Here is a 56568-nt window from a genome sequence, read left to right as displayed (position 1 = left end):
CGCAGCTGGTCGCGCGGTGCATTGACCGCGCGCGCCGGCAGGATGGTGGCCGCGGCCACCCCGTGCTGGAGCGAGCGCCGCACCGAATCGGGATTGGCCGACAGGAACAGGTCGGTGCCGAACGGGGCCACGTACGGCCAGGTCGGCTCGCCGGCGGTGAACACCGCGCGGACGATGCCCAGGTCGTGATGCTGGATCGAGTTGAAGATCCGCAGGCCGGTGTCGGCCGAGTTGCGCGACAGCAGGATCACCTCCACCCGCGGCACGTCCTCGGGCAGGCGCTGGTTGAGCGCCAGCAGCTTGCGCACCACCGGGAAGGCCACGCCGGGCTCCAGCACCTGGTCCTCCAGGTCGCGCTGGTAGTCCGAGTAGGCCTGCAGGCCCTCGCGCTCGTACAACGCGTGGCTCTCCTCCAGGTCGAACAGGGCGCGGGAGGTCACCGCGACCGTGAGCAGTCGCGGAGCGTTGTCGTCGAGGGGGCGCGCAGGCGAAGGCATGGCGCGATTATCGCACCCGCCGTCGCGCCCGCTGCGACCGTGCTCAGCTGCCCGGCGCGGCGTCCACCCGCAGCATCGCCGGCGGCCCGCGCCGGCTGTCCGGCGTCACCGCACGCACCTCCAGTTGCAGGTGCATCGCCTGCTGCCGGCCCGGCAGGACGTCGTCCCAGGTGAACAGGTGCTCGGCCTTGCGGCCGCTGGCCGGAGCCGAGACCAGCCCGGCCGGAAGCAGCCCCTCGGGCGCCTGGCCCTGCACCACCCGGTATTCGAACCCGACCTCGTCCAGGTCGTAGTCGCTGCCGCGCGGCCAGCGCAGCTTCACCGAGACGAAGCCCATCTGGTCGCAACTGGCGCCACCCCCGGTGCCGCGGGTGACATCGACGCTTTCCACCTCCGGCGCCGGCAAGGCCTGGTCGTCGACCAGTGTGGTCGCCGATGCGCGGAACGGCGAAAGATTGCTGGTGAACACACACGCTGCCGCCGCCTGCTGCGCCGGCAGGGCGCAAAGCAGGACAAGACACCACAACTTCACGGGACCCCCCCCATTGAGTTGAAGCCTTTTCGAATTGTCCGCGGCGGTTCCGGTTCCGTCGTTCGCCGCGCGCGCCGCCGGAAGCGGCGCAAACCCGTCATACCACGAATTGCTCGCTGAGGATACGTTCCTCGAGGTTGTGCTCGGGATCGAAAAGCAGGGTGACGGTGCGGTCGGCCGACTCGCGGATCACCACCTCGACCACGTCGCGGGTCTCGTGCGAGTCGGCGGTGACGCTGACCGGGCGCTTGTACGGATCGAGCACCTCGAAGCGGATCTCGGTGTCGGCCTTGAGGATCGCGCCGCGCCAGCGCCGCGGGCGGAACGCGGCGATCGGGGTCAGGGCGATGGTGTGCGAGCCCAGCGGCAGGATCGGCCCGTGCGCGGAGAAGTTGTAGGCGGTGCTGCCGGCCGGCGTGGACACCATCACTCCGTCGCAGATCAGCTCGTCCAGCCGGGTCTGGCCGTTGAGATCGATGCGGATGTGCGCGGCCTGGCGGGTCTGGCGCAGCAGCGAGACCTCGTTGTACGCCAGCGAGCCGACGCTGGAGCCGGACTCGGTCTGGGCCAGCATCTCCAGCGGGCGCAGCTTGGCCGGCTCGGCCGCGGCGATGCGCGCGAGCAGGTCGTCCTCGTGGAAATGGTTCATCAGGAAACCGACGGTACCCAGCTTCATCCCGTACACCGGCTTGCCCAGGCCGCCGTGGCGATGCAGGGTCTGCAGCATCAGGCCGTCGCCGCCGAGGGCGCAGATCACGTCGGCCTCCTCCGGCGGGCACTGGCCATGCCGCGCCACCAGGCCGGCCAGCGCCTGCTGGGCGTTGTCGGCGGTGCTGGCGAGGAAGGCGATGCGGGGGCTGAGGCTCATCAGGTTCTCCATGCGCACGCGGTCGGTGCGCGCATGAGGATACCCGCCCGGGCCGGGCGCCGTCGCCGCGGACGCCGGCGATGCCCGCCGGCGTCCGGATCGCACCCGGGGTCAGCCGCCGTGCGCGGCCAGCTGGCCCAGCTTCTGCACCGCCACCGACAGGGTCGGATAGTCCAGGGTCTTCTGCGCCGACAGCTCGCCCAGCATGCCCAGGGTGAAGCGCAGGGCCGCGTCGTCGCGCTGCAGCCAGGCCTGGACCTTGGCGTCGGCGCTGGCGCCGGGCCGGGTCAGCGCCTGGCCCGCCAGCGTCCTTTGGTGCGCCGCCAGTTCGTCGCGCATCACCCCGCGCGCGACCGCGTGCCAGCGCCCGTCCACCGCCAGCGCGTCGATCTGCTCGAACAGCCACGGCAGGCCCAGCGCGTCGCCCAGGCGGAAGTGCACCCGCGACACGTCCACCGGCTTGAGCTTGCGCGCGCGCGCAAGCTCGATGATGTCGAACGCCGGCTCCAGGTACGGCAGCTCGGCCAGCTGCTGGGCCAGCGCCGCCGGCATGCCCTTGTCCTTCCACTCCTGCAGGGCCGCCTCGTAGGCCGGCCTCTGCGACTGCGCCAGCACCCCCGAGGCCGAGCGGATGTCGTTGAACGGCTCGCGGTAGCGCTCCACCGCCTCGGTGATGCCCGGCATCGGCCCGGGGCGGTTGAGCAGCCAGCGCACGAACGAGCGCTGCACGTTCCAGATCACCTGCAGGGCGTCGATCTGCGCCGCCTCCGGCAGCTTGCCGTCGAGGTCGTCGATCTGGCTCCACAGCATCCGCGCGTCCAGGGTCTCGCGGCTTATGGTGTAGGCCTTGGCCACCTCGGCCGGACTGCGGCCGGTGTCCTCCTGCATCCGCAAGAGGAAGGTCGCGCCCATCCGGTTAATGGTGGCGTTGGTCACCGCGGTGGCGATGATCTCGCGCTTGAGGCGGTGCCTGTCCATGCCCGCCGCGTACTTCTTCTGCAGAGGCTCGGGGAAGTAGCGCTGCAGCTCGCGCGACAGGTACGGATCCTCCGGGATGTCCGAATCCAGCAGCTGCTGGAAGGCCACCAGCTTGGAATAGGAGAGCAGCACCGCCAGCTCCGGCCGGGTCATGCCCTGGCCGCGCGCCTTGCGCGCCGACAGCTCCGCGTCCGAGGGCAGGAACTCGATCTGGCGGTCGAGCAGGCCCTGCGCCTCCAGGGTGCGGATGAAGTGCTGCTTGGAACCCAGGCGCTTGACGCTCATCCGCTCCATCAGGCTGATCGCCTGGTTCTGGCGGTAGTTGTCCAGCAGCACCAGGCGCGCGACCTCGTCGGTCATCGAGGCCAGCAGCTTGTTGCGCGCCGGGGTGGTCAGCGCGCCGGACTGGACCTCGCCGTTGAGCAGGATCTTGATGTTCACCTCGTGGTCGGAGGTGTCCACGCCGGCGGAGTTGTCGATGAAGTCGGTGTTGAGCAGGACGCCGGCGTGCGCGGCCTCGATCCGGCCCAGCTGGGTCATGCCCAGGTTGCCGCCCTCGCCCACGATCCGGCAGCGCAGCTGGCCGCCGTCCACCCGGATGGCGTTGTTGGCGCGGTCGCCGACGTCCGCGTTCTGCTCGCCGGCGGCCTTGACGTAGGTGCCGATGCCGCCGTTCCAGAGCAGGTCCACGGGTGCCTTGAGGATGGCCTTCATCAGCTCGGCCGGCGACAGCGACTTCACGCCCTCCTCCAGGCCCAGCGCCGCGCGCACCTGCGGGCCGATCTCGATCGCCTTGGCGCTGCGCGGGTACACGCCGCCGCCCTTGCTGATGAGCCTGGCGTCGTAGTCGGCCCAGCTGGAACGCGGCAGCTTGAACAGGCGCTCGCGCTCGGCGAAGGAACGCGCCGCGTCCGGATCCGGGTCGAGGAAGATGTGGCGGTGGTCGAACGCGGCGACCAGGCGGATGTGCCTGGACAGCAGCATGCCGTTGCCGAACACGTCGCCGGACATGTCGCCGATGCCCACGCAGGTGAAGTCTTCGCCCTGGCTGTCGCGGCCCAGGGCGCGGAAGTGGCGCTTGACCGATTCCCAGGCGCCGCGGGCGGTGATGCCCATGCCCTTGTGGTCGTAGCCGACCGAACCGCCGGAGGCGAACGCGTCGCCCAGCCAGAAACCGTGGGCGATCGCCAGGCCGTTGGCGATGTCGGAGAAGGTGGCCGTGCCCTTGTCGGCGGCCACCACCAGGTACGGGTCGTCCTGGTCGTGGCGGACCACGTCGCGCGGCGGCACGATCGCGCCGTCGACGATGTTGTCGGTGATGTCCAGCAGGCCCTGGATGAACAGCTTGTAGCAGGCGATGCCCTCGGCCAGCACCGCGTCGCGCTCGCCCGAGGCCGGCGGCTGCTTGACGAAGAAGCCGCCCTTGGCGCCGACCGGCACGATCACCGTGTTCTTGACCATCTGCGCCTTGACCAGGCCCAGGACCTCGGTGCGGAAGTCCTCGCGCCGGTCCGACCAGCGCAGGCCGCCGCGCGCCACCGGGCCGAAGCGCAGGTGCACGCCCTCCACCCGCGGGCCGTAGACGAAGATCTCGCGGTACGGGCGCGGCTTGGGCAGCTCCGGCACCTGGGCCGGGTCGAACTTGAAGCTGATGGTCTGCGCGTGGCGGCCGTCGGCGCCGGCCTGGAAATAGCTGGTGCGCAGGGTCGCGCCGATCACGTCGATGAAGCCGTGCAGGATGCGGTCGTCGTCCAGGCTGTCGACCCGGTCCAGCAGCTTGAGCAGCGCGTCCTGCACCGCCCTGCCCTGCGCGGCGCGGTCGCCGCCGCGGGCATCGACCACCTCCTGCAGGATCTTGACCGTGGCCTCGTCGCCGCCGGCCAGGACCCGCAGCTGCGCGGCCAGGCGGTGCTGGGCCTCGCGCACCTGGGCCGCGCCCTCGCGCCCGGCGGCCGGGCGGAAGCGGGCCTCGAACAGTTCCACCAGCAGCCGCGCCAGCAGCGGGTAGCGGGCCAGGGTCTGCTCGACCGCGCCCTGCGAGAACGGCACCCCGGTCTGCAACAGGTACTTCCAGTAACCGCGCAGCAGGGCCACCTGGCGCCATTCCAGGCCGGCGGCCAGGACCAGGCGGTTGAAACCGTCGTTCTCGGCCTGGCCGGACCAGATCGCGGCGAAGGCCTGCTCGAACGCCGGCGCCAGGTCGGCGACCTCGCCCCCGGCGGCGACCCGCTCGACCTCGAAGTCCTGGATGTAGATCGGCTGGCTGCCGCCGCCGGGCAGGCTGGCCTGCAGCCGGTACGGGTGCTCGGAGATCACCCGCAGGCCCATGTTCTCCATCAGCGGCAAAACGTCCGACAAGGGAATGTCGTCGTGCTGGCGGTACAGCTTCAGGCGCAGGCCGGAGGTGCCCTCGCGCGGCACCGCCTGCAGGCTCAGGCGCAGGTCCTCCGGACCGGCCAGCGCGGCCAGCTGCTCGACGTCGTTGGCCGCCAGCTCCGGGGAGACGTCCTCGATGTAGCCGGCCGGCAGGGCGCGGCCGTAGCCGCTGGCCAGGCGCAGGCCGGCGGCCTCGCCGTGGCGGGCGATCAGCAGCTCGCGCAGGTCGTCCTGCCAGTTGCGCAGCAGGTGGGCCAGGCGGCCTTCCAGTTCGGCGGTGTCCACGTCCACCACTTCGCCGGCCTTGGGCCGCACGATCAGGTGCAGCTGGGCCAACGGGGATTCGCCTAGGACCACGCTGGAATCGACGTGCTCGCCGCGCAGGGCGTCCTTGAGCAGGGCCTCGATCCGCAGGCGCACGTCGGTGTTGAAGCGCTCGCGCGGGATATAGACCAGGGCGGAGAAGAAGCGGCCGTAGCGGTCGCGGCGCAGGAACAGCCGGCTGCGCACCCGCTCCTGCAGGCCGAGCACGCCGGTGGCAGTGCGGAACAGCTCGTCCTGGCTGGACTGGAACAGCTCCTCGCGCGGCAGCGTTTCCAGGATGTGGCGCAGGGCCTTGCCGCTGTGGCTGTTGGGGGCCAGGCCGGAGCTGCGCATCACGTGCTCGTGGCGCTCGCGCACCAAAGGGATCTCCCACGGCCGGCGGTTGTAGGCACTGGAGGTGTACAGGCCGAGGAAACGCTGCTCGCCGGTGATGCGGCCGGCGGCGTCGAACTCGAGCACGCCGACGTAGTCCATGTAGCCCTTGCGGTGCAGGCGCGAACGGGCGTTGGTCTTGGTCAGGATCAGCGGCTCGCCGACACCGGAGGCGTTTAGGCCATGTGCGGCCAGGGTCCGCACCGGCCGCGGCGCGGCCTTGTCCTTGCCCCGCATCAGGCCCAGGCCGGAACCGTCCACCGGCGCCAGCACCTCCTCGCCGCCCTGCTTGACCACCCGGTACTCGCGGTAGCCGAACAGGATGAAGTGGTCGTTGGCCGCCCAGCGCAGGAACTCCTGGGCTTCGCGCCGGCCGGTGTCGTCCACCGGCATCCGCCGGGTCGCCAGGTCGTCGGCCAGCACCTGCATGCGCTCGCGCATCAGGCCCCAGTCCGAGACCACCGCGCGCACCTCGGCCAGCACCGCGGCGATGCGCTGCTCGATCGCGGCCATCGCCTCGACCGGCTGGCGGTCGATCTCCAGCGCCATCAGCGACTCGGCCTTGCCCTCGCCGACCCGCACCAGCCTGCCGGCCTTGTCGCGCTCGATCCGCACCAGCGGATGGCCGAGCACGTGCACGCCCACGCCCATCTCGGCCAGGGCCATGCTCACCGAGTCGACCAGGAACGGCATGTCGTCGTTGACGATCTGCAGGACGGTGTACGGCGATTCCCAGCCGTTGGCCTTCAGCCCCGGGTTGAACACCCTCACGCTGGCGGTACCCGGCTTGCGCCTGCGCGCGAACTCGAGCATGTCCGCGCCGATCGCCGCCCAGACCTCGGGCGCGTGCTGCGGATACTCGTCCTCGGCCAGGCGCCGGTAGAACGCCGCCAGGAATTCGCGCAGCTCGGCCTGCGCGGCCGCCGGCACCCGCTTGCGCGAGGCGGCGAACACCGGCTCCAGGCTGAAACCGCCCTGGGCCTCGTCCGCAGCCGCCGCGCGCGCGCGGGAAGCCTTGCCCGCGGCCTTCGTGGCCCCCGCGACCTTGCTGCCCGTGCTGGAGGATTTGCCCGGTTTGACGGCCTTGGCCGCCGGTTTCCTGGAAGTCATGGTGGCGATGCGCCCCGCTGGAGTGGTGCACGGATTGTATCCACGGCAACCGACTTTGCCGTGCTGCAGCGTGTCAAAAACCGTGCTTTCAATTTAATGAACTGGACGGTATAGTCCAGTTTCCACAGGAGCCGCCCGTGCCCAGCCCCAGTCCCGCCGCCCCCCGCCAGGCTGACGACGCCCGCCACCAGCTGGTGTGCGATGCGGTGCGCGCCCTGGTGGCCGAACGCGGGGTCAACATCAGCATGGAGGCGGTGGCAGCGCGTGTCGGTTGTTCGAAACAGACCCTTTACGCCCGCTATGGGTCCAAGAAGGAGCTGTTCGCCCAGGTCACCCACGAAGGCATGGCCACCACCCACCTGCCGCCGGTCCCCACCGCCGCCACCCTGCCCCGCGCCCTGCTGGCCTTCGCCGAGGAACACCTGGCGCACCTCGCCGAGCCGGAGACCATCGGCACCGCCCGCCTGGTCACCGCCCAGGCCGGCCAGTTCCCGGAGGAAGTCGCCACCCTCTACCAGGCCTATGTCGGCACCCTGGAGTCGCGCCTGGCGACGTGGCTGCAGCAGGCCATGCGCCGCGGCCTGCTCCGGCATGACGATCCTCACTTCGCCGCCGAACTGCTGCTGGGCATGATCGTGGGCCTGGATTTCGACCGCCAGCGCCACCTGGCCCCGCACCGCGCCGACCCGGCCGAGCGTTCGCGCTGGGCGGCCTTCGCCATCGACAGTTTCCTGCGCGCCTTCGCGCCGCCTGTCTCCCGTTCCTGACACAGTAACCACCTCGTCCCCGGAGCCTTCCCGATGACCATCTACCGCCCCCTGCTCCTGGCCTGCAGCCTGCTGGCCCTGGCCGCCTGCAAGCAGGAACAGGCCGCCACCCCGCCGCCGCCCGAAGTGGGCGTGGTCCAGGTCCAGCCGCAGACCCTGCCCCTGCAGCGCGACCTGGTCGGCCGCCTGTCGCCCTACCGCAGTGCCGACGTGCGCGCCCGGGTGCCGGGGGTGCTGCTCAAGCGCACCTACCAGGAAGGCAGCGACGTCAAGGAAGGCCAGGTCCTGTTCGAGATCGACCCGGCGCCCCTGCAGGCCTCGCTCGGCGTGGCCAAGGCCCAGCTCGCCCAGGCCGAGGCCACCTACGCCAACGCCCGCACCGCCGCCGAACGCGCGCGCCAGCTGGCGCCGCAGAAGTTCGTCTCGCAGAACGACCTGGACAACGCCGTGGCCACCGAGCGCAGCGCCGCCGCCGCCGCCCAGGCCGCGCGCGCCAGCGTGCGCAACGCCGAGATCGACCTCGGCTATGCCCGGGTCACCGCGCCGATCGCCGGCCGCGCCGGCAAGCAGCAGGTCACCGAGGGCGCGCTGGTCGGCCAAGGCGAGGCCACCCTGCTGACCACGGTCGACCAGCTCGACCCGCTGTACGCCAATTTCTCGATCAGCTCCACCGAGCTTGAGCAGTTGCGCGGCGCCGGCAACGTCGAGCTGTCGGGCACCGGCAAGTCGACCGTGCAGGTGCTGCTGCCGGGCGGCCAGGCCCACGCCCAGGAGGGCACCCTGGACTTCTCCGACACCACCGTCGACCCGGCCACCGGCGCGGTTTCGCTGCGCGCGGTCATCCCCAACCCGGAGCATGCGCTGCTGCCCGGCAGCTTCGTCACCCTGAAGGCCAACCTCGGCCAGCAGAGCGGCGTGTTCCTGGTGCCGCAGGCGGCGGTGCTGCGCGACGCCAACGGCGCCTACGTGTACGTGGTCGGCGGCGACGGCAACGTGGCCCGGAAGAACATCACCGCCGCCAGCGCCGCCGACGGCCAGTGGCTGGTCACCGCCGGCCTGGCCGCGGGCGACCAGGTGATCGTGTCGGGCGTGCAGAAGGTCAAGGAAGGCGCGCCGGCCCAGGCCAAGCCCTGGCAGCCGGAGGCGGCCGCCGCGACGGCCGGCCAGCCCGCCGCCCCGGGCACCGCGCCGGCGCCGGCCAAGCAGGCCGAAGCGCCCGCACCGGCCAAGGACGCCGCCGAGAAGCCGGCCGAGTAAGGACGCAGACCCATGCCCAAGTTCTTCATCAACCACCCGGTCTTCGCCTGGGTCGTGGCGATCCTGATCTCGCTGTCCGGCGTGATCTCGATCCTCGGCCTGGGCGTGGAGTCCTACCCCAACATCGCCCCGCCGCAGGTCACGGTCAGCGCCAGCTATCCCGGCGCCAGCGCCGACACCGTGGAGAAGGCGGTCACCCAGGTGATCGAGCAGCAGCTGACCGGCATCGACCACCTGCTGTACTTCAACTCCTCCTCCAGCTCCAACGGCCGCGCCAGCATCACCCTGACCTTCGAGACCGGCACCGACCCGGACATCGCCCAGGTCCAGGTGCAGAACAAGGTCTCGCTGGCCACCCCGCGCCTGCCCACCGAGGTGACCCAGCAGGGCGTGGTGGTGGCCAAGGCCAACGCCGGCTTCCTGATGGTGGTGGGCCTGGTCTCCGAAAACCCGTCGGTGGACCGCAACGCGCTCAACGACCTCAACGGCTCGCGGGTGATCGACCAGGTCTCGCGCATCCCCGGCGTGGGCAGCATCCAGCAGTTCGGCGCCGAGTACGCGATGAACATCTGGCTCAACCCGGAGAAGCTGCAGGGCTACGGCCTGTCGGCGACCCAGGTGCTGGCCGCGGTGCGCGCACAGAACGTGCAGTTCGCCGCCGGCGCGGTCGGCGCCGACCCGGCGCCGGAAGGCCAGGCCTTCACCGCCACGGTCTCGGCCGAGGGCCGTTTCACCACCCCCGGCGAGTTCGAGAACATCATCCTGCGCGCCGACGCCGACGGCACCACCGTGCGCCTGAAGGACGTGGCCCGGGTCGGCTTCGGCCCCGGCTCCTACGGCTTCGACACCCAGTTCAACGGCAAGCCGATGGGGGCCTTCGCGGTCCAGCTGCTGCCGGGCGCCAACGCCCTGAACGTGGCCGAGGCCGTGCGCGCGAAGATGGACGAGCTGCAGGCCACCTTCCCGCAGGGCGTGAGCTGGATCTCGCCGTACGACAGCACCACGTTCGTGAAGATCTCGATCGAGGAAGTGGTCAAGACCTTGGTCGAGGCGGTGGTGCTGGTGTTCCTGGTGATGCTGATCTTCCTGCAGAACATCCGCGCCACCATCATCCCCACCCTGGTCATCCCGGTGGCTTTGCTGGGCACCTTCCTCGGCCTGTCGATCATTGGCTTCACCATCAACCAGCTGACCCTGTTCGCGCTGGTGCTGTCGATCGGCATCGTGGTCGACGACGCGATCGTGGTGATCGAGAACGTCGAGCGGATCATGACCGAGGAAGGCCTGTCGCCGCGCGAGGCGACGATCAAGGCCATGGGCCAGATCACCGGCGCGGTGGTGGCGATCACGGTGGTGCTGGCGGCGGTGTTCATCCCCAGCGCCCTGCAGGGCGGCGCGGCCGGCGAGATCTACAAGCAGTTCGCGCTGACTATTGCTATTGCCATGGCGTTCTCGGCCTTCCTGGCCCTGGGCTTCACCCCGGCGCTGTGCGCGACCTTCCTCAAGCCCAGCCACCACGCCAACTCCAACGTGGTGTTCCGCACCTTCAACAAGTACTACGACCGGATCAGCGAGACCTACGTCGGCCACATCGGCAGCGCGGTCAGGCACGCCCCGCGCTGGATGGTCCTGTTCGCGGTGCTGACGATCCTGTGCGGCTTCCTGTTCACCCGCATGCCCGGCAGCTTCCTGCCCGAGGAGGACCAGGGCTACGCGATGGCGATCGTGCAGTTGCCGCCGGGCGCGAGCCTGCAGCGGACCCAGGGCGTGTTCGCCGAAATGCGCGGCCGCCTGGAGCAGATCGACGGCTTCCAGAGCATGCTGCAGGTGGCCGGCTTCAGCTTCGTCGGCTCCGGCGAGAACGTGGGCATGGCCTTCATCAAGCTCAAGCCCTGGGACGAGCGCGACCTGACCGCGCCGGAGTTCATCCAGCAGGCCAACGGCACCCTGTTCGGGATCAAGGAGGCCACCATCTTCGTGGTCAACCTGCCCACCGTGCAGGGCCTGGGCCAGTTCGGCGGCTTCGACATGTGGCTGCAGGACCGCACCGGCCAGGGCCAGGCCGCCCTCACCCAGGCGCGCAACATGCTGCTGGGCAAGGCCGCGCAGACCCCGACCCTGACCGGCGTGCGCCCCAACGGCCTGGAGGACGCGCCGCAGCTGCAGCTGCACGTGGACCGCATCCAGGCGCAGTCGATGGGGCTGGAGGTCAGCGACATCTACAATGCCATCAGCCTGATGCTGGCGCCGGTGTACGCCAACGACTTCTTCTACGAGGGCCGGATCAAGCGCGTGAACCTGCGCGCCGACGCACCGTACCGGCTCGGCGCCGAGTCGCTGGGCAGCTACTACACGCCCAATGCCGATGGCGGCATGATCCCGCTGACCAGCGTGGTCCAGGCCGACTGGAAGACCAGCGCGCCCTCGCTGAACCGCTACAACGGCTACGCGGCGGTGAACATCGTCGGCTCGCCGGCGCCGGGCAGCAGCTCGGGCCAGGCGATGGCGACCATGGAGGACATCGTCGAGAACGACCTGCCGGCCGGCTTCGGCTACGACTGGTCGGGCATGTCCTACCAGGAGATCCTGGCCGGCAACACCGCCACCCTGCTGCTGGTGCTGTCGATCGTGGTCGTGTTCCTGTGCCTGGCGGCGCTGTACGAGAGCTGGTCGATCCCGGTGGCGGTGCTGCTGGTGGTGCCGCTGGGCGTGCTCGGCGCGCTGCTGTTCAGCCTGGCCCGCGGCCTGCCCAACGACATCTTCTTCAAGATCGGCCTGATCACGATCATTGGTCTTGCGGCCAAGAATGCGATCCTGATCGTGGAGTTCGCGGTCGAGCAACGCCTGGCCGGCAAGACCCTGCGCGAAGCGACCATCGAGGCCGCGCGCCTGCGCTTCCGCCCGATCCTGATGACCTCGTTCGCGTTCATCATGGGCGTGGTGCCGATGGCCATCTCCACCGGCGCCGGCGCCAATGCGCGGCATGCGATCGGCACCGGCGTGATCGGCGGCATGGTGTTCGCCACCTTCCTCGGCCTGTTGCTGATCCCGGTGTTCTTCATCGTGGTCCGGCGCATGCTCGGCGACCGCCTGGACGAGCCGTCGAAGGAGTGGCTGGAGAAGCAGGAACGCGAAGGCGGCAACGCGCTGCGCTGACCGGTTCCTCCGTCATGGACGCGAAAGCCCCGGCCGCAAGGCCGGGGCTTTTCTTTGGTTCTCCACCCGACTGGAAAGGCGGGAGGTTGGGTCGCGGCGGTGCGGCACGATGCCTGCTGCCGCTCATGTCCCCCGGCTGCGGCCTGCGGCCGCAGCCTCCTCCTTTACTTCCCGTCAGCAGGCATCACACCGCACCGCTTCACGGTCATCGGCCGCCGAACGAAAGGCCAAGGCGCCGCAGCACTGCATCCGCACTCTCCCCGCTCCTCTGCAAGGAAAGCGCGGCCGCGCCCCTACAAGGCCGCGTTCGCCACCGGCGCCACGTAGGCTGCGCGCGCGGCGCGCACCGCCTGCTGATGCTGCTCGGCCCAGTCGATCAGGCCGCGCACGCGTTCGAAGAACGAATGCCCCAGCGCGGTCAGGGCGTAGTCCACCCGTGGCGGCACGGTCGGGAACACGGTGCGCACGACCAGGCCGTTCTCCTCCAGCTGGCGCAGGGTCTGGGCCAGCATCCGCGGGGATACATCCTCGATCCGGCGCTTGAGCTCGGTGAAGCGCAGGGTGCCGCCGGCGGACAGTTCGATCAGCACCAGCACCGTCCAGCGATCGCCGAGGCGGTCGACCACGTCGCGGATCGGGCAGCGTTCGGCCAGTTCGCTGTGCTGGCGGTGCAGGGCCATGGGATCTCCTTCGGCGGATGGGGTGCGGCGGCGTCGGGACGCCCGAGGCCGGTTACCGCGCGGTAACCGGGTTACGGCCGGCTCCCTGCTTCTCGGGCTTGGCCACCATTACTACCATATCGTAACCAATGACCGATCCGGTACCCAAGGAGCCTTGCGATGCCCACCGCCCCCACCCTGCTCGTCACCGGCGCCTCCGGCCACCTCGGCCGCGCCGCCCTCGATTACCTGCTCGACCAGGCCGGCGTGCCGCCTGCACGCCTGATCGCCACCACCCGCGATCCGGCCAGGCTGCAGGACCTGGCCGCGCGCGGCGTGCAGGTCCGCGCCGCCGACTTCGACCGGCCGCAGACCCTGGACGCCGCCTTCGCCGGCGCCGACCGCCTGTTGCTGGTGAGCACCGATTCCCTGCTCGAGCCGGGCCAGCGCCTGCGCCAGCACCGCGAAGCGATCGACGCGGCCGTGCGCGCCGGCGTCGGCCACGTGGTCTACACCTCGATGCCCAAACCCGAGCCGGGCTCGCCACTGCTGTTCGCCGCCGACCACTACGGCACCGAGCAGGCGCTGGCCGGCAGCGGCCTGGCCGGCTGGACCGTGCTGCGCAACGCATGGTATTTCGAGAACCTGTTTCAGTCGCTGCACCAGGTGCTGGCCGGTGGCCGCTGGTACAGCGCCGCCGGCGAGGGCCGGATCGCGCACATCGCCCGCCAGGACCTGGCCGAGGCGGCGGCTATTGCCTTGGCCTCGGACTTCGCCGGTACCCGCACCCTCACCCTGACCGGCAGCGAGGCCTTCACCACCCGCGAGATCGCCGCCCTGGTGGCAGCGACCGCCGGCAAGCCGATCGAGGTCGTGGACGTGCCGGTGGCTGTGCTGGCGGACGGCATGCGCCAGGCCGGCCTGCCGGGCCAGCTGCCGGAGGTGTTCGCCTCGTTCGACAGCAACACCGCCGCCGGCGGGCTGGCCGAGGTCACCGCCGACTTCCAGGCGCTGACCGGGCGCGCGCCGCTGCCCTACCGCCAATGGCTGGAACGCAACCGCCAGGTGATCGCCGCGGCCTGAGCCGGAAACGCGAACGCCCCCGCATCGGATGCGGGGGCGTTCGGGGTCGCACGCTCCGGCGTGAGGGCCGGACGGCGACGCGGGATTACTTCAGCGCTTCCTGGTAGCGGCGCTCGACCTCGTCCCAGTTGACCACGTTGTAGAACGCGCCGATGTAGTCCGGACGGCGGTTCTGGTACTTCAGGTAGTAGGCGTGCTCCCACACGTCCAGGCCCAGCACCGGGGTGTTGCCGTCCATCAGCGGGCTGTCCTGGTTGGCGCTGCTCTCGACCACGACCTTCTTGTCCGGGGTCACGCTCAGCCAGGCCCAGCCGCTGCCGAAGCGGGTCAGCGCGGCCTTGGTGAAGGCTTCCTTGAACTTCTCGAAACCGCCCAGGTCCTTGTCGATCGCCTTGGCCACCTCGCCCTTCGGCTCGCCGCCGCCGTTGGGCGACATCACCGTCCAGAACAGACTGTGGTTGGCGTGGCCGCCGCCGTTGTTGCGGACCACGCCCTGCAGGTTCTCCGGCAGCGACTTGGTCTTCTTCACCAGCTCCTCGACCGGCAGGTCGGCGAACTCGCTGCCTTCCAGCGCGGCGTTGACGTTGTTGATGTAGGTCTGGTGGTGCTTGGTGTGGTGGATCTTCATCGTCTCCGTATCGATGTGCGGTTCCAGCGCATCGTAGGCATACGGCAACTCGGGGAGGGTATAGGCCACGGTGGTCTCCTTGGATTTCGTGCCCGGACAGTCCCGGGCGCGGCGGGGGACAGTGTAGGGACGCCGGCCGGGCTTACCAAGATGCGACGGGGAATGCTGCATCCCGGCCGGTACGGCGGCAGGGGCGCACAGGGTGCCGCGGTGCCGGTTCGGCGGGCGTGAAGCGTCCCGCGTGGCGGCGTTCAAGCAGGCGGCGCCGCGCTCGCGCATACTCGGGCGCATCGTCATCCCCCGGCATTCCATGTCCTCCCGACGCCTCACCCGGCTGCTGGCCGTGGCCTTCGTGTTCGCGCTGCTGGCCTGGCAACTGTGGCCGTCGGCGCGCGGGGACCGGGCGTCCGCCGTCGATGCGCCCGCGTCCGCTGCGGCGCCGGCTGCGGAACCGTCCGCGCCCGCCTCCGTTGCCGCGGACGATGCGGCAACGGCATCCTTGCCCGCCACTGCCCTGCCCGCCTTCCTGCCGGCCGAGGCGGGCCCGGGGATCCGCACCATCCAGCAGGGCGGGCGCTTCCCGCACCGCCAGGACGGCAGCGTGTTCGGCAACCGCGAAGGCCGGCTGCCGTCGCGCCCGCGCGGCTGGTACCGCGAATACACCGTGCCCACGCCGGGGCTGCCGCACCGCGGCGCGCGGCGGATCGTCACCGGCGGCGACCCGCCGCGCGACTGGTACTACACCGACGACCACTACGACAGCTTCCGCGCCTTCCAGCCGCCGGCGGCGGAGGGCATGCGATGAGCGAATCGGGATTCGAACTGGGCCTGGACGACCCGGAGCGCGCCGGGATCTACGAGACCGACGACGCCACCCTGCCCGCGCTGGCCGCCGCCGCGCGCGACGCCGGCCTGCTGGTGCGCCTGGTCGACCTGGACGGCTGCCACGACAAGGCCTCGCTGCTGCTGCGCATCGCCACCGTGCTCGACCTGCCGGCCGGCTTCGGCCGCAACTGGGACGCGCTCAGCGACGCCCTGCGCGACCTGGCCTGGATGCCGGCGACCGGCTACGCGCTGATGTTCGAGTCGGCCTCGCCGTTGCGCGCCGAGCGGCCGCAGGACTTCGACGTGCTGGTCGACGTCCTGCACGAGGCCTGCCAGTGGTGGGCGCAGGCCCGGGTGCCGTTCTGGGTGTTCCTGGCCCTGGACGAGGAAGAGGACGAGCCGCCGCCGTCGCGGCCGCACTAGCCCCTCAGCCGTCCAGCTCCGCCCAGCGGGCGTAGGCGGCGTCCAGTTCGGCCTGGGCCTCGGCCATGCGCCGGGTGTGCGCGGTCACCGCGCCGGCGTCCTGCTGGTAGAAGCCGGCCGCGGACATGGCCTCGGCCAGCTGCGCCAGTTCGCCCTCCAGCGCATCGATCCGCGCCGGCAGCTGCTCCAGCTCGCGGCCTTCCTTGTAGCTGAGCTTGCGCTTGCCCATCGGCGCGGTGACGGGCGCCGGAGCGGCGGCCTGCGGAGCTTCCACCGCCGCGGGCCTGGCCGCCGGCTTCGCCGCCACCGCGGCGGCCGGCGCTGGCCTTTGCCGCAGCCAATCGCTGTAGCCGCCGACGTACTCGCCGACCTTGCCCTGCCCTTCCATCACCAGGGTCGAGGTGACCACGTTGTCGAGGAAGTCGCGGTCGTGGCTGACCAGCAGCAGGGTGCCGGCGTAGTCGGCCAGCAGTTCCTCCAGCAGTTCCAGGGTCTCCACGTCCAGGTCGTTGGTCGGCTCGTCCATCACCAGCAGGTTGGAGGGCTGGGCGAATAGCCGCGCCAGCAGCAACCGGTTGCGCTCGCCGCCGGACAGGCGGGTGATCGGCGCCCGCGCGCGCTCGGGTGTGAACAGGAAGTCCTGCAGGTAGGCCAGCACGTGCTTGCGGCTGCCGTTGAGCTCGACGAAGTCCTGGCCGCCGGCCACGTTCTCCATCGCGTTCCAGTCCTCGCGCAGGCCGGCGCGGTACTGGTCGAAATAGGCCACCTGCAGGTTGGTGCCCAGCTTCAGCTCGCCGCTGCGCGGCGGCAGTTCGCCCAGCAGGAGCTTGAGCAGGGTGGTCTTGCCGCTGCCGTTGGGACCGACCAGGCCGATCCGGTCGCCGCGCAGGACCACGGTGGAGAAGTCCTCGACCATGACCCGGTCGCCGAAAGCGAACGACAGGCCCTTGGCCTCGATCACCTTCTTGCCCGAGGACTCGCCCTGGGCCGCCTCCATGCGCACGTTGCCGCCCAGCTCGCGGCGCTGGGCGCGCTCGCTGCGCATGGCCTTGAGCCGGCGCACGCGGCCCTCGTCGCGGGTGCGGCGAGCCTTGATGCCCTGGCGGATCCAGGCTTCCTCCTGGGCCAGGAGCTTGTCGAAGCGCGCGTTCTCCTGCGCTTCGGCGTGCAGCCGCTCCTCGCGCCGGCGCTGGTAGTTGTCGAAGTCGCCCGGCCAGCTGCTGACCTGGCCGCGGTCGATCTCCACGATCCGGGTGGCCAGGGCGCGCAGGAAGCGGCGGTCGTGGGTGATGAACACCACGCTGCCTTGCCACTCCCTGAGGAAGGCCTCGAGCCAGTCGATCGCCTCGATGTCCAGGTGGTTGGTCGGCTCGTCCAGCAGCAAAAGGTCCGGCGCGCAGGCCAGCGCCCGCGCCAGCAGCACCCGCCGCTTCATCCCGCCGGACAGGCGCGCGAACTGGGCCTCGCCGTCCAGTTCCAGGCGGCTGAGCACCTCGGCCACGCGCCGGTCCAGGCTCCAGCCGTCGGCGGCGTCGATCTTCGCCTGCACCTGGCCCACGGCCGCGGGGTCGTACTCGGCGGCATGGCTGAGGTGGTGGAACTGCGCCAGCCACGCGCCCAGTTCGCCCAGGCCGGCGGCGACCACGTCGAACACGCTGCCGCCGGTGTCCTGCGGCACTTCCTGCTCGAGGCGGGCGATCCGCACTCCGGACTGGACCCGGACCTGGCCGTCGTCCGGCTGCAGTTCGCCGGCGATGAGCTTGAGCAGGGTGGACTTGCCGGCGCCGTTGCGGCCGATCAGGGCGATCCGCTCGCCGGGTTCGATCGACAGTTCAGCGCGTTCCAGCAACAAGGGGCCGCCGACGCTGTAGTCGACGTTCTGCAGGGTGATCAAGGGCATCCGCGCATTGTACGGGTTGGGCCAGGTGCGCCGGCCCGCAACCTGCGAAAATGGCGCATGACCGATTTCGCCTCGCTGCCGCTCTCCCCCGCCCTGCGCCCCGGCCTGGACGCGCTGGGCTACACCACCGCCACCCCGATCCAGGCGCTGGCCCTGCCGCCGATCCTGGACGGCCGCGACCTGATCGCCCAGGCCCCGACCGGCAGCGGCAAGACCGCCGCCTTCGGCCTGGGCCTGCTGCACAGGCTGGACCCGGCCGTCACCCGCTGCCAGGCCTTGGTGCTGTGCCCGACCCGCGAACTGGCCGACCAGGTCGGCAAGCAGCTGCGCCGGCTGGCCACCGGCATCCCCAACCTCAAGCTGAGCATCCTCACCGGCGGCATGGCGCTGGAGCCGCAGATCGCTTCGCTGCAGGCGCACGACCCGCAGGTCGTGGTCGGCACCCCGGGCCGGGTGCAGGAGCTGGCCCGCAAGCGCGTGTTGCACCTGGGCGGCGTGCGTACCCTGGTGCTGGACGAGGCCGACCGCATGCTCGACATGGGCTTCGAGGAGCCGGTGCGCGAGATCGCCGGGCGCTGCGACAAGCACCGGCAGACCCTGCTGTTCTCGGCCACCTTCCCGGAGCAGATCCGCGAACTGGCCCGGCAGCTTCTGCGCGAGCCGGCTGAGGTCGGGGACGAGGGCGGCCAGGCCGCGCCGCGGATCGAGCAGCGCTTCTTCGAGGTCGACCCGCAGTTCCGGCAGAAGGCGGTCGCCGGCCTGCTGCTGCGCTACCGGCCCGAGTCGGCGGTGGTGTTCTGCAACACCCGCAAGGACGTGGACGAGGTCGCCGGCTCGCTGCGCCAGTTCGGCTTCTCCGCCCTGGCCCTGCACGGCGACATGGAGCAGCGCGACCGCGACGAGGTGCTCCTGCAGCTGGCCAACCGCAGCTGCAACGTGCTGGTCGCCAGCGACGTGGCCGCGCGCGGGCTCGACGTCGAGGACCTGGCCGCGGTGGTCAACTACGAACTGCCGACCGACGTGGACGCCTACCGCCACCGGATCGGCCGCACCGGACGCGCCGGCCGCACCGGCCTGGCCCTGAGCCTGGTGGCGCCGCGCGAGAACCCGCGCGCGGAGATGATCGCCGCCGCCCAGGACGCGCCTCCCCCGCGCGAGGCCTCGCCGCTGGCCACCGGCCGACCCGCGCAGCCGGCGCAGGCGCCGATGACCACCCTGCGCATCGACGGCGGCAAGACCGACAAGATGCGCCCCGGCGACATCCTCGGCGCGCTGACCGGCGAGGCCGGGCTGGCGGCCAAGGCGATCGGCAGGATCGCCATCCACGCCACCCGCTCCTACGTGGCGATCGAGCGCAGCCAGGCCGCGCGCGCGCTGTCGCGGCTGGAGGCCGGGAAGATCAAGGGCAGGCGCTTCCGCGTGCGCCCGCTCTGACGGCTTCTGAGTGCTCTTCATGTAGGAGCCGGGAGACCGGACATTCGTCCGTGGAAGAGCGCCGGCGACCGTGGCGGCGGACGGATCACTGGAACCCGGTTTCACGCAGACGCCTCCGCCATGGCAGTCGCCGGCAAGACCGGCTCCTACAGGAGAAGCAGCGACTGCAAAGGCACGTCCGCCGGCCAGCGCTCGCGTCCCTCAAAGGCGGCCAGTTCCGCCAGCACCGCCGCCCCGGCCAGCTGCGCGCCCTGCCTGTGCAGCACCCGCGCCGCCGCGGCCAGGGTGCCGCCGGTGGCCAGCACGTCGTCGACCAGCAGCACCCGCGTTCCGGCCGGCAGCGCATCGGCCTGCACCTGCAGGCGGTCCTGCCCGTACTCCAGGGCGTAGGCCTCCTCCAGCACCGCGCCCGGCAGCTTGCCGGGCTTGCGCAGGGGGACGAAGCCGGCATCCAGCTCGCGCGCCAGCGCCGCGCCGAGGATGAAGCCGCGCGATTCGATTCCGGCCACGGCGCGGATACCCTGCCCGCACCACGGCGCGGCCAGCGCCTGCAGCATCGCGGCGAATGCGGCCGGATCGGCCAGCAGCGGCGCGATGTCGCGGAACACGATCCCCGGCGACGGGAAATCGGCGACGTCGCGGATCAGGCGGGACCAGGCGGGCGGCGGATTCGGCATGGAAGGCGGCAGGCTTTGGAAGTCCATCGATCCTAGCGCAGCGTCCGGCTTCGCCGATGACCCGCTCAGGAGCTGCAGGACAGCATCGAGCACCCGGCCCGCTGTCGCGCCCACTCCGGCCGCCGTGACGCGTAATGGCTGCGCCCCGGCTGCTCCTCGTACGGCCGCCGCAGCACCTCCTGCAGCGCCTCCACGCCGCCTAGGTCGCCCTGCTCGGCGCGGTCGATCGCCTCCTGCGCCAGCCAGTTGCGCAGCACGTACAGCGGGTTGTGCCGGCGCATCGTGTCCCTTCGCCCGGCCGCATCCAGCGGATCGGCGGCCAGCCGCGCGGCGTAGCGCGCCAGCCATTGGCGCAGGCGCGGCTCGACCGCCGCCCGCGCATCCGGATCGTAGAACGCCGCGTCCACCACGCCGATGTCCGGTGCGGCCGGGTCAAGGCCGTCGAGTCCGCGGAAGAACAGGGTCATGTCCACCTGCCCGGCCTGCAGCAGTTCCAGCAACTGGTCGAACAGCGCCACGTCGTCCCCGTCGGCCACGGCCAGGCCGAGCTTGCCGGCGACGGTTGCGCGCCGCGCCCGCTCGTAGGCGTCGGCGAAGCGCTGCAGCCCCGCCTCCAGCGGCGCGGCGGTGGCGAACAGCGGCGACAACGCCTGCGCCAGCCGCACCAGGTTCCAGTACGCCACCTGCGCCTGGGTACCGAAGCGGTAGCGCCGGCCCTGCGCGTCGGTGGTGTTCGGGGTCCAGTCCGGGTCGTAGTCCTCGATCCAGCCGTAGGGACCGTAGTCCAGGGTCAGGCCGAGGATGGACATGTTGTCGGTGTTCATCACGCCGTGGACGAAGCCCACCCGCATCCAGCCGTCGACCATCGCCGCGGTGCGCTCGCAGACCTGGGCGAACCATTCGCCATGGCCGGCCTCGCCCTGCCCGGCCAGCTGCGGATGGTGGTGACGCAGGACGAAGTCGGCCAGCTGCCGCACCAGCGCCGGATCGCCGCGCGAGGCCGGCAGCTCCCAGCTGCCGAAGCGCAGGAAGCTGGGCGCCATCCGGCACACCACCGCGCCCGGCTCCGGGCGCGGATGGCCGTCGTAGAACATGTCGCGCACCACCGCCTCGCCGGTCGCCACCAGCGACAGCGCCCGGGTGGTGGGGATGCCGAGGTGGTGCATCGCCTCGCTGCACAGGAACTCGCGGATCGAGGAGCGCAGCACCGCGCGGCCGTCGGCGAAGCGCGAGTACGGGGTTTGCCCGGCGCCCTTGAGTTGCAGTTCCCAGCGACCGCCGCCGCCGACCGCCTCGCCGAGCGAGATCGCGCGGCCATCGCCCAGCTGCCCGGCCCAGCTGCCGAACTGGTGGCCGCCGTAGTTGGCCGCCCAGGGCTGCATGCCCGGCAGCAGGGCGTTGCCGGCGAACACCTGGGCGAACGCGGGATCGGCAGCGTCGGCCGCGTCCAGCCCGACCAGCGCCGCCGCCTCCGGCGACCAGGCCAGCAGCCGCGGCGCGGCCACCGGGGTGGGATCCACCCGCGACCAGGCCGCGCCCGGCACCTGGCGCACGCGCGGCCCCTGCTCCGGATCGCCGGGCAGCTCGCGCAGGAAGGCGTTGTCGAATTCGATCTGCATACGCCGCATTGTCCTCCTGCGGGAGCCGCTCAGCCCGACGCCAACGTGAAGGGCCCGCCCTTCTCCAGCGCCCGCTGGTAGGCCGGGCGCGCGTGGATTCTCTGCAGGAACCCGGCCAGGTTCGGATGCCCGTCCAGGCCGCCGCGCACCGCCGCCGCCTCGACCGGGAAGCTCATCTGGATGTCGGCCGCGGTGAAGCGCTCGCCGGCGAACCAGCCGGTCGCGGCCAGCTCGCGTTCCATCCAGTCCAGGTGCAGTTTCAGCTGCGGGCCGACGAAGGCGGCCATGGCCTTGGCGGTGATCGCCCTGGCCACCGGCCGGGCGAAGAACGGCATCTTCGCCCCGCGGATCCGGGTCATAACCAGGCTCAGCAGCAAGGGCGGCATCGCCGAACCCTCGGCGTAGTGCATCCAGTAGCGGTAGCGCAGGCGCTCGGGCGAGGTTGCCGGCTGCGCCGGCGGCGACAGCGCCTGGGCGGTGTCGTAGCGCTCGACCAGGTATTCGAGGATCGCGCCGGACTCGGCCAGCGCCTGGCCGTCGTCGACCACCACCGGCGACTTGCCCAGCGGATGGATCGCGCGCAGCTGCGGCGGCGCCAGCAGGGTCCGCGGATCGCGCGCGTAGCGCACCAGCTGGTACGGCAGCGCCAGCTCCTCCAGCAGCCACAGCACGCGCTGGGAACGGGAGTTCTCGAGATGGTGGACGGTGATCACGCGCGCGGCTCCGGCGGAAGATCCACTGATCCTAGCGGTTGCGGCCGCCGCCGATGCGTCCTCGGGCCCGGAAATCCGGACCCCGGAAACGGAAAACGCCGGAGGCTTGCGCCCCCGGCGTTCCGTGGTGGCCTGCCTTGCGGCGGGCCGGCGCGATTACAGCGCCTGCACCTGGTCGGCCTGCAGGCCCTTCTGGCCCTGCACGACGATGAAGGAGACCTTCTGGCCTTCCTGCAGCGACTTGAAGCCATTGCCCTGGATCGAGCGGAAGTGCACGAACAGGTCGGCGCCGCTCTCCGGGGTGATGAAGCCGAAGCCCTTGGCGTCGTTGAACCACTTGACGGTGCCGGTCTGACGATCGGACATAGTTGCTAACTCCTCAACAATACAGTCTTGAATGGAAAAACCGGCCGCGGAAACCCTCCGCGTCGGTACTGTGGGTTGCAGGTGTTAGGCAAAGCGGATCGATGTAGCGGATCGTCGGATCGACTGCATCAGGCCACGAACCACGGTGACCCAGGCAAACACAGTGCGCGCACCATACCCGGATTCGGGCCGAATAGCGAGCGCCTATGGTCGGGCGGTTCAGGCCGCCTGTCCGCCGCCCTGCCCGGCCGCGGCCAGGCCCCAGGCCTGGGCGGCGATCCGGTAGGACTCCAGGCGCGCGGCGTGGTCGTGCAGGTTGGCCACCACGATCAGCTCGTCCGGGCGGTGGCGGGCGGCGAATGCGGCCAGGCCGCCGGCCACGGTTTCCGGCCCGCCGACCACGCTGCAAGCCAGGGCCCGCTCCACCCCGGCCTTCTCCTCCGGAGTCCAGTAGGCCTCGATGTCGTCCAACGGCGGCGGGATCAGTCCGGCGCGGCCGCGGCGCAGGTTGACGAAGGCCTGCTGCGGGGTGGTGAACAGCCGCCGCGCCTGCGCGTCGGTGGCCGCGGCGATCACGTTGATCGCCAGCATCGCGTACGGCTGGCGCAGCTGCGCCGAGGGCCGGAAATCGCGGTGGTAGAGCATCAGCGCCTGGTCCATCGCGTCGGGCGCGAAATGCGAGGCGAAGGCGAACGGCAGCCCCAGCGCAGCCGCCAGCTGGGCGCCGAACAGGCTGGACCCGAGGATCCAAACCGGTACCTCCAGCCCCGCGCCCGGGACCGCGCGCACCGCCTGCCCGGGCTGGGCCGGCTGGAAATAGGACAGCAGCTCCTGCACGTCCTGGGGGAAGCGGTCGGCGCCTTCGAAGTAGCGGCGCAGGGCGCGCGCGGTGGCCTGGTCGGTGCCGGGCGCGCGGCCCACGCCCAGGTCGATCCGGCCCGGGTGCAGCGCCGCCAGGGTGCCGAACTGCTCGGCCACCTGCAACGGCGAATGGTTGGGCAGCATGATCCCGCCCGCGCCGACCCGGATGCTGCGCGTACCGGCGGCCACGTGCGCGATCAGCACCGCGGTGGCGGCGCTGGCGATCCCGGGCATGTTGTGGTGTTCGGCCAGCCAGAAGCGGCGGTAGCCCAGCGCCTCAGCGTGCCGGGCCAGGTCCAGGCTGTTGCCCAGGGCCGCGCCCACCTCGCTGCCCTCGCACACCGGCGCCAGGTCCAGCACCGACAGCGGGATCGACGGCATCGTGCTCATCCGCGCACGCCCGCTACCTTGGCAGCGGCACCACCGGCGCCGCGGGCAAGGGCAGCTCCGGCGCCGGCCTCAGGGTGGCCACGCCGTGGCCGCGCTCGCCCAGGTATTCCAGCCACTTGCCGAGGAAAGTGTTCATCCGCAGGCGGTGGCCGACCAGTTCGGCCGGCGGCGGAAACAGCCCGATCGCGTCCTGCCAGCGGCGGCCGACGTAGCAGTGGGTGGTCTCGACCTGGCGGGCGTCGCTGTACACGCGCAGATAGGCCGACGGATCGGGCTCGCCGGTCAGCGGATCGCGGATGTCGTAGGTCAGGCGCAGCTCGAGCGTGTACGGATGCCGCTCGAGCACGTCCAGGCGCAGGTCCAGGCCGTCGCCGACCGAGGAGACGTGGCTGCCCGTGGCCAGGCCGGAAGGCGCGAACAGCCGGGCCAGGCGCGCATGGTTCTCCGCGTACAGCCCCATCAGCCAGCCGAAGCGGCTCAGGCTGGGAAATCGGGTCGCGGTGTGGAGGGTCTGCTGCATGCGGCCGATGCTACACGCTGATCCGCGGCGGCGGCAGCATTGATTTCGGCCCCTGGCGTCCCTACTTTGGAGGGGCTCCGCCCGCGCCGCGCGGCGCTCAGAACATGCCGCGCTGCAGGCCCAGGGTGGACAGCACCTTGCTGGAGATCTCCTCGATCGAGGTATGGGTGGTGCTCAGCGTCGGGATCCTCTGCATGCTGAACATCGCCTCGGCCGCCTGCACCTCGCGCCGGCAGGTATCCAGCCTGGCGTAGCGCGAGTCCGGCCGTCGTTCCTGGCGGATCTGCTGCAGCCTCACCGGATCGATGGTCAGGCCGAACAGCTTGCGCCGGTACGCCTTCAGCCGCGGCGGCAGGGCATCGCCCTCGAGGTCGTCGTCGGTGAGCGGATAGTTGGCCGCCTTCACCCCGTAGTGCAAAGCCAGGTACACGCAGGTCGGGGTCTTGCCCGCGCGCGACACCCCGACCAGGACCACCTCGGCTTCCTCGTAATCCAGGGCCACGCCGTCGTCGTGGCTCAGCGCGTAGTTCATCGCGTTGATGCGGCGGTGGTAGGTCTCGAAGTCGACCATGCCGTGGGCGTGGCCGACGCGGGACTGGCGTGGCTGATTCAGTTCGCGCTCGAGCGGTTCGATGAACGGCGCGAACACGTCCAGCATCAGGGCGCCGCTCTCGGCCAGGAGCATGCTCAGCTGCGGATCGACGCAGGAATTGACCACGATCGGCCGAACCCCGTACTGCTCGCCGGCGGCGCGGATGCGTTCGCTGGCCTCGCGCGCCTTGTCCGGATCGTCGACGAAGGCGAGCCGGTCGGTGAGGAAGCGGAAGTCGCTGAACTGCGTGAGCAGGCTGTGGCCGATGGTCTCGGCGGTGATACCGGTACCATCCGAGACATAGAAAACCGGGCGTATCGCGGTCATTGGGAACCCTCGAATCGAAACGTGTTGAGCGTGATCGTCAACATTGCGATGCGCCGATGCCGGGGAGCATCATAACGGCCCCACACACCTCGGGACACGGCCATTGCCCGGCCGGGCGGTGGCTCCACGGAGCATCGCACTTGAACCAGAACATCCTGTGGTTGCACGAGCTGCGCCTGGCCGATCTGGCCCGCGTCGGCGGCAAGAATTCCTCCCTCGGCGAGATGATCGGCAACCTCGCCGGCCTGGGCGTCTCGGTGCCCGGCGGCTACGCCACCACCGCCGAAGCGTTCAAGGCCTTCATCGCCCACAACGACCTGCACCAGCGCATCTTCGACCGCCTGGCCACGCTGGACGTGGAAGACGTGCCGGCGCTGACCGCCGCCGGCAGGGAAATCCGCGGCTGGGTGATCGACGCCCCCCTGCAGCCTGATCTGGATGCCGACATCCGTACCGCCTACGCCAGGCTGTGCGCCGAGAACGGCGGCGCGGCCTCGAACAGCAACGACGTCGCGGTGGCGGTGCGCTCCTCGGCCACCGCCGAGGACCTGCCCGACGCCTCATTCGCCGGCCAGCAGGAAACCTTCCTCAACGTCACCGGCGCCGACGACGTGGTGCACAAGGTCAAGGAGGTGTTCGCCAGCCTCTACAACGACCGCGCCATCGCCTACCGCGTGCACCACGGCTTCAAGCACGAGGACGTGTTCCTGTCCGCCGGCGTGCAGCTGATGGTGCGCTCGGACGTGGGCGCGTCCGGCGTGCTGTTCACCTTGGACACCGAGTCCGGCTTCCGCGACGTGGTCTTCGTCACCTCCAGTTATGGTCTTGGCGAGATGGTCGTGCAGGGCGCGGTGAACCCCGACGAGTTCTACGTCTACAAGCCCACGCTGCGGCAGGGCAAGCTGGCGATCCTGCGCCGCGCCCTGGGCAGCAAGGCGATCCGCATGGTGTATTCGTCCGCGCCGGGCGAGCGCGTGCGCACCGAGGACACGCCGGCCGAGCTGCGCCCGAAGTTCTCCATCTCCGACGCCGACGTGGAGGAGCTGTCCCGGCAGGCGCTGGTGATCGAGCAGCACTACGGCCGGCCGATGGACGTGGAATGGGCCAAGGACGGGGTGAGCGGCAAGCTGTTCATCGTCCAGGCCCGCCCGGAAACGGTGAAATCGCGGGCCAAGGCCACCCAGATCGAGCGCTATGCGCTGGAGAAGCGCGGCGAGGTGATCGCCGAGGGCCGCGCCATCGGCCAGAAGATCGGCGCCGGCGTGGCCCGCGTGGTCCGCTCGCTGGACGACATGGAACGGGTGCAGCCGGGCGACGTGCTGGTGGCCGACATGACCGACCCGGACTGGGAGCCGGTGATGAAGCGCGCCAGCGCGATCGTCACCAACCGCGGCGGCCGCACCTGCCACGCGGCGATCATCGCCCGCGAGCTGGGCGTGCCGGCGGTGGTCGGCACCCATGACGCGCTGGACCGGATCGTCGACGGCCAGGAAGTGACGGTCAGCTGCGCCGAGGGCGACACCGGCTTCATCTACGCCGGCATCCTGCCCTTCGACCGCACCACCACCGACCTCGTCAACATGCCGCCGGCGCCGCTGAAGATCATGATGAACGTGGCCAACCCCGAGCGCGCGTTCGACTTCGGCCAGCTGCCCAATGCCGGCATCGGCCTGGCGCGGCTGGAGATGATCATCGCCAGCCACATCGGCGTGCATCCCAAGGCCCTGCTCGAGTACGGGAAGCAGGACGCGGAGACCAGGAAGAAGATCGACGCGCGCATCGCCGGCTATTCCGACCCGGTGGGCTTCTACGTCCAGCGCCTGGCCGAGGGCATCGCCACCCTCACCGCCTCGGTCGCGCCCCATCCGGTGATCGTGCGCCTGTCGGACTTCAAGTCCAACGAGTACGCCAACCTGATCGGCGGTCACCGCTACGAGCCGGAGGAAGAGAACCCGATGCTCGGCTTCCGCGGCGCCAGCCGCTACGTCGACCCGAGCTTCGCCGACGCCTTCGCCCTGGAATGCCAGGCCGTGCTCAAGGTCCGCGACGAAATGGGCCTGGACAACCTGTGGGTGATGATCCCGTTCGTGCGCACCCTGGAGGAAGGCCGCAAGGTGGTCGAGGTGCTGGCGGCCAACGGCCTGCGCCAGGGCGACGGAACCGACGGAAAGCCGGGACTGAAGATCATCATGATGTGCGAGGTACCGTCGAATGCCTTGCTGGCCGACGAGTTCCTGGAGATCTTCGACGGCTTCTCGATCGGCTCCAACGACCTGACCCAGCTGACCCTGGGCCTGGACCGCGACTCTTCGATCGTGGCCAGCCTTTTCGACGAGCGCAATCCGGCGGTCAAGAAGCTGCTGTCGATGGCGATCAAGGCCGCGCGCGCCAAGGGCAAGTACGTCGGCATCTGCGGTCAGGGCCCGTCCGACCATCCGGACCTGGCGGAGTGGCTGATGCAGGAAGGCATCGAGTCGGTCTCGCTCAACCCGGACACGGTGGTCGATACCTGGCTGCGGCTGGCCAAGAGCAAGGCAGCCTGAGCAGCGTCAGGAGGAAAGGAAAGGCCCGCTTCGGCGGGCCTTTCCTACTTGCATGCGGCGTTAGATCGCCGCCCTACTCCGCCGCCAGCTTGCCCATGTGCCGGCGGTAATGCCGCAGTTCCTCGATCGAGTCGTGCACGTCGCTCAGCGCGGTGTGCGCCGCCTGCTTGCTGACGCCCGCCAGGACCTCGGGCGCCCAGCGCCGGGCCAGCTCCTTGAGCGTGCTCACGTCCAGGTTGCGGTAGTGGAAGTACTGCTCCAGCCGCGGCATCAGCCGGTGCAGGAAGCGCCGGTCCTGGCAGATCGAATTGCCGCACATCGGCGAGGCCTTGGCCGGCAGCCACTGGTGCAGGAACGCGACCGTGCGCGCCTCGGCCTGGGCCAAGCTCACGTCGCTGTCCAGCACCCTTTGCCACAGGCCGGAACGGCCGTGCTGGTTGCGGTTCCATTCGTCCATGGCCTCGAGCGTGGCCAGCGGATGGGAGATCGCCAGCTCCGGGCCCTCGGCCAGCACGTTGAGCCGGGAATCGGTGACGACCGTGGCGATCTCCAGGATCGAGTCGCGGTCGGTGTCCAGCCCGGTCATTTCCAGGTCGATCCAGATCAGGCGGTCCTGCCCTGCTGCGATGGCCATGCGCGTGCGTTTCCCTCGTCCGTTGCGCAGGGCGGTTTCCCCTGCAATCTTCGTCGCGGCGGCGATCTGCCTTGCGGGCCGCGCGCGGACTGGCATGATAACGCAGACACCCGCACCGGCCGCCCGATGGACCCGTCCAACAACCATGCCGTGCTCGCCGCGATGCTGGCGCCGGCGTTCTTCCTCACCGCCACCGCCTCCCTTCTGCTGTCGGCCAACAACCGCCTGGCCAGGATCATCGATCGCGCGCGCACCCTGCTGCGCGAACTGGTGGACATCGAGGACGGCGTGGAACGCGCCCTGTACGAGAAGCGGATCGCGCTGCAAAGGCTGCGCAGCCTGCTGATCCTGCGCGCCGGCCAGCTGCTGTACGTGGCGATCAGCTGCTTCGTCGGCACCAGCCTGGCGGTGGCGGTCGACACCTTCACCGGCCACCGCCTCGGCTCCCTGCCGATCTGGCTGGCCTCGTTCGGGGTGCTGGCCATGTTCGCCGCCAGCTTCCTGCTGGCCCGCGAGTCGACCCTGGCGGTGACCGCGATCAACGAGGAAATGGACCACCGGCCGTCGCGGCGCAGGAGCGGCGCGGCCGCCTGACCCCGCGCGGCTACAGCGGCGGCTTGCCGCGCTTGGCCCGGAAGTAGTTGCTGAGCCGTCGCCCCGCCTCCTCGCCCAGGACCCCGGCCCGCACGTCCACCCGGTGGTTGTGGCGCGGGTCGGCGACCAGGTCGAACACGCTGCCGCAGGCGCCGGTCTTCGGATCGGAGGCGCCGTAGACCAGGCGCGCCACCCGCGCGTGCACCAGCGCCATCGCGCACATCGCGCACGGTTCCAGGGTCACGTACAGGGTGCTGCCGACCAGGCGATGGTTGCCCAGGGCCCTGCCGGCCTGGCGCATGGCCATGATCTCGGCGTGCGCGCTGGGATCGTGGTCGAGGATGTTGCGGTTCCAGCCTTCGCCCAGCAGGCGGCCGTCGGCGCCGACCAGGACCGCGCCCACCGGGATCTCGTCGAATTCGCGCTGCGCCCGCTCGGCCAGTTCGAACGCGTGGCGCATCCAGCGCTCGTCGGCGGTGGCGCCGGTGTCGCTGGGCGTCGTCGCCTGCGGGTCGGGCGTGCCGCTCATGCCGTGGCCGCCCTGCTTACCAGCGCGGGTGGACGTGCGGGCGGATGTCCTGGTCGTAGACCCGCGCCACCGTCTCCATCGCTTCCGGCGCCAGCGCAGGCAGCTCCGATGCGGCGATGTTGGCCAGCGCCTGCTGCGGGTTGCGCGCGCCGGGGATGACCACGGTCACCGCCGGGTCCATCAGGATCCAGCGCAAAGCCAGCTGGGCCAGGGTCGCGCCTTCCGGCACCAGCGGCCGCAGTTTCTCCACCGCCGCCAGGCCGACCTCGTAGGGCACCCCGGAGAAGGTCTCGCCCACGTCGAAGGCCTCGCCGTGGCGGTTGAACTGGCGGTGGTCGTCGGCCTCGAAGCGGGTGTCGGCGCGGAACTTGCCGCTGAGCAGGCCGCTGGCCAGCGGCACGCGGACGATCACCGCCACCCCGCGCTGCTGCGCCTGGCGGAAGAACAGCTCGGCCGGGCGCAGGCGGAACATGTTGTAGATGATCTGGACGCTGGCCACGCCCGGGTATTCGATCGCCTTCAGTGCCTCTTCCACGCGCTCGACGCTGACGCCGTAGGCGGCGATCGCGCCGCGCTCGACCAGCCGCTCCATCCGCTCGAACAGCTCGGGGTGGTAGTAGGCGTCGGTCGGCGGACAATGCAGCTGGACCAGGTCCAGGCGCTCGGTCTCCAGGTTGCGCAGGCTGCGCTCGATCCAGCCTTCCAGGTTCTCGGCGCTGTAGCCCTCCACCGTCTGCTGCGGCAGGCGGCGCCCGGCCTTGGTCGCCACGAACGGGCGCGGGCCGCCGCGCTCCTTCAGCACCTTGGCGATGAGCCTTTCGGAATGGCCGTCGCCGTACACGTCGGCGGTGTCGATGAAGTCCAGGCCGGCGTCCAGCGCCGCGTGCAGCGCCGCCAGCGAGGTCGCGTCGTCGACCTTGCCCCAGGCCGCGCCGATGGCCCAGGCGCCGAAACCGATCTCGCCGACGGTGCGGCCGGTGCGGCCGAAGGGTCTGGAACGCATGGAAGACTCCTTGGAAATTGGTTCGGATGCGAGGCGGCGAGGGCCGCTCACTCCCACTCGATCGTCGCCGGCGGCTTGCCGCTGATGTCGTAGACCACGCGCGAGACGCCGCGCAGTTCGTTGATGATGCGGTTGGAGACCCTGCCGAGGAACTCGTACGGCAGGTGCGCCCAGTGCGCGGTCATGAAGTCGATGGTCTCCACCGCGCGCAGGGCGATCACCCACTCGTAGGCGCGGGCGTCGCCGACCACGCCCACCGACTTCACCGGCAGGAACACGGCGAAGGCCTGGCTGGTCCTGTCGTACAGGCCGGCCTTGCGCAGCTCGTCGATGAAGATCGCGTCGGCCTTGGCCAGCAGCTCGGCGTACTCGGCCTTGACCTCGCCGAGGATGCGCACGCCCAGGCCCGGGCCGGGGAACGGATGGCGGTAGACCATCTCCCGCGGCAGGCCCAGTTCCACGCCCAGGCGGCGGACCTCGTCCTTGAACAGCTCGCGCAGCGGCTCGACGAGGCCCAGCTTCATGTGCTCGGGCAGGCCGCCGACGTTGTGGTGGCTCTTGATGACGTGGGCCTTGCCGGTCTTGCTGCCGGCCGACTCGATCACGTCCGGGTAGATGGTGCCCTGGGCCAGCCACTTGGCGTTCTTCAGCTTGCCCGACTCTTCCTCGAAGATCTCGACGAACAGGTTGCCGATGATCTTGCGCTTGGCCTCGGGGTCGGCCACGCCTTCCAGGGCCTTGTAGTAGCGCTCGGCGGCATCGACGCGGATGACCTTCACGCCCATGTGCTCGGCGAACATCGCCATCACCTGGTCGCCTTCCTGCCAGCGCAGCAGGCCGGTGTCGACGAACACGCAGGTCAGCTGCTCGCCGATGGCCTTGTGCAGCAGGGCGGCCACCACCGAGGAGTCCACTCCGCCGGACAGGCCGAGGATCACCTCGTCGTCGCCGACCTGGGCGCGCACCCGCGCGATCTGGTCCTCGATGATGTGCTCGGCGGTCCACAGGGTGGCGCAGCCGCAGATGTCGACCACGAACCGGCGCAGCAGGGCCTGGCCCTGTTTGGTGTGGGTGACTTCCGGGTGGAACTGCACGCCGTACCAGCCGCGCCGGTCGTCGGCGAAGGCCGCGACCGGGATGCGGTCGGTCTTCGCGGTCACGGTGAAGCCCGGCGGCGCGATCGAGACGTGGTCGCCATGGCTCATCCACACGTCCAGCCGCGGCGGCGCGCCCGGATGGTCCTTGAGCCCCTCGAACAGGCGGTCGGCGGCCACCAGCGAGACCTCGGCATGACCGAACTCGCGCTGGTCGGCGGCCTCGGTGTCGCCGCCCAGCTGCTTGGCCATGGTCTGCATGCCGTAGCAGATGCCCAGGATCGGCAGGCCGGAATCGAACACCTGCTGCGGCGCGCGCGGCGAACCCTCGACCGTGGTCGACTCGGGTCCGCCGGAGAGGATGATGCCCTTGGGCGCGAACGCGGCGATCTGGGCCGGGTCGTGGTCCCAGGCCCAGATCTCGCAGTAGACGCCGAGCTCGCGGATGCGGCGGGCGATCAGCTGGGTGTACTGCGCGCCGAAGTCGAGGATCAGGATCTTGTCGCTGTGGATGTCGGTCATCGGCCGTCAGCCCATCCTGTAGTTCGGCGGTTCCTTGGTGATCTGCACGTCGTGGACGTGGCTCTCGCGCTGGCCGGCGCCGGTGATCACCACGAACTTGGGCTTGCTGCGCATCTGCTCGATGGTCGCGCAACCGACATACCCCATGGTCGCGCGCAGGCCGCCGATCAGCTGGTGGATCACGCCCGACAGCGGGCCGCGCACCGGGACCCGGCCCTCGATGCCTTCCGGCACCAGCTTGTCGGCATCGGAGGCGTCCTGGAAATAGCGGTCCTTGGAGCCCTTCTCCATCGCGCCGAGCGAGCCCATGCCGCGGTAGCTCTTGTAGCTGCGGCCCTGGAACAGCTCGATCTCGCCAGGCGACTCCTCGGTGCCGGCGAACAGGCCACCGATCATCACCGTGGACGCGCCGGCGGCGATCGCCTTGCCGATGTCGCCGGAATAGCGGATGCCGCCGTCGGCGATCAGCGGGATGCGGTCCTGCAGGGCCTCGGCGACCATGTCGATGGCGGTGATCTGCGGCACGCCGACGCCGGCGACCACGCGGGTGGTGCAGATCGAACCGGGACCCACGCCGACCTTCACCGCGTCGGCGCCGGCGTCGTACAGCGCCAGCGCGGCCTCGCCGGTCACGATATTCCCGCCGATCACCTGCACCTGCGGGAAGTTCTTCTTGACCCAGGCCACGCGGTCCACGACCGCCTGCGAATGGCCGTGGGCGGTGTCGACCACGACCACGTCCACCCCGGCGGCCACCAGCGCTTCCACCCGCTGCTCGGTATCGCCACCCACGCCCACCGCCGCGCCGACCAGCAGGCGCGAGGCGCTGTCCTTGGAGGCGTTGGGGTTGTCGGTCTTCTTCTGGATGTCCTTGACCGTGATCAGGCCGCGCAGGGCGTAGTCGCCGTTGACCACCAGCACTTTTTCGATCCGGTGCTTGTGCAGCAGCTTGAGCACCTCGCCGTCGTCGGCGCCTTCGTTGACCGTGACCAGCCGGTCCTTCTTGGTCATGATGTGGCGGACCGGATCGTCCAGCTCGGTCTCGAAGCGCATGTCGCGGCGGGTGACAATCCCGGTGAGCTGGCCGGCCTCGTCCACTACCGGTACGCCGGAGATGTTGCGGGCGCGGGTCAGGGCCAGCACTTCGCGGATGGTGGTGTCGGGCCTGACCGTGATCGGGTCGCGGATCACCCCGGACTCGAACTTCTTGACCCTGGCCACCTCGGCCGCCTGCTGCTCGACGGTCAGGTTCTTGTGCAGGATGCCGATGCCGCCCAGCTGCGCCATGGCCACGGCCAGGCGCGCCTCGGTGACCGTGTCCATCGCCGCCGACACGATCGGCAGGTTGATGCGCAGGTCACGGGTGAACCGGGTGCCCAGGTCGACGTCCTTGGGCAGCACGGTGGAGTGGGCGGGGACGAGCGAGACGTCGTCGTAGGTGAGCGCTTCGGCCTGGATGCGCAGCATCGGCATACCCGGAAGTGGGGAAGCGCGCCATTATACCCGGGTTCGGGCCGCCCTCGCCTGCCTTGCCGGCGGAACCGGGCGTTCCGGCGGTGGCATGCGCCGGCGGATGGCGTGCGGCCCCGAAAGGGAAGACCAAGAGGCTGCGTGGCCACGCCCCGCCGGAGCGCTCAGGCCGCGTCCAGCGCCTCGACCGCCTCGATCGTGTTCTGCATCAGGGTGGCCACGGTCATCGGGCCGACCCCGCCGGGCACCGGGGTGATCCAGCTGGCGCGCTCGGTGGCCGCGTCGTAGCCGACATCGCCGACCAGGCGTCCGTCGTCCAGGCGGTTGATGCCCACGTCGATCACCACCGCGCCCGGCTTGACCCATTCGCCCGGGACGATCCCCGGCCGGCCCACCGCCACCACCAGGATGTCGGCGTCGCGGACCCGGGCCTCGAGCACCTCGGGCGGGGTGAACTTGTGGCAGCTGCTGACGGTGCAGCCGGCGATCAGCAGTTCCAGCGCCATCGGCCGGCCGACGTGGTTGCTGACCCCGACGATGGTGGCGTTGCGGCCGCGCACAGGGCGATCGGTATGGGCCAGCAGGGTCATGATCCCGCGCGGGGTGCACGGGCGCAGGCCGAACTGGCGCAGGGCCAGGTGGCCGACGTTCTCGGGGTGGAAGCCGTCCACGTCCTTGCGCGGGTCGATCCGCCGGATCAGCCCGGTCGCGTCGGGAATCCCCGGCAGCGGCAGCTGGACCAGGATGCCGTGGATCTTCGGGTCGGCGTTGAGGCGGTCGATCAGCTCCAGGATCTGCGCCTCGGAGGTGCCGGCCGGCAGGTCGTAGTCGAAGGCCTCGATCCCGACCTTTTCCGCCGCCCGCCGCTTGTTGCGCACGTACACCGCCGAGGCCGGGTCCTCGCCCACCAGGACCACCGCCAGCCCCGGCCGCGACAGGCCCTTGGCGACCCGGGCGTCGACCCGCACCTTGAGCGCGTCGAGCAGGTCTTCGGAAACGCGGCGGCCATCGAGGATGCGGGCGGTCATCGGGAGTGCTTGCGGTCGGGGAAGCGGGGGCGGCACATTGTCCCCGATTCGGCAACCATGAGATAGGCGGCAAGACAATGGTCGACACCGTGCAGCTGGAGGCGGCCGCGTTCCGGCGCCTGCTCCGGCATCTGAACGAGCAGCGCCCGGACGTGCAGAACATCGACCTGATGATACTGGCGGGTTTCTGCCGCAACTGCCTGGCCGACTGGTACCGCGAGGCCGCAGCCGAGGCCGGGCTGGCGATGGACAAGGAGCAAGCCCGCGAGGCGATCTACGGCATGCCCTTCGCCGAGTGGAAGGCCAGCCACCAGGCGGAGGCCACCCCGGAGCAGCTGGCCGCGTTCGAGGCCGCGCGCCAGCGCCACGGCTGACCCGCGACGCTCCTACACCGGCGGCGCGCCCTCGCCTGCCGCATCCAGCCGCTGCGACTCGCGTCGGGGCGTGGTGAACGGCGTCGGCGTGGCCGGCGCGGTGTTGCCGATGATCAGCGGGCGTCCGGCACGGATATCGCCGGCCGCCACCTCCAGGTCGAAGCGCTCGCCGTCCAGCCGCCGCACCTCCTCCGAGATCCGCGCCGCCTCCTCCGCACCCACGCCCAGCGCCTCCAGCGCCGCCTGGCCGAAGCGCACCGCCGACTCGAAGGTCTCGCGGATGTGGTAGTCCACGTCCAGCGCCACCAGTTCCAAAGCGTGCTCGCGGTCGAAGGCACGCACCAGCACCCGCGCCTGCGGGAACTGCTCGCCGCACAGCGCCGCGATCTGGCTGGCCGCGGCGCGGTCGTCGATGCACACCGCGATCGCCCGCGCCGCCCCCGCGCCCGAGGCGTGCAGCACGTCCAGCCGCCGCCCGTCGCCGTAGTAGACCTTGAAGCCGAACTCGCCGGCGCTGCGGATCATGTCGATGTCGGTGTCGATGATGGTCACGTCCACGTCGCGCGCCAGCAGGGCCTGGCTCATCACCTGGCCGAAGCGGCCGAAACCGATGATCAGCACGCTGCCGGTCTGGCCATCCACCACGTCGATGCCCTCCATCGAGGGTCCACCGCCGCCGCGGGCGAAGCGCTTCACCAGCAGCACCACCAGCGGCGTCAGCGCCATCGACAGGACCACGATCGCGGTCAGGTTGGCATTGGCGGCGCCGTCGATCACCCCGGCCGCCTGCGCCGCCGAGAACAGCACGAAGGCGAACTCGCCGCCCTGGGCCATCAGCACCGCCCGGTCCAGGGCGTCGGCATGCGGGCTGCGGGTGATGCGGGCCACGGCGTAGATGCAGGCGGCCTTGGCAGCCATCAGCGCCAGCACCCCGGTCAGGATCAGCGGCCAGTTCGCGACCACCACCGCCAAGTCCAGGGCCATGCCCACGCCGAGGAAGAACAGCCCCAGCAACAAGCCGCGGAACGGCTCGATGTCCGCCTCCAGCTGGTGACGGAAGGTGGATTCGGACAGCAGTACGCCGGCCAGGAACGCGCCCATCGCCATCGACAGCCCGCCGATCTCCATCAGCAGGGCCGCGCCCAGCACCACCAGCAAGGCCGCGGCGGTCATCACCTCGCGCGCACCTACCCGCGCCAGCAGCCGGAACAGCGGATTGAGCAGCCAGAGGCCCGCGGCCACCAGCCCGGCCAGCGCGCCAATCCCGACCAGCACGCCCATCCAGCGCCCGCCCTCAACCTGCACCTGCGGCAAGGGCGACATGAACGCCACCAACGCCAGCAAGGGCACGATCAGCAGGTCCTCGAACAGCAGGATCGAGACGATCTTCTGCCCGCGCGGCAGGGCGATGTCGCCGCGCTCGGACAGCAGCTGCATCACGATCGCGGTGGAGGTCAGGACGAAGCCGGCCGCGCCGATGAAGGCGGTGGCCGGCGGCAGCCCGCACAGCATCGCCACCCCGGTCAGGACCGCGGTGCAGACCGCGATCTGCAGGGCGCCCAGGCCGAAGATCTCCCGGCGCAGGCTCCACAGGTGCGAGGGCCGCATCTCCAGCCCGATCACGAACAGGAACATGACCACGCCCAGCTCGGCCACGTGCAGGATCGCCTGCGGATCGGAGAACCAGCCGAAGCCGAACGGCCCGATCAGCAGGCCCGCGCTGAGGTAGCCCAGCACCGAGCCCAGCCCCAGCCTGCGGAACACCGGGACCATGACCACCGCCGCCCCGAGCAGGGCGACCACCTTGACCAGCTCGCTGCCTGCCGCGCCTTCGACCGCCATCGTCCAATCCTGCAGGGGCCGGCCTGGATGCCGGCGGGTATCGTCGCAAAGGGGAACGCGGCCTCAGCCGCCGCTCGCGCAGAAGGCAGCGTAGTCGATGTAGCCCGGAAACGGCTTGCCCGGCGCGCACACCGGGCACTCCGGGTCCGGCGCCAGCCGCACCTCGCGGAAGCGCATGCCCAGGGCGTCGAACTGCAAAAGCCGCCCGCTCAGCGGCTGGCCGACGCCCAGCAGCAGCTTCACCGCCTCGGTCGCCTGGAGCATGCCCACGATCCCCGGCAGCACCCCAAGCACCCCGGCCTCCGCGCAGCTGGGCGCGAACTGCGGCGGCGGCGGCTCCGGGAACAGGCAGCGGTAGCACGGGCAATGGCCGCGGTGGCGGCCGGCGTCGAACACGCTGGCCTGGCCCTCGAAGCGCTGCACCGCCCCGTACACCAGCGGCTTGCCCAGCTTCACGCAGGCATCGTTGAGCAGGTAGCGCAACGGGAAGTTGTCCGAACCGTCGACCACCACGTCCACGCCCTCGAGCAGGGCCTCGACGTTGGCCGAGGACACCCGTTCGCGTACCGCCTCGACCCGTACCCGTGGATTCAACGCCTGCAGCCGCTCCCGCGCCGATTCCACCTTGGGCGTGCCGATCGAGGCCTCGGTGTGCAGGATCTGCCTCTGCAGGTTGCTGCGGTCGACCGCATCGTCGTCCACCAGGCGCAGGTGGCCGATGCCGGCCGCGGCCAGGTAGAACGCCGCCGGCGATCCCAGCCCACCGGCGCCCACCAGCAGCACGCTGGCCCGCTCCAGCCGCTGCTGCCCGTCCATGCCGACTTCCGCCAGGCGCAGGTGGCGCGAATAGCGCTCGAGGAAATCAGCCTCGTCGGCCTCCAGCCGCGGCTTCACCAAAGGCAGGCCTTCGGCCGCCCAGCGCGAGGTGCCGCCCGCGACCGAGGACACGCGGGCGTAACCGGCGTCGTGCAGCACCGCCGCGGCCGCCTGCGAGCGCTTGCCCAGCTGGCAGATCAGCAGCACCTCGGCGCCCCGATCGGGCAGGTGCCGCGCAGGATCGGATTCCAGTTCGCCGCGGACGATGGCCAGCGCCCCTTCCGCCTGGCCCGACACCCGCTCGTGCGGCTCGCGGATGTCGATCAGCAAGGCGCCCTGGCGCTGGCGTTCGCGCGCCTGCAGCGGCGTGGCTTCGGGAATGGACATGGGCCGATTATCGGTGTCCGCGCCGGCGGCAGGAAGCCGGCGCAGTGGTCTTCTGTGTTGCCGACGCCACGGCGACCTTCGCTCCAGCCCGGCTCCTACAGGGGCAGGACCTCGACCAGCTCGCCGGCGGCGTAGTCGCGCGCGCCCTCCTCCAGCACGATCAGCACGTCGCTGTGCGCGGCCGCGCACAGGCGATGGGAACCGTCCGCCGGATTCGGCTGCACCTGCAAAGCCGCGTCGCCATCCTGGAACAGCTGCCCGCGCAGGAACTCCAGCCGCTCGTGGCGCTTGCGCCAAGGCGCGGCCAGGCGTGCGCGCCAGCGCGGTCGCGCCTCGCCGCGTCCTTGCAGCCCGTCCAGCAGCTCCCGCCCGAAGACCGTGAAGGTCGCCAGCACCGATACCGGATTGCCCGGCAGGCCGAGCACCCGCGCCCGTCCCGCCTCGCCGAACAGCAAAGGCATCCCCGGCCGCATCCGCACCTTCCAGAAATGGATCCGGCCGTGCGCCTGCAGCCAGCGCGGCAAGTGGTCCTTCTCCCCGGCCGACACCCCCCCGCAGGTCAGGATCAGGTCGAAGCTCTCCACCGCATCGCCCAGCACCGCCTCGATCCGCGCAGGATCGTCGGGCAGCGTCGGCCAGGCCACCGGCTCCAGGCCGAGCGCCCGCAGCTGCGCCATCAGCAGGTCGCGGTTGCTGTTGTAGACCTGCCCCGGCTGCAGGGGCAGGCCCGGCTCGACCAGTTCGTCGCCGCTGGCGAACACCGCCACCGTCGGCCGTGCCGCCACCGGCAGGCGGTCGATACCCAGCGAGGCGGCCAGGCCGATCCGCGCCGGGGTCAGCACCTGCCCCGCGCGCAGGACCACGTCGCCCGCCTCCACGTCCTCGGCGCGGCGGCGGATGTTGGCCCCCGGCGCCAGCCCCGCGGGCACCTCGACCCGGCCATCGGCGACGGTCGCGTTCTCCTTGATCAGCACCGTGTCCGCGCCCTGCGGCAGCGGCGCGCCGGTGGTGATGCGCGCGCACTGCCCCGGCCCCAGCACCAGGCCGAGGTCGCGCCCGGCGAACTGTTCGCCGGCCAGTTCCAGCGAGGTCGGCGCGTTCGCCGCCAGGTTGGCATGGCGCAGGGCGAAGCCGTCCATCGCGCTGTTGTCGAAGGCCGGCAACGCCACCGGCGCCACCACGTCCGCGGCCAGTACCCGGCCATCGGCGCGCGAGGTGGGCACCTGCTCCGGACCCAGCAGGTTTCGCGCCGCAACGGTGCGGACGATCGCCAGCGCTTCGTCCAGCGAGATGCGGGTCGGGAAGGCGGCAGGATCGGTCATGCGGCGGCTCGGCGGGGACGGATTCGGCAGGAGGCCGTGCGGCAGGAAAGCGGGGGACGCCGACGCATGCTCACGGCAGGGCGATGCGCGCGGCCGCCAGGTCCTGCGGGGTGTTGAGGTTGCCGAAGCGTACCCCCGGCAGGCGCACCCGGGCCAGGCGCAGGCGCTGTTGCAGCTGACGCGGCGCCAGCTCGCCGGCGGCGATCGCCGCGGCCAGCGCCTCGCGCAGCGGCTGCACCCGGTACAGCGCCACCAGCGGCTGCAGGCCGTCTTCGTCCTCGGCCACCGCGCCGCGCTCGCCCGCGGCGCTGGCCAGGGTGCGGAGCAGGCAGTCGTTGACGTCGAACACGTCCACCGGCACGGTCAGCAGCCAGGGCGTGGTGCAGACCGCGGCGATCGCCTCGATCCCGGCCAGCGGCCCGCTGTCGGCCGGCAGGCGGTCGGACAAGGCCGCCAGGCCGGCATCGGCATATCGCTCCAGTTCGCGGTTGGCGCTGACCAGCACCGGCCCGGTCTCGCCGGGAAAGCGCCGGGCCAGGCGCAGCACCTGGGGCACGCCGTCGCGTTCCAGCCAGGCCTTGTCGATCCCGCCCAGGCGGCTGCCGCGCCCCCCGGCCAGCAGACCCAGGGTCACGCTGTCGGCAGGTAGGGCGGGGGCCGCGCTCACTTGTTGCGCTTGACGTGGCGGATCAGCCGCCGCTTGCGCGCGACCTGGCGGTCGGTCAGCTCGTTCTTCTTGCCTTCGTAGGGGTTGGCGCCCTCGCGGAACAGCATCCGCACCGGCGTGCCCACCAGCTTGAAGCGCTTGCGGAAGAAGTTCTCCAGGTAGCGCTTGTACGAATCCGGCAGCACCTTCAGGCGGGTGCCGTGGACCACGAAGGGAGGCGGGGTCTCGCCGCCCGGATGCACGTACCGCAGCTTGGAGACGTGGCCGCGGATGCTCGGCGGCGGGTTGGCCTCCACCGCGATCTCAAGCGCCTTGTTGACCTCGCTGGTACCGAAGGTCCGGATCGCCGAGGCGTGGGCGCGGTGGATCGCGCGGAACAGCTCGCGCAGGCCCGAACCATGCTGGGCGGAGATGCGCACCGCTTCGGCCCAGGGCACGAAGCCGAGCTTGCGCTCCAGCATCGCCTCGGCCTGTTCGCGCTGGTAGGTGGTCAGCCCGTCCCACTTGTTCACGCCCACCACCAGGGCGCGGCCGGCGTCGAGCACCGCGCCGAGCACGGTGGCGTCCTGGTCGGTCACGCCCTCGGTGGCGTCGAGCATCAGCACCGCCACCTGGCAGCGCTCGATCGCCTGCAGGGTCTTGACCACGCTGAACTTCTCGACCGCCTCCTCGACCTTGCCCTTGCGCCGGATGCCGGCGGTGTCGATCAGGCGGTAGAGCTTGCCGTCGCGCTCCAGGTCGGCGGCGATCGAGTCGCGGGTGGTGCCCGGGACCTCGGAGGCGATCATCCGCTCCTCGCCGAGCAGGCGGTTGACCAGGGTCGACTTGCCCACGTTCGGGCGGCCGACGAAGGCGATGCGCAGGCGCTCGGGATCGTTGTCCAGTTCCTCGCCGCTACCCTCTTCCGGCAACCGCGCGAGGACTTCCTCGTGCAGGTCGTCCAGGCCCTGGCGGTGCGCGGCAGAGACCGCCAGCACGTCGGAGAAGCCGTAGCGCGCGAACTCGGCGCGCACCGCTTCCTCGTGGGTGCCGTCGATCTTGTTGATCACCAGCAGGGTCGGCCGCGCCAGCTTGCGCAGCCAGGACAGGATCTCGTCGTCCAGGGCCGAGGCGCCCTCGCGGCCGTCGACCACGAACAGGACCAGGTCGGCCTCGCCCGCCGCCGCCCGTGCCTGGCGCGCGGTGGCGCCGGCCAGGCCTTCCTCGTCGCCGGCGATGCCGCCGGTGTCCACCAGCAGGAACGGCCGCTCGGGATCGAGCCGGCACACGCCGTAGTGGCGGTCGCGGGTGACCCCGGGCTGGTCGTGGACCAGCGCGTCGCGGCTGCGGGTCAGGGCGTTGAACAGGGTCGACTTGCCGACGTTCGGCCGTCCCACCAGTGCGACCAGCGGCAACATGGGGTTTCTGCCTGCCGGGTCAGTCGAGGCGGAAGGCTGTCAGCTCGCCCGTGGTGTTCTGCACCACCAGGATGCCGTCGGCGACCTGCAGCCGGCCCTTGACCGGCTTGCGCCCGACCCGCTCGCGCGCGGCGAACTCGCCGTTGTCCAGGCGCAGCCAGTGCAGGTAGCCGTCGAAGTCGCCGACCACCGCGTAGTCGCCCTGCACCGCCGGGCCGGTCAGCGAGCGGCGCGCCAGCGCCGGCTGCGACCAGCTGGCCACGCCGTTGGTCTTGTCCAGCGAATACACGCTGCCGGCGGCGGTGGACACCACCAGGTTCCCCGAGGTCACGCCCATGTCGCCGGCGCCGCCGTGGTCGCTCTGCCAGAGCGGGCGGCCGCTGGGACCGTCGATCGCGATGGTACGGCTCTTGAAGCTGCCCACGTACAGGGTGTTGCCTTCCAGCACCGGCGCGCCGTCCACGTCGGCCATGCGCTCCAGCTCGCTGCGACCTTCCGGCAGGCCCACGGCCTGCTCCCAGATCACGCGGCCGTCCTGCATCGCCAGCGCGGTCAGGGTGCCGTCGTCGTTGCCGGAAAACAGCACGCCTGGGCCCAGGGCCAGCGGGGCGTTGCCGCGCACGGTCAGGCTCGGCAGCTCGTGCTCGTTGAACCAGCGGCGCTCGCCGCTGGCGGCGTCGAACGCGGTCAGGCGGCCGTCGTTGCTGCGCACGAACACCAGGTTCTGGCCGACCGACGGCGGCGCGATCACCTCGCTGCTCACCTTGGCCCGCCAGCGCTCCTGGCCGTCGTTGGCGTCCAGCGCGATCACGTCGCCGCCGAGGCTGCCGACCACGACCAGGCCGTCGCCCGCACCGGGGCCGCCGACCAGGCGCAGTTCCTCGTCCTTGTCGGTCTTGTGCACCCACAGCTGCTTGCCGGTCTGCAGGTCCAAGGCGTAGACGCTGCCTTCGGACGCGGCCGCGTAGACCCGGCCGTCGGCGATCGCCGGCGCCTGGCGCGCGCCGATCCGGCGCTCGCCATCGCCCAGCCCGGTCGACCAGAGCTTGCGCGGATGCGCGGTGGCCTGGAAATCCACCAGTTCGGCCGGTTCGGCCGCCTTCTTGGCCTCCGCATCTTTGCCCGCAAACCAACCCTTGACCGTGCTGCAGCCGGCCAGCGCCGTCACCAGCGCGGCGGTGATCGCCACCCGCTTCATCATATCGATGCGTTCCATGTTCAGATCGGTTCCGCCGGATCGGGCACGCGGCCACCGGCATCCTGCAGCTTCAGCTCCACCCGGCGGCGGGCCGGCGAAGCCACGTCGAGCGCGGCCAGCGCCTTGGCGTACTCGTCGCGGGCCTGGTCGCGCTTGCCGGCCACGGCCAGCGCGTCGCCACGCAGTTCGAGTGCGGCGCCGTCGGCCTGGCCGTCCAGCAGCTTCAGCGCCTCGTCCGGCTTGCCGGTCGCGGCCAGCAGCTGGGCCAGGCGCTGCTGGACCACCGCGGCCAGCGCAGGATCGGCCTGGATGCCGCGCAGGGTGGCGATCGCATCTTCGTTCTTGCCGGCATCGACCTGGGCCTTGGCCACCCGCAGGGCGGCCAGGGTCGCATAGGTGCCCTGCTGGCCCTTGAGCGCGGCACCGGCATTGTCGGCACCGGCCTCGGCCTGCTTGATCGCGGCTTCGTACGCGGCGTGCGCCTGCTGGTCCTGCTGCACGCGCCGCTCGCCCCACCAGCGCCAGCCATAGATCGCGGCGATGCCCAGGGCCACGCCGACGAGCAGCACCAGGGCATTGCTGCGCAGCCAGCTGCGGACGCGTTCGCCCTGCTCGTGCTCGTCCAGAAGGTCGTCGATTGCCATGCAGTATTCCTGCCCCGCGCCGATGGCGGCGGGGTCATGTTTTCAGCGTTGGAGAGGCCGCGGCGCGGCCTATTCGGCCGGCGCCACGGAGCCGTCAGAGGATACCGCAAAGCGGGCCACGTTCGCCCGCCGGTACGGCGCCAGATCCACAATACTGCCGGCTTGCTGAACGCGTACCACCGCGGCATTGCCGAGCTTGACGCTGCCGACGTCGGCGGCGGCGAAGCTGCGGCTTTCGCCCTCGCGCATCAGTGCCTGCTCGATGACCCGGCCGTCGCGGCCGGTCACCTGCATCCAGCTTTCGCCGGAGAACGCCAGTTCCAGGGTGTTGGCGGACGATGCCTGGCCGCGGCCGACCGGCGGCGCCAGCGAGGCCACGTAGGGCGCGGTTTCCCTGGCCGCGGCAGGCGCAGGCGGAAGCTGGGCCACGGTGGCGGTTGTCGCCGCCTCCGGCGAAGGCGAGCCGGCAGCGGGCGCCGGCGGGACCGCATCCAGCGAGGCGGTGGCCGGCGGTGCATCGGCGAAGTGCGAGCGCGTGGCCAGCCACACCGGTACCGCGATCGCGGCGGTGATCACCACGTAGACCGCGCGCCGGCCGGCGCTCTCCATCACCCGCTGGAAGCGCGGGGTATGGGCATGGCTGACAAGGTCCACCGGCACGACCGGGGCGACCTCGGTCTCGAGCAAGGCGCCCAGGTCCACGTCCAGCAATCTGGCATAGCTGCGCAGCTGGCCGCGGACGAACACCGGCGCGCCGATGTCCTGCCAGCGCCCCTGCTCCAGGGCCTCGACCACCCGGACCGGCATGCGCAGGCGCGCCGCCACTTCCTGCAGCCCCAGCCCCGCCGCCAGCCGCGCCTCGCGCAACCGCTCTCCGCCCCCCCGCGCATCACCGCGGACGTTCGCGTTGGACTCTTGGATCACTGTGGATCTTCCCCGGAATTCGCAGTGACGGCCTGCGGGAACTCCGCCCTCAGCCGCTGTTGGTATCGGCCGGCGGCCACCCTGTCGCCGAGCCTTTCTTCGATCTTGACAGCGAGTTGTAACACGGATGCATCGGCCGGCGCAGCCGCCAGCCGGCGCTGGTTGAAGGCGCGCGCCGACAGGTATTGCCCTTGCTGGTACTGGAGCTCGGCCATGCTCGCCAGCGCGTAGGGATTGGCGGGCTCCAGCTCCAGCGCCTTGCGCAGGTCGCTGCCGGCGCGTTCGGCCTGCCCGCTGCGCAGGGCGCAGCCGCCGGCATTGGCCAGCGCCGAGCCCGGCTGCCGGTAGGCGGGCGCCTGCAGGGCCCGGTCGAACCAGACCAGGGCCTCGGCCGGGTAGCCGTTGCCGCACAGCCAGGCACCGTAGTTGTTGAGCACGTCGCCGCGCTGCGGCGCCAGCTCGGCCGCGCGCCGGTAGTACTCGCCCGCCGCGCCGGCATTGCCGCGACGGTCCTCGACGGCACCCAGCAGGGTGTGGGCATCGGCCGTGGCCGGATCCAGCTTCAGCACCTTGTGAGCCTGCCTCTCGGCCTCGGTCAGGTCGCCGCTGGCGAAGCGCTGCGCGGCCAGGCCCAGCATGTCGCGGATCTGCACCCTGCGGCGCGTGTCCTGGCCGTCCTCGAAGCGACGGACCTCGGTGACCTCCTCCACGCCCTTGATCCGGGGCGGCTTGATCGCCGGCGATTTCGAGCACGCCGCCAGCAGCAGCACGCAGCAGGTCAGGAGCAGCGGAAACTCAGGCCCCCGCATTGCCCTCGACCTGCCCATCGGACGGGTGGCTTCGCAGGCTGCGCTGGAACTCGGCCTGGCGCCGGGTCCGGTCCATGACCTGGCCCTTGAGCTGGCCGCAGGCCGCGTCGATGTCGTCGCCTCGGGTGCGGCGGACCATGGTCAGCACCTGCGAGTCGAGCAGGATCTTCTGGAAGGCGCGGATCTGCACCTCGTCCGAGCGCTCGTAGCGGGTGCCCGGGAAGGGATTGAACGGGATCAGGTTGACCTTGCCCGAATCGCGCGCCTGCACCGCGTTGTCGAACTGGCGCATCAACCGCGCCAGCTGGCGGGCATGTTCGGGCTGGTCGTTGATGCCCTTCATCAGGGTGTATTCGAACGTCACCGAGTCGCGCTTCTTGTTCGCCCGCAGGTAGCGCGCGCAGGAGGCCATCAACTCGGCGATCGGGTACTTCCGGTTGAGCGGAACCAGGGTCTCGCGCAGCGCATCGTTGGGCGCGTGCAGCGACACCGCCAGCGACACGTCGCTCTCGCTGGACAGTCGGTCGATCTGCGGCACCAGGCCGGAGGTCGACAGGGTCACCCGCTTGTTGGCCAGGCCGTAGCCCAGGTCGTCGCGCATCACGCTCATCGCGCACACGACGTTGTCGAAGTTCATCAGCGGCTCGCCCATGCCCATCATCACCACGTTGGTGAGGCGGCGCTGCTGGTGCGGCACATTGCCCAGGTGGCGGGCGGCGACCCAGACCTGGCCGATGATCTCGGCGGTCGTCAGGTTGCGGTTGAAGCCCTGGGTGGCCGTGGAGCAGAACGTGCAGTTCAGTCCGCAACCCACCTGCGAGGACACGCACAGGGTGCCGCGCCCCTTGTCGGGGATGTAGACGGTCTCGATCGCGTTCTTGCCATCCTGCCCCATCGCCAGCAGCCACTTGTGGGTGCCGTCGGCGGAGGGCTTGTCGAACACGACGTTGGGGACGACGACCTCGGCATGCGCGTGCAGCTTGGCCCGCAGCGCCTTGCCGAGGTCGGTCATCTGGTCGAAGTCGGTGACGTAGCGGTGGTGGATCCACTTCATCACCTGGTGGGCACGGTAGCGCTGCTCGCCGAGGGTCTCGGCGAAGAAGCGCTCCAGGCCCTCGCGGTCCAGGTCGAGCAGATTCTGGCGCGCGGACCCGCCACCGGCGACCGTGTCGCCGGTGGTGGTCACGCTCGGAATCGGCTGCAGTCCGGCCACGTCCCTATCCGCCTGCGCTCAGCGCGAAACCACTTCGGTCGCGGCGAAGAAGTACGCGACCTCGATCGCGGCGTTCTCGACCGAATCCGAACCGTGGGCGGCGTTGGCGTCGATCGACTCGGCGAAGTCGGCGCGGATGGTGCCCGGGGCCGCATCCTTCGGGTTGGTGGCGCCGAGCAGCTCGCGGTGCGCGACCACGGCGTTCTCGCCTTCCAGCACCTGGATCATCACCGGGCCGGAGATCATGAACTCGACCAGCGCGTTGAAGAACGGACGCTCGCGGTGCACGGCGTAGAAGCCCTCGGCCTCGCGGCGCGACAGCTGCTTGTACTTGGCGGCCACGACCTTCAGGCCGGCCTTCTCGAAGCGGGAATAGATTTCGCCGATGACGTTCTTGGCGACGGCATCGGGCTTGACGATCGAAAGGGTGCGCTCCAGCGCCATGACTTCTTCTCTAGTAACGGATGAAGGGTTCCGGACCAGGACGGTCCGCAAGGTAGCACGAAAAACCCGCGTGGGGACGCGGGCTTAGCTTCGAATGCGTAGCGGGATTCTAACATTCCGCCCGCAAGTTTGCAGGCCGGCTGGGATGCTGCACCGCAAAATGACAGGGGGACAGGCCGGGTCCAGGATAAAACAATCGTTTGATTCACTCTCCAGGACCCCAAGCCTCCATGGGCAGGCCCGCACACTTCTCCACCAAGGACCGGATCCTCGGCGCGGCCGAGGAGCTGTTCGCCCAGCACGGCTTCGCCGGCACCTCCCTGCGCCAGGTCACCAGTCTGGCGGCGGTCAACATCGCCGCGGTCAACTACCACTTCGGTTCCAAGGAAAATCTGGTCAACGAGGTCTTCCGCCGGCGCATGGACGGGATGACCGCCCAGCGCCTGGAGCAGCTGGAAGGCGCCCTGCGCGAGCGCCCCGGCCAGCTGGAGCCGGTCCTGGCCGCCTTCATCGAGCCGGCCCTGGCCCTGGCCCAGGACCGCAACGGCGGCGCCTCGTTCGTGCGGGTGATCGCCCGCGCCTACGCCGAGCACAACGAGAGCCTGCGCAAGTTCCTGTCCGACCACTACGGCCATGTCCTGCGCGAGTTCGGCAAGGCCTTGTCGGCCTGCCTGCCCGGGCTGGACAAGGAGACCCTGTACTGGCGCCTGGATTTCCTGGCCGGCGCCCTGACCTACGCGATGTCCGACTTCGGCCTGATCAAGCGCCCGGCCGGCGCCAGCGAGGCCACCCACCGCGCGCGGGCCGCCCGCGAACTCATCCGTTTCGCCGCCGCCGGCCTCCAGGCCCCGGCCCAGTAATCCCAGTCAATCAAAGGGTTGCAAGACATGTCCGAGAAACTGCTTGTACGCCGTGCCGCCGTCCTCGGCGCCGGCGTCATGGGCGCGCAGATCGCCGCCCACCTCACCAACGCCGGCGTGGACACGGTCCTGTTCGACCTGGCGGCCAAGGAGGGCCCGTCCAACGGCGTGGTCCTGAAGGCGATCGCCAACCTCGGCAAGCTCAGCCCCGCCCCGCTGGCCGGCAAGGGCCTGGCCGAAGCGATCGCCGCGGCCGACTACGACACCGGCCTGGAGCAGCTGCGCGACTGCGACCTGATCATCGAGGCCATCGCCGAACGGATGGACTGGAAGCAGGACCTGTACAGGAAGATCGCCCCGTTCGTGGCCGACCACGCGGTGCTGGCCTCCAACACCTCGGGCCTGGGCATCAATGCGCTGGCCGGGGTGCTGCCCGAGCAGCTGCGCCACCGGTTCTGCGGCGTGCACTTCTTCAACCCGCCGCGCTACATGCACCTGGCCGAGCTGATCCCGGCCACCACCACCGACAAATCCGTGCTGGAAGGCCTGGAAACCTTCCTGACCACGAACCTGGGCAAGGGCGTGGTCTACGCCAAGGACACCCCGAACTTCATCGGCAACCGCATCGGCGTGTTCTCGATCCTGTCGGTGATCCACCACACCCGCCAGTTCGGCCTGGGCTTCGACGAGGTCGACGCCCTGACCGGCCCGCTGGTCGGGCGGCCGAAGTCGGCCACCTACCGCACCTCCGACGTGGTCGGCCTGGACACCATGGCCCACGTCATCAAGACCATGGCCGACACCCTGCCGGACGACCCCTGGCACAAGTACTTCAATGCGCCGGAATGGCTGCAGGCGCTGATCGCCAAGGGCGCGCTGGGGCAGAAGGCCGGCGCCGGGATCTTCCGCAAGGTCGGCAAGGACATCAACGTCCTGGACCTTGAGAAGCAGGACTATCGCCAGGCCGACCGCAAGGCCGCCGACGAGGTGGTCGAGATCCTGAAGATCAAGACCCCCGCCGAGAAATTCGCCAAGCTGCGCGAAAGCGCGCACCCGCAGGCGCAGTTCCTGTGGGCCGCGTTCCGCGACCTGTTCCACTACAGCGCCTATCACCTGGCCGACATCGCCCAGACCGCGCGCGACGTCGACCTGGCCATCCGCTGGGGCTACGGCTGGTCGCTGGGCCCGTTCGAGACCTGGCAGGCCGCCGGCTGGAAGCAGGTGGCGCAGTGGATCGCCGACGACATCGCTGCCGGCAAGGCCATGAGCGATGCTCCTTTGCCGGCGTGGGTGCTGGACGGCCGCGAAGGCGTGCACGCCGCCGCCGGCAGCTACAGCCCGGCCGAGGACAGGCTGGTGCCCCGCTCCGCCCTTCCGGTCTACCAGCGCCAGCGCTTCCCCGACCCGCTGCTGGGCGAGACCTTCGACCCGGGCACCACCGTCTACGAGAACGACGGCGTGCGCCTGTGGCACGACGGCGACGGCATCGCGGTGGTCAGCTTCAAGACGAAGATGAACACCGTCTCCGACCACGTGCTGGACGGCCTGCAGGAAGCGATCTCGATCGCCGAGCGCGACTTCCAGGGCCTGGTGATCTGGCAGCAGAAGGAGCCCTTCTCCGCCGGTGCCGACCTGGCCGGCGCGCTGGGCCTGCTGCAGGCCGGCAGGGTCGACGCGTTCGAGGCGATGGTCGCCAACTTCCAGCGCACCAGCCAGCGGATCAAGTACGCGCTGGTGCCGGTGGTGGCGGCCGTGCGCGGCCTGGCCCTGGGAGGCGGCTGCGAGTTCCAGATGCACAGCGCCCGCACCGTGGCCCACCTGGAGAGCTACATCGGCCTGGTCGAGGCCGGCGTGGGCCTGCTCCCGGCCGGCGGCGGCCTGAAGGAACTGGCGGTGCGCGCCTCGCGCGCGGCCGGCCCCGGCGGCGACGTCTTCGCCGAGCTGAAGAAGACCTTCGAGACGGTGGCCATGGCCAAGGTCTCGGCCTCGGCCCTGGAAGCCAAGGAACTGGGCCTGATGCGCCCGGACGACAAGGTGGTGTTCAACGCCTTCGAACTGCTGCACGTGGCCAAGGCCGAGGCGCGCGCCCTGGCCGAGGCCGGCTACCGCCCGCCGCTGCCGGCGCGCCGCGTCCAGGCCGCCGGCGACGTCGGCATCGCCACCTTCCGCATGCTGCTGGTGAACATGCTCGAGGGCTACTTCATCAGCCCGTACGACGACGAGATCGCCACCCGCATCGCCACGGTGCTGAGCGGCGGCGAGATCGACCGCGGCGCCCTGGTCGACGAGGAGTGGTTGCTCACCCTCGAGCGCAGGCACTTCGTCGAGCTGGCGCAGCAGGAAAAGACCCAGGCGCGCATCGGCCACATGCTCAAGACGGGCAAGCCGCTGAGGAACTGATCCGGAACCGCGGCGCGCCGCCGGCGCGCCCGCTTCGATCAACGCCCGACTACAGATTCCGGAGAACTCCATGAGCAAGCAGATCCAGGACGCCTACATCGTCGCCGCCACCCGCACCCCGGTCGGCAAGGCCCCGAAGGGCGTGTTCCGCAACACCCGTCCCGACGACATGCTCGCCCACGTGCTCAAGGCCGTGGTCGCGCAGGCGCCGGGCATCGACCTCGACCGCATCGACGACGCCATCATCGGCTGCGCCATGCCCGAGGGCGAGCAGGGCATGAACGTGGCCCGCATCGGCGTGCTGCTGGCCGGCCTGCCGGATACCGTGGCCGCGCAGACCGTCAACCGCTTCTGCTCCTCGGGCCTGCAGGCGGTGGCCATGGCCGCCGACCAGATCCGCCTGGGCAACGCCGACCTGATGCTGGCCGGCGGCACCGAGTCGATGTCGATGGTGCCGATGATGGGCAACAAGGTCGCCCTGTCCCCGTCCGTGTTCAAGGACGACCACGTCGCCATCGCCTACGGCATGGGCATCACCGCCGAGAAGGTCGCGCAGGAGTGGAAGGTCTCGCGCGAACAGCAGGACGCGTTCGCCGTGGCCTCGCACCAGAAGGCGCTGGCGGCGATCGCGGCCGGCGAGTTCCGCGACGAGATAAGCCCGTACGAGATCCTCTCGCACCTGCCCGACCTGGCCGGCAACACCATCCAACTGAAGAAGAAGCGGGTGGACACCGACGAGGGCCCGCGGGCGGACACCTCGCTGGAAGGCCTGGCCCGGCTGCGCCCGGTGTTCCGCAACGGCCAGTTCGGCGGCAGCGTCACCGCCGGCAACTCCTCGCAGATGAGCGACGGCGCCGGCGCGGTGCTGCTGGCCTCCGAGCAGGCGATCAAGGACTACGGCCTCACGCCCCTCGCCCGCTTCGTCAGCTTCTCGGTGGCCGGCGTGCGCCCCGAGGTGATGGGCATCGGCCCGATCGCGGCGATCCCCAAGGCCCTGAAGCAGGCCGGCCTGTCCAAGGACCAGCTGGACTGGATCGAGCTCAACGAGGCCTTCGCCGCGCAGGCCCTGGCGGTGATCCGCGACAGCGAGCTGGACCCGGGCAGGATCAACCCGCTGGGCGGCGCGATCGCCTTGGGGCATCCGCTGGGTGCCACGGGCGCGATCCGCACCGCCACCCTGGTCCACGGCCTGCGTCGCCGCAAGCAGAAGTACGGCATGGTGACCATGTGCATCGGTACCGGCATGGGCGCGGCGGGCATCTTCGAGGCGCTCTGACCGCCGCTGCGTAACGGACCCTGGAAAAGGAAACGGCGCCGGGAGGCGCCGTTTCTGCATGCGGTAGCGGTCCAGTGCGCGCCGCCGCTCCGTGGATATGCCCTGCTTACTCCAGGTCGCGCACGCCCAGCTCGCCCAGTGCCCGCTGCATCATCTCGCGCGCCGGGTCGCTCAGCTTCTCGTGGTCCAGGGCGTAGCGGATGGTGGCTTCGATCAGGCCGATGTGGGTGCCGCAGTCGAAGCGCGTGCCCTGGAAACGGTAGGCGTTGACCGCCTCCTCCTTGAGCAGCGCGGCGATCGCGTCGGTCAGCTGGATCTCGCCGCCGGCGCCGGGCGTGGTCGCCTCCAGCTGCTGGAAGATCCGCGGACTGAGCACGTAGCGCCCGACCACGGCCAGGTTGCTCGGCGCCTCGGCCGGCGCGGGCTTCTCGACGATGCCGTGGATCCTGCCCTCGCGGCCTTTGAAGGCCTCGGTGGCGACGATGCCGTAGCTGCCGGTGCTCTCCGGCGGTACGTCCTGGACCGCGATCTCGCTGGCGCCGCTGGCCTGGGCCGCATCGGCCATCTGCTTCAGCGCGCCCGGGCCACGGTTCCAGATCAGGTCGTCCGGCAGCAGCACCGCGAATGGCTCGTCGCCGACGATCTCCTTGGCGCACAGCACCGCGTGGCCCAGGCCCAGGGCTTCGGCCTGGGTCACGAACACCGCGCGCACGCCTTCCGGCAGCACGTGCCGCACCAGTTCCAGCTGCTCGGTCTTGCCGGCGCGCTCGAGCTTCTGCTCCAGCTCGTAGGCCTTGTCGAAGTAGTCGGCCACCGCATGCTTGTAGCGGTTGGTGACGAACACCAGGGTGTCGCAACCTGCCTCGATCGCCTCGTCCACTGCGTACTGGATCAACGGCCGGTCGATGATCGGCAGCATCTCCTTGGGAACAGTCTTGGTGGCGGGGAGGAAGCGGGTGCCGAGCCCGGCCACGGGAAATACCGCCTTGCGGATACGCTTGTTCGTCATCGGGTTCTTCTGGCCTCGCGTGCCGGGAACTGGACGACGGTGGCTCCGGTCTCCTGCGGCGCCACCATGTCCATGGGAGTGAATTCGGGGATCACCTCGCGCAACACCTGACCCAGAGCGGCTTCGTCATAGCGGGCCACGGCCTCGCGCATGCGCTCCACGCCGGTGCGCACCAGCTCGGACGAGTACTGGCGCGGGCCGGCCTCCAGGATCTTGGAGTGCGAGGTCGGGCGGTAGTGCTCGTCGGCGTAGAACAGGGTTTCGTGCAGCTTCTCGCCCGGACGCAGGCCGGTGTAGACGATGGCGATGTCGCGCCCGGGCTGCTTGCCGGCCAGGCGGATCATCTGCTCGGCCAGCAGCCGGATCGGCACCGGCTCGCCCATGTCCAGGGTGTAGATCGCCGCGTGCGAACCGGAGGCGGCGGCCTGCACGATCAGCTGGCAGGCTTCGGGGATGGTCATGAAGTAGCGGCTGACCTCCGGGTCGGTCACCGTCACCGGGCCGCCCTGGCGGATCTGCTCGCGGAACAGCGGCACCACGCTGCCGGCCGAGTCGAGCACGTTGCCGAAGCGCACGGTGACGTAACGGGTGCCCTCGACCTTGGCGTCCAGCGACTGGGCGATCATCTCGGCAAAGCGCTTGGTCGCGCCCAGCACATTGGCCGGGTCGACCGCCTTGTCGGTGGAGATGAACACGAACGTGCCCACGCCCATGTCGCGGCACAGGCCGGCCACGGTCTCGGTGGACAGCACGTTGTTGCGCACCGCCTCGCGCAGCTGGCGCTCCAGCAAGGGCACCTGCTTGTAGGCGGCGGCATGGAACACCGCGTCGGGCTGGGCCAGGCGCAGGGCATGCGCGGTCACCGCCGGATCGCCGCAATCGCCCAGCACCGCCTCCACTTCCAGGTCCGGGAAGGCACGGCCCAGCTCGGCGTGGATCGTGGTCAGGGCCAGTTCGTCCACTTCCAGCAGGGCGATCTTGCGCGCCCCGTGGCGCGCGCACTGCCGGCACAGTTCCGAGCCGATCGAGCCGCCGGCGCCGGTGACCATGACCGTGCGCCCGCCCAGCCAGCCGCGGATCAGTTTCCAGTCGGGGGTGACCGGCTTGCGCCCGAGCAGGTCCTCGATCGCCACTTCCTTCAGCTCGCCCGGCAGCGCCTGGCCCTCGAGCACATCGGTCAGCCGCGGCACGGTGCGGAACGGCAGCCCGGTGCGCTCGCAGATCGAGACCGCGCGCTGCATGCCCGCCGCGTCCAGCGACGGCATGGCGATGACCAGCAGGCCGGCGGCGATCTCCTTGGCCACCGCCGGCGCGTCCTCGAGCCGACCCAGGATCGGCAGGCCCTGCAGGCGCGATCCCTTCAGCTGCGGCGCGTCGTCGAGGAAACCGACCGGCTGGTAGGCGCCGGAACGGCGCAGGTCGCGGACCAGGGCTTCGGCGGCACGGCCGGCACCGAGGATCAGCACCCGGCGCACGGCGAAATCGCCGCGGCCTACGTGGTGGTCCTTCCACATCCGGTAGAGCAGGCGCGGGGTGCCCAGCAGCACCGCCAGGGCCAGCGGGTACAGGACCAGGACCGTGCGCGGCACCGACTCCAGCCGGTTGTAGAGCACCAGCCCGATCACGATGACGCCCAGGCCGAGCAGGCTGGCCTTGAGGATGTTCCACAGGTCCGGGACGCTGGCGAAGCGCCACAGGCCCCGGTACAGGCCGATGCGCCAGAACACCAGCGCCTGCGCCACCACCACCACGCCCAGGGTGGCGCCGAACTCGGTCCAGTCGTAGCGCTCGTGGCGGGTCGCGTAGCGCAGCACGTGCAGCAGCTGCCAGCAGACCAGGACCATCAGCAGGTCGTGCGCGGCCACCGCGATCCGGGGCAGCAGGGCCGTGAACGCGTTCCAGGGTTTCATCCGGCGAATCCGTTCCTGTCGGTTGAAGTGGCCCTGCGCAACAGGAACCACAGGATGGCCGCCAGCAACAGCCAGGCGACTGTACTCCCCCCTGCCAGCCCTGGCGCGGACTGGTTCAAAACGAGCGCAAGAATACCATCCACAAAACTGAACAAAGCGTAGACGCCGGTGACGAACACGTGGCTCCGGCCCGCCCTCACCCACCTCTGGTACAGGTGCGAGACGTGCGGCAGCCACCATCGCTCGCCGGCCAGCATGCGCCCGGCCAGGGTCAAGGACGCGTCAACCAGGAAGGCCGAAAGCGGCAACAGCACCAGCAGGCCGCGCGAAACCGCACCTGTCCCGGATTCCGAAGCCGCCAGCAGGGCGACCACCGCTACCGCGTATCCAAGGGCGCCGCTGCCGACATCGCCCAGGAAAATCCGGGCACGGGGAAAGTTGAACGGCAGGAAACCGCAGCACGCGGCCGCCAGCGCCCAGCCCGCCGGAGCGGCCGTTTCCGGGGTCAGCAGCGCCAGGGCCACGGCGGCCAGCAGGGCCTGGCTGGTGGCCAGGCCGTCGATCCCGTCCATGAAGTTCCAGACATTGACCAGCACCGGGACCGCGCCCAGCGTCAGCAGGGCCCAGCCCCAGCGCCCATCGATGCCGAACAGGCCCAGCGCCAGCACCCCGCCGGCCAGGCACTGCACGGCCAGGCGCAACCAGGGCGACAGCGGCCGGTGGTCGTCCACCCAGCCGATCCCGGCCACCAGCGTCAGCCCACCCACGAACGCGGCGGCCTGCGGCCAGGAGACCCACCCGGAGAAGGCCGCGAACGCGGCGGCCAGCAGCAACGCCACGGCGATGCCCAGTCCGCCGCCGCGCGGCGTCGGTACTGCGTGGCTGCGGCGCTCGCCCGGCTGGTCGAACAGGCTGCGGCGGCGCGCATAGCGCAGCGTGAGCCAGGTCCCCAGTGCGCTGGCGGCCGCCAGAGCCGGCAACAGCCAGGCCGGTGCCGGCATCAGACCACCGCGTAGTTCAGCAGCGGTTTGACCGTGCCCCACTCCTTGCAGCTGGGGCATTGCCAGTGGTGGGTACGGGCGCCGAAGCCGCAGCGGGTGCAGCGGTAGCTGGGGTTGCGCACCAGCAACTGGTCGGTGATGTGCTTGAGGTCGTGCAGGGTCGCGGTGCTGTCCGCGCCGACCGCCAGGGTCAGGTCGATCAGGGCCGCCTCGCCGCGCACCGAGGGCCGGTCCTTGAGCTGGCGGCCGAGGTAGTCGCGCGCGGCCTTGGCGCCTTCCTGGCCCTCGATCAGCCGGGTCAGCGCGAGCACCGGGGCGATGCCGCGGTAGTGCTCGCTCATCTCGGCCAGGAAGGCGCGGGCGCCGGCGTTGTCGCCGACCTGGCCGTAGCAGGCCAGCAGCCCGGGCAGCAGTTCGGGCAGGTAGTCGGGGTCGTGCCGGGCGGCGCGCTCGAACGCGCGGATCGCCGCCTCGGGATTACGCGCGTCCACCTCGATCCGTCCTTCCAGGATGCCGGCGCGCACGCAGGTCGCATCGGCCTGGTAGGCGCGCGCGATCGCGGCGCGGGCACCGTCGAGGTCGCCGTTGCCGCGATGGCGCTCGGCCAGCTCGCATTCGAACTGGGCGACCAGCTTGCCCATCGGCTCGCCGGTGGCCTCCTCGTAGCGGGTGGCGTTGTCGATCGCCCGCTCCCAGTCGCGCTCGGCCTGGTAGATGCCGATCAGGTGCTTGAGCGCCTGCGGCGCGCGCTGGTCGATCCGGGCCAGGTCGGTGAACACGGTCTCGGCGCGGTCGAGCAGCCCGGACTTCATGTAGTCCTCGCCCAGCGCCAGCAGGGCCTGGACCCGCTGCGCATCGGACAGGTCGTTGCGCTGGACCAGGCCCTGGTGCAGGCGGATGGCGCGGTCGACCTCGCCGCGGCGGCGGAACAGGTGGCCGAGCGCGACCTGGGTCTCGAAGGTCTCCTTGTCCAGCTCGGCGATGTGCAGGAACAGCTCGATCGCCTTGTCCGGCTGCTCGTTGAGCAGGTAGTTCAGGCCGCGGAAATAGGTGCTGGACAGGCGGCTGACCTGGGTGTCGCCATGGCGCTGACCGCCGCGACGGCCCACCACCCAGCCGCTCAGCGCGGCCAGCGGCAGGAACAGGAAGAACCAGAACCACTCGTTGAGGAATTCCATGCGCTCAGTTGCCTTCCTGGGGCGCGGCCGGAACGGTCCCGGCGGCGGGTGGCTGCGGCGCCTGGGCGCGACAGGCGCGGCGCAGGCGGGCATGCAGGGGGATGACGGTGGTCGCCGTCACCAGGCCGCCGCCCAGCAGCACCCCGGCCAGCAACGCGGCGACGATGGCGATGCCGGAGGTGGTCACCACCTCGGCCACGCCGAAATCGAGCAGGATCCGCTGCGA

The 56568-nt window shown here is 70.8% G+C and carries 49 protein-coding genes (2 of these 49 only partly in view); 13 read left to right on the top strand and 36 right to left on the bottom strand.

Features of this window, described 5'->3' with window-relative positions; all coding sequences use genetic code 11:
- The 4 genes from CSC62_RS07145 to CSC62_RS07130 form a co-directional block, all read right to left on the bottom strand.
- Nucleotides 1–497, bottom strand: the 5' portion of a protein-coding gene (locus CSC62_RS07145; RefSeq protein ID WP_162405482.1) for a 5'-nucleotidase. Its footprint begins 430 nt before the window's first position; 497 of the gene's 927 nt are visible here — the first part of the coding sequence; it begins with the start codon at nt 495–497; its stop codon lies off the left edge, out of view.
- A 43-nt stretch (nt 498–540) separates the two neighbouring features.
- Nucleotides 541–966 carry a hypothetical protein gene (locus tag CSC62_RS07140; RefSeq protein ID WP_246194262.1) on the bottom strand — a complete coding sequence of 142 codons (426 nt, stop codon included), beginning with the start codon at nt 964–966 and terminating at the stop codon, nt 541–543.
- 160 nt (nt 967–1126) lie between these two features.
- Nucleotides 1127–1897, bottom strand: coding sequence for an NAD kinase (locus tag CSC62_RS07135; RefSeq protein ID WP_162405480.1), 771 nt, complete (start codon nt 1895–1897; stop codon nt 1127–1129).
- Nucleotides 1898–2008: 111 nt separating this feature from the next.
- Nucleotides 2009–7057, bottom strand: coding sequence for an NAD-glutamate dehydrogenase (locus CSC62_RS07130; RefSeq protein WP_162405479.1), 5049 nt, complete (start codon nt 7055–7057; stop codon nt 2009–2011).
- 137 nt (nt 7058–7194) lie between these two features.
- Here CSC62_RS07130 and CSC62_RS07125 point away from each other — a divergent pair, with 137 nt between their 5' ends.
- The 3 genes from CSC62_RS07125 to CSC62_RS07115 are packed head-to-tail and all read left to right on the top strand — an operon-like array spanning nt 7195 to nt 12237.
- Nucleotides 7195–7824, top strand: a complete 630-nt coding sequence (locus CSC62_RS07125) for a TetR/AcrR family transcriptional regulator (protein WP_162405478.1) — start codon at nt 7195–7197, stop codon at nt 7822–7824.
- Nucleotides 7825–7857: 33 nt separating this feature from the next.
- Complete coding sequence (locus CSC62_RS07120; RefSeq protein ID WP_162405477.1) at nt 7858–9081, top strand: efflux RND transporter periplasmic adaptor subunit; 1224 nt, start codon at nt 7858–7860, stop codon at nt 9079–9081.
- Nucleotides 9082–9093: 12 nt separating this feature from the next.
- A complete protein-coding gene (locus CSC62_RS07115; RefSeq protein ID WP_162405476.1) occupies nt 9094–12237 on the top strand; it encodes a multidrug efflux RND transporter permease subunit in 3144 nt (1047 codons plus the stop codon).
- 293 nt (nt 12238–12530) lie between these two features.
- Here CSC62_RS07115 and CSC62_RS07110 read toward each other — a convergent pair whose 3' ends face one another.
- Nucleotides 12531–12917, bottom strand: a complete 387-nt coding sequence (locus CSC62_RS07110) for a winged helix-turn-helix transcriptional regulator (RefSeq protein ID WP_162405475.1) — start codon at nt 12915–12917, stop codon at nt 12531–12533.
- Between the two features lie 159 nt (nt 12918–13076).
- On the opposite strand from CSC62_RS07110, the gene CSC62_RS07105 reads away from it, so the two are divergent.
- Nucleotides 13077–13979 carry an SDR family oxidoreductase gene (locus tag CSC62_RS07105; protein ID WP_162405474.1) on the top strand — a complete coding sequence of 301 codons (903 nt, stop codon included), beginning with the start codon at nt 13077–13079 and terminating at the stop codon, nt 13977–13979.
- 85 nt (nt 13980–14064) lie between these two features.
- Here CSC62_RS07105 and CSC62_RS07100 read toward each other — a convergent pair whose 3' ends face one another.
- Complete coding sequence (locus CSC62_RS07100; RefSeq protein ID WP_162405473.1) at nt 14065–14676, bottom strand: superoxide dismutase; 612 nt, start codon at nt 14674–14676, stop codon at nt 14065–14067.
- Nucleotides 14677–14917: 241 nt separating this feature from the next.
- Here CSC62_RS07100 and CSC62_RS18270 point away from each other — a divergent pair, with 241 nt between their 5' ends.
- On the top strand, nt 14918–15412 hold the full coding sequence (locus tag CSC62_RS18270; RefSeq protein WP_162405472.1) for a guanyl-specific ribonuclease: 495 nt from the start codon (nt 14918–14920) through the stop codon (nt 15410–15412).
- A complete protein-coding gene (locus CSC62_RS07090; RefSeq protein WP_162405471.1) occupies nt 15409–15855 on the top strand; it encodes a barstar family protein in 447 nt (148 codons plus the stop codon). The genes CSC62_RS18270 and CSC62_RS07090 overlap by 4 nt, the downstream gene beginning before the upstream one ends.
- A 4-nt stretch (nt 15856–15859) precedes the next feature.
- Here CSC62_RS07090 and CSC62_RS07085 read toward each other — a convergent pair whose 3' ends face one another.
- Nucleotides 15860–17755 (bottom strand): ATP-binding cassette domain-containing protein, encoded by a 1896-nt coding sequence (locus tag CSC62_RS07085; RefSeq protein WP_162405470.1) that lies wholly within the window; start codon nt 17753–17755, stop codon nt 15860–15862.
- A gap of 57 nt (nt 17756–17812) precedes the next feature.
- On the opposite strand from CSC62_RS07085, the gene dbpA reads away from it, so the two are divergent.
- The gene (gene dbpA, locus CSC62_RS07080; protein WP_162405469.1) at nt 17813–19189 is read left to right on the top strand and encodes an ATP-dependent RNA helicase DbpA; all 1377 of its coding nucleotides are present in this window, start codon (nt 17813–17815) and stop codon (nt 19187–19189) included.
- 146 nt (nt 19190–19335) lie between these two features.
- On the opposite strand, the gene CSC62_RS07075 is transcribed toward dbpA, so the two are convergent.
- The 7 genes from CSC62_RS07075 to ppsR form a co-directional block, all read right to left on the bottom strand.
- Nucleotides 19336–19866, bottom strand: a complete 531-nt coding sequence (locus CSC62_RS07075; RefSeq protein WP_246194260.1) for an adenine phosphoribosyltransferase — start codon at nt 19864–19866, stop codon at nt 19336–19338.
- Nucleotides 19867–19931: 65 nt separating this feature from the next.
- On the bottom strand, nt 19932–21485 hold the full coding sequence (locus CSC62_RS07070; protein WP_162405467.1) for a protein adenylyltransferase SelO: 1554 nt from the start codon (nt 21483–21485) through the stop codon (nt 19932–19934).
- Between the two features lie 29 nt (nt 21486–21514).
- On the bottom strand, nt 21515–22198 hold the full coding sequence (locus CSC62_RS07065) for a glutathione S-transferase family protein (RefSeq protein ID WP_162405466.1): 684 nt from the start codon (nt 22196–22198) through the stop codon (nt 21515–21517).
- A 156-nt stretch (nt 22199–22354) separates the two neighbouring features.
- Nucleotides 22355–22564 carry a cold-shock protein gene (locus tag CSC62_RS07060; RefSeq protein WP_052629443.1) on the bottom strand — a complete coding sequence of 70 codons (210 nt, stop codon included), beginning with the start codon at nt 22562–22564 and terminating at the stop codon, nt 22355–22357.
- A 219-nt stretch (nt 22565–22783) separates the two neighbouring features.
- Nucleotides 22784–23815: an LLM class flavin-dependent oxidoreductase gene (locus CSC62_RS07055; RefSeq protein ID WP_162405465.1), complete on the bottom strand. Its 1032-nt coding sequence runs from the start codon at nt 23813–23815 to the stop codon at nt 22784–22786.
- A 13-nt stretch (nt 23816–23828) separates the two neighbouring features.
- Nucleotides 23829–24335, bottom strand: coding sequence for a DUF1249 domain-containing protein (locus CSC62_RS07050; RefSeq protein ID WP_162405464.1), 507 nt, complete (start codon nt 24333–24335; stop codon nt 23829–23831).
- 97 nt (nt 24336–24432) lie between these two features.
- Nucleotides 24433–25254 (bottom strand): posphoenolpyruvate synthetase regulatory kinase/phosphorylase PpsR, encoded by an 822-nt coding sequence (gene ppsR / locus CSC62_RS07045; RefSeq protein WP_162405463.1) that lies wholly within the window; start codon nt 25252–25254, stop codon nt 24433–24435.
- A 140-nt stretch (nt 25255–25394) separates the two neighbouring features.
- Here ppsR and ppsA point away from each other — a divergent pair, with 140 nt between their 5' ends.
- Nucleotides 25395–27797: a phosphoenolpyruvate synthase gene (gene ppsA / locus CSC62_RS07040; protein ID WP_162405462.1), complete on the top strand. Its 2403-nt coding sequence runs from the start codon at nt 25395–25397 to the stop codon at nt 27795–27797.
- A gap of 73 nt (nt 27798–27870) precedes the next feature.
- Here the strand turns inward: ppsA and orn are convergent, their stop codons facing one another.
- Nucleotides 27871–28431, bottom strand: coding sequence for an oligoribonuclease (gene orn, locus CSC62_RS07035; protein WP_162405461.1), 561 nt, complete (start codon nt 28429–28431; stop codon nt 27871–27873).
- 126 nt (nt 28432–28557) lie between these two features.
- Between orn and CSC62_RS07030 the strand changes: the two genes are divergently transcribed.
- Nucleotides 28558–29025 carry a DUF2721 domain-containing protein gene (locus tag CSC62_RS07030; protein WP_162405460.1) on the top strand — a complete coding sequence of 156 codons (468 nt, stop codon included), beginning with the start codon at nt 28558–28560 and terminating at the stop codon, nt 29023–29025.
- A gap of 10 nt (nt 29026–29035) precedes the next feature.
- Here CSC62_RS07030 and tadA read toward each other — a convergent pair whose 3' ends face one another.
- The 5 genes from tadA to folD all read right to left on the bottom strand — a co-directional run bounded on the left by tadA (nt 29036) and on the right by folD (nt 34671).
- A complete protein-coding gene (tadA, locus tag CSC62_RS07025) occupies nt 29036–29554 on the bottom strand; it encodes a tRNA adenosine(34) deaminase TadA (RefSeq protein ID WP_162405459.1) in 519 nt (172 codons plus the stop codon).
- A 16-nt stretch (nt 29555–29570) separates the two neighbouring features.
- Nucleotides 29571–30557, bottom strand: a complete 987-nt coding sequence (locus CSC62_RS07020) for an aldo/keto reductase (protein WP_162405458.1) — start codon at nt 30555–30557, stop codon at nt 29571–29573.
- A 47-nt stretch (nt 30558–30604) separates the two neighbouring features.
- Nucleotides 30605–32173, bottom strand: a complete 1569-nt coding sequence (gene guaA, locus CSC62_RS07015; protein WP_162405457.1) for a glutamine-hydrolyzing GMP synthase — start codon at nt 32171–32173, stop codon at nt 30605–30607.
- Between the two features lie 6 nt (nt 32174–32179).
- Nucleotides 32180–33640, bottom strand: coding sequence for an IMP dehydrogenase (guaB, locus tag CSC62_RS07010; protein WP_162405456.1), 1461 nt, complete (start codon nt 33638–33640; stop codon nt 32180–32182).
- Between the two features lie 167 nt (nt 33641–33807).
- Nucleotides 33808–34671, bottom strand: coding sequence for a bifunctional methylenetetrahydrofolate dehydrogenase/methenyltetrahydrofolate cyclohydrolase FolD (gene folD, locus CSC62_RS07005; protein ID WP_162405455.1), 864 nt, complete (start codon nt 34669–34671; stop codon nt 33808–33810).
- A gap of 77 nt (nt 34672–34748) precedes the next feature.
- Between folD and CSC62_RS07000 the strand changes: the two genes are divergently transcribed.
- Nucleotides 34749–35045, top strand: a complete 297-nt coding sequence (locus CSC62_RS07000; RefSeq protein ID WP_162405454.1) for a DUF1244 domain-containing protein — start codon at nt 34749–34751, stop codon at nt 35043–35045.
- 12 nt (nt 35046–35057) lie between these two features.
- Here CSC62_RS07000 and CSC62_RS06995 read toward each other — a convergent pair whose 3' ends face one another.
- The 11 genes from CSC62_RS06995 to ndk all read right to left on the bottom strand — a co-directional run bounded on the left by CSC62_RS06995 (nt 35058) and on the right by ndk (nt 46708).
- Complete coding sequence (locus tag CSC62_RS06995) at nt 35058–36887, bottom strand: monovalent cation:proton antiporter-2 (CPA2) family protein (RefSeq protein WP_162405453.1); 1830 nt, start codon at nt 36885–36887, stop codon at nt 35058–35060.
- A 63-nt stretch (nt 36888–36950) separates the two neighbouring features.
- The gene (gene moeB / locus CSC62_RS06990; protein ID WP_162405452.1) at nt 36951–38090 is read right to left on the bottom strand and encodes a molybdopterin-synthase adenylyltransferase MoeB; all 1140 of its coding nucleotides are present in this window, start codon (nt 38088–38090) and stop codon (nt 36951–36953) included.
- A gap of 95 nt (nt 38091–38185) precedes the next feature.
- Nucleotides 38186–39412, bottom strand: coding sequence for a molybdopterin molybdotransferase MoeA (locus CSC62_RS06985; protein ID WP_162405451.1), 1227 nt, complete (start codon nt 39410–39412; stop codon nt 38186–38188).
- A 70-nt stretch (nt 39413–39482) separates the two neighbouring features.
- Entirely contained in the window at nt 39483–40079 is a 597-nt protein-coding gene (gene mobA / locus CSC62_RS06980; protein ID WP_162405450.1) for a molybdenum cofactor guanylyltransferase, read from the bottom strand.
- Entirely contained in the window at nt 40076–41476 is a 1401-nt protein-coding gene (der, locus tag CSC62_RS06975) for a ribosome biogenesis GTPase Der (protein WP_162405449.1), read from the bottom strand. Before der ends, mobA begins: the two co-directional genes overlap by 4 nt.
- Nucleotides 41477–41495: 19 nt before the next feature.
- The gene (gene bamB, locus CSC62_RS06970; RefSeq protein ID WP_162405448.1) at nt 41496–42692 is read right to left on the bottom strand and encodes an outer membrane protein assembly factor BamB; all 1197 of its coding nucleotides are present in this window, start codon (nt 42690–42692) and stop codon (nt 41496–41498) included.
- Nucleotides 42693–42694: 2 nt separating this feature from the next.
- A complete protein-coding gene (locus CSC62_RS06965; RefSeq protein ID WP_162405447.1) occupies nt 42695–43318 on the bottom strand; it encodes a YfgM family protein in 624 nt (207 codons plus the stop codon).
- Nucleotides 43319–43387: 69 nt separating this feature from the next.
- Nucleotides 43388–44242: a RodZ domain-containing protein gene (locus CSC62_RS06960; RefSeq protein ID WP_162405446.1), complete on the bottom strand. Its 855-nt coding sequence runs from the start codon at nt 44240–44242 to the stop codon at nt 43388–43390.
- Entirely contained in the window at nt 44239–45051 is an 813-nt protein-coding gene (gene pilW / locus CSC62_RS06955; RefSeq protein WP_162405445.1) for a type IV pilus biogenesis/stability protein PilW, read from the bottom strand. The genes CSC62_RS06960 and pilW overlap by 4 nt, the downstream gene beginning before the upstream one ends.
- Nucleotides 45038–46255 carry a dual-specificity RNA methyltransferase RlmN gene (rlmN, locus tag CSC62_RS06950; RefSeq protein WP_425501997.1) on the bottom strand — a complete coding sequence of 406 codons (1218 nt, stop codon included), beginning with the start codon at nt 46253–46255 and terminating at the stop codon, nt 45038–45040. The genes pilW and rlmN overlap by 14 nt, the downstream gene beginning before the upstream one ends.
- Before the next feature lie 27 nt (nt 46256–46282).
- Nucleotides 46283–46708 (bottom strand): nucleoside-diphosphate kinase, encoded by a 426-nt coding sequence (gene ndk, locus CSC62_RS06945; RefSeq protein WP_162405444.1) that lies wholly within the window; start codon nt 46706–46708, stop codon nt 46283–46285.
- A 230-nt stretch (nt 46709–46938) separates the two neighbouring features.
- Here ndk and CSC62_RS06940 point away from each other — a divergent pair, with 230 nt between their 5' ends.
- The 3 genes from CSC62_RS06940 (at nt 46939) to CSC62_RS06930 (ending at nt 51244) form a co-directional block, all read left to right on the top strand.
- On the top strand, nt 46939–47568 hold the full coding sequence (locus tag CSC62_RS06940) for a TetR/AcrR family transcriptional regulator (RefSeq protein ID WP_162405443.1): 630 nt from the start codon (nt 46939–46941) through the stop codon (nt 47566–47568).
- Nucleotides 47569–47595: 27 nt separating this feature from the next.
- Entirely contained in the window at nt 47596–49968 is a 2373-nt protein-coding gene (locus CSC62_RS06935; RefSeq protein WP_162405442.1) for a 3-hydroxyacyl-CoA dehydrogenase/enoyl-CoA hydratase family protein, read from the top strand.
- Nucleotides 49969–50038: 70 nt separating this feature from the next.
- The gene (locus CSC62_RS06930) at nt 50039–51244 is read left to right on the top strand and encodes an acetyl-CoA C-acyltransferase (protein ID WP_162405441.1); all 1206 of its coding nucleotides are present in this window, start codon (nt 50039–50041) and stop codon (nt 51242–51244) included.
- Nucleotides 51245–51350: 106 nt separating this feature from the next.
- On the opposite strand, the gene galU is transcribed toward CSC62_RS06930, so the two are convergent.
- The 5 genes in view from galU to CSC62_RS06905 are tightly spaced (at most 4 nt apart) and all read right to left on the bottom strand, a layout consistent with a single transcriptional unit that may run on beyond the window.
- Nucleotides 51351–52253: a UTP--glucose-1-phosphate uridylyltransferase GalU gene (gene galU / locus CSC62_RS06925; protein ID WP_162405440.1), complete on the bottom strand. Its 903-nt coding sequence runs from the start codon at nt 52251–52253 to the stop codon at nt 51351–51353.
- Entirely contained in the window at nt 52250–54163 is a 1914-nt protein-coding gene (locus tag CSC62_RS06920; RefSeq protein WP_246194258.1) for a polysaccharide biosynthesis protein, read from the bottom strand. The genes galU and CSC62_RS06920 overlap by 4 nt, the downstream gene beginning before the upstream one ends.
- A complete protein-coding gene (locus CSC62_RS06915) occupies nt 54160–55164 on the bottom strand; it encodes an MraY family glycosyltransferase (RefSeq protein ID WP_162405439.1) in 1005 nt (334 codons plus the stop codon). The genes CSC62_RS06920 and CSC62_RS06915 overlap by 4 nt, the downstream gene beginning before the upstream one ends.
- On the bottom strand, nt 55164–56342 hold the full coding sequence (gene lapB / locus CSC62_RS06910; RefSeq protein ID WP_162405438.1) for a lipopolysaccharide assembly protein LapB: 1179 nt from the start codon (nt 56340–56342) through the stop codon (nt 55164–55166). Before lapB ends, CSC62_RS06915 begins: the two co-directional genes overlap by 1 nt.
- A gap of 4 nt (nt 56343–56346) precedes the next feature.
- Nucleotides 56347–56568, bottom strand: partial view of a hypothetical protein gene (locus CSC62_RS06905; RefSeq protein ID WP_162405437.1) — the 3' portion only. The gene runs 69 nt beyond the window's last position; only the last 222 of its 291 coding nucleotides appear in the window; the start codon falls outside the window, past its right edge; it ends in the stop codon at nt 56347–56349.

Source organism: Pseudoxanthomonas jiangsuensis (genome assembly GCF_010093185.1).
In the GTDB taxonomy this organism is placed as follows: domain Bacteria; phylum Pseudomonadota; class Gammaproteobacteria; order Xanthomonadales; family Xanthomonadaceae; genus Pseudoxanthomonas; species Pseudoxanthomonas jiangsuensis.
The sequence above is the reverse complement of the archived record's forward strand: the minus strand, read 5'-3'. Positions and strand labels throughout refer to the sequence as shown.

Excerpts from the sequence above, each read along its gene's own strand:
- CSC62_RS07000 (WP_162405454.1), top strand. The coding sequence starts at position 34,749 with ATGGTCGACACCGTGCAGCTGGAGGCGGCCGCGTTCCGGCGCCTGCTC.
- guaB (WP_162405456.1), bottom strand. The coding sequence starts at position 33,640 with ATGCTGCGCATCCAGGCCGAAGCGCTCACCTACGACGACGTCTCGCTC.
- lapB (WP_162405438.1), bottom strand. The coding sequence starts at position 56,342 with ATGGAATTCCTCAACGAGTGGTTCTGGTTCTTCCTGTTCCTGCCGCTG.
- CSC62_RS07105 (WP_162405474.1), top strand. The coding sequence starts at position 13,077 with ATGCCCACCGCCCCCACCCTGCTCGTCACCGGCGCCTCCGGCCACCTC.
- CSC62_RS18270 (WP_162405472.1), top strand. The coding sequence starts at position 14,918 with ATGTCCTCCCGACGCCTCACCCGGCTGCTGGCCGTGGCCTTCGTGTTC.
- CSC62_RS06940 (WP_162405443.1), top strand. The coding sequence starts at position 46,939 with ATGGGCAGGCCCGCACACTTCTCCACCAAGGACCGGATCCTCGGCGCG.
- folD (WP_162405455.1), bottom strand. The coding sequence starts at position 34,671 with ATGACCGCCCGCATCCTCGATGGCCGCCGCGTTTCCGAAGACCTGCTC.
- CSC62_RS06995 (WP_162405453.1), bottom strand. The coding sequence starts at position 36,887 with ATGGCGGTCGAAGGCGCGGCAGGCAGCGAGCTGGTCAAGGTGGTCGCC.
- CSC62_RS06930 (WP_162405441.1), top strand. The coding sequence starts at position 50,039 with ATGAGCAAGCAGATCCAGGACGCCTACATCGTCGCCGCCACCCGCACC.
- CSC62_RS07055 (WP_162405465.1), bottom strand. The coding sequence starts at position 23,815 with ATGAGCACGATGCCGTCGATCCCGCTGTCGGTGCTGGACCTGGCGCCG.
- bamB (WP_162405448.1), bottom strand. The coding sequence starts at position 42,692 with ATGGAACGCATCGATATGATGAAGCGGGTGGCGATCACCGCCGCGCTG.
- CSC62_RS07085 (WP_162405470.1), bottom strand. The coding sequence starts at position 17,755 with ATGCCCTTGATCACCCTGCAGAACGTCGACTACAGCGTCGGCGGCCCC.
- dbpA (WP_162405469.1), top strand. The coding sequence starts at position 17,813 with ATGACCGATTTCGCCTCGCTGCCGCTCTCCCCCGCCCTGCGCCCCGGC.
- CSC62_RS06920 (WP_246194258.1), bottom strand. The coding sequence starts at position 54,163 with ATGAAACCCTGGAACGCGTTCACGGCCCTGCTGCCCCGGATCGCGGTG.
- CSC62_RS07050 (WP_162405464.1), bottom strand. The coding sequence starts at position 24,335 with ATGCAGCAGACCCTCCACACCGCGACCCGATTTCCCAGCCTGAGCCGC.
- CSC62_RS07020 (WP_162405458.1), bottom strand. The coding sequence starts at position 30,557 with ATGCGTTCCAGACCCTTCGGCCGCACCGGCCGCACCGTCGGCGAGATC.
- CSC62_RS06965 (WP_162405447.1), bottom strand. The coding sequence starts at position 43,318 with ATGGCAATCGACGACCTTCTGGACGAGCACGAGCAGGGCGAACGCGTC.
- CSC62_RS07135 (WP_162405480.1), bottom strand. The coding sequence starts at position 1,897 with ATGAGCCTCAGCCCCCGCATCGCCTTCCTCGCCAGCACCGCCGACAAC.
- CSC62_RS07070 (WP_162405467.1), bottom strand. The coding sequence starts at position 21,485 with ATGCAGATCGAATTCGACAACGCCTTCCTGCGCGAGCTGCCCGGCGAT.
- CSC62_RS06935 (WP_162405442.1), top strand. The coding sequence starts at position 47,596 with ATGTCCGAGAAACTGCTTGTACGCCGTGCCGCCGTCCTCGGCGCCGGC.
- pilW (WP_162405445.1), bottom strand. The coding sequence starts at position 45,051 with ATGCGGGGGCCTGAGTTTCCGCTGCTCCTGACCTGCTGCGTGCTGCTG.
- moeB (WP_162405452.1), bottom strand. The coding sequence starts at position 38,090 with ATGTCCATTCCCGAAGCCACGCCGCTGCAGGCGCGCGAACGCCAGCGC.
- guaA (WP_162405457.1), bottom strand. The coding sequence starts at position 32,173 with ATGACCGACATCCACAGCGACAAGATCCTGATCCTCGACTTCGGCGCG.
- CSC62_RS07110 (WP_162405475.1), bottom strand. The coding sequence starts at position 12,917 with ATGGCCCTGCACCGCCAGCACAGCGAACTGGCCGAACGCTGCCCGATC.
- der (WP_162405449.1), bottom strand. The coding sequence starts at position 41,476 with ATGTTGCCGCTGGTCGCACTGGTGGGACGGCCGAACGTCGGCAAGTCG.
- CSC62_RS06985 (WP_162405451.1), bottom strand. The coding sequence starts at position 39,412 with ATGACCGATCCTGCCGCCTTCCCGACCCGCATCTCGCTGGACGAAGCG.
- ndk (WP_162405444.1), bottom strand. The coding sequence starts at position 46,708 with ATGGCGCTGGAGCGCACCCTTTCGATCGTCAAGCCCGATGCCGTCGCC.
- CSC62_RS07115 (WP_162405476.1), top strand. The coding sequence starts at position 9,094 with ATGCCCAAGTTCTTCATCAACCACCCGGTCTTCGCCTGGGTCGTGGCG.
- CSC62_RS07130 (WP_162405479.1), bottom strand. The coding sequence starts at position 7,057 with ATGACTTCCAGGAAACCGGCGGCCAAGGCCGTCAAACCGGGCAAATCC.
- CSC62_RS07060 (WP_052629443.1), bottom strand. The coding sequence starts at position 22,564 with ATGTCCGATCGTCAGACCGGCACCGTCAAGTGGTTCAACGACGCCAAG.
- galU (WP_162405440.1), bottom strand. The coding sequence starts at position 52,253 with ATGACGAACAAGCGTATCCGCAAGGCGGTATTTCCCGTGGCCGGGCTC.
- orn (WP_162405461.1), bottom strand. The coding sequence starts at position 28,431 with ATGGCCATCGCAGCAGGGCAGGACCGCCTGATCTGGATCGACCTGGAA.
- tadA (WP_162405459.1), bottom strand. The coding sequence starts at position 29,554 with ATGAGCGGCACGCCCGACCCGCAGGCGACGACGCCCAGCGACACCGGC.
- CSC62_RS06915 (WP_162405439.1), bottom strand. The coding sequence starts at position 55,164 with ATGCCGGCACCGGCCTGGCTGTTGCCGGCTCTGGCGGCCGCCAGCGCA.
- ppsR (WP_162405463.1), bottom strand. The coding sequence starts at position 25,254 with ATGACCGCGATACGCCCGGTTTTCTATGTCTCGGATGGTACCGGTATC.
- CSC62_RS07090 (WP_162405471.1), top strand. The coding sequence starts at position 15,409 with ATGAGCGAATCGGGATTCGAACTGGGCCTGGACGACCCGGAGCGCGCC.
- CSC62_RS07120 (WP_162405477.1), top strand. The coding sequence starts at position 7,858 with ATGACCATCTACCGCCCCCTGCTCCTGGCCTGCAGCCTGCTGGCCCTG.
- CSC62_RS07075 (WP_246194260.1), bottom strand. The coding sequence starts at position 19,866 with ATGCCGAATCCGCCGCCCGCCTGGTCCCGCCTGATCCGCGACGTCGCC.
- CSC62_RS07030 (WP_162405460.1), top strand. The coding sequence starts at position 28,558 with ATGGACCCGTCCAACAACCATGCCGTGCTCGCCGCGATGCTGGCGCCG.